We start from the raw sequence: 57,671 nt of genomic DNA on the forward strand, positions 1-57,671 counted from the left end.
CTCTAATTTTGTGTCACTTCCTAAGAAGTGACTTTAGAACTCAATCTGCAAGAGTGCCCACACAGATGATTACTTATTGTTAAAGAACGTTGCTTTGAAGCCTTGCTTCGAAGCGGAGGTGCATAATACACCTTAAAAGTTTTGAGTCAACACTTAATTTTAAGTTTCTTTATAAGAAGTTTAAATTCAAGTTTTAATTTGACTGACCAATCTAGTCGATATCGCTACATCCCTTTAAGAATGTTGCTTGCCGTCTGTGTCGGTGGAGGCGCAGTATAGAGAGATTCTATTTTAGCGCAAGTGTTTTTATTAGGTTTTTTGAATTAAATTTTTATACTTACAATAGGCACAAGTTAATATCATCTTATCCACAAAACCCTGTGTATAACTGTGCTATTTATTGATATCAACTTATAAATTTAGAATAGATAGCGGTGCCCCAAGTCACTGCAACTATTAATATAGATAAAGTCACTGCAGCAGAGCCCATATCTTTTGCCCTACCAGATAAAACATGATGTTCTGTACTCACTCGGTCTGTTAAGGCTTCAATAGCAGAGTTTAATAGCTCAACGATTAATACCAACAGCAACACGCTAACCAATATTGCCCAATGCATAACAGATACAGCTAAGAAAAATGAAACAGGCAGCATCAAACAAGCTAATAGCAATTCTTGCCTAAATGCAGACTCTTCCTTAAATGCCGCCTTTAATCCTAAATAAGAACAATAGCTGGCTTTAAATATTCTTTTAATTCCTGCACCATTTGGTTTATTTGTATCTTCCATAAATCCCCACTTTACTTTAGTCATAAAAAAACCCGCTTTCGCGGGTTTATCTAAATAACTTATTTAAGCAACACCATATTTATCACGATATGCTTTAACAGTATCTAAATGTTCAGCCATATCACCTTTATCTTCTAGATATGTGATTAAGTCAGCAAGTTTAACAATTGAAATAACTTTGGTATCAAAGTCACGTTCAACTTCTTGAATTGCTGAAAGCTCAGCTTTACCTTTTTCCTGACGATCTAAAGCGATTAAAACACCAGACAAAGAAGCACCATTGGCTAAAATGATTTCCATTGATTCACGAATAGCAGTACCAGCTGTGATCACGTCATCTACTAACATGATACGACCCTTTAATTCAGAGCCAACTAAAGAACCGCCTTCACCATGTGTTTTCTTCTCTTTACGATTAAAACAATACGGCATATCGATATCATAATGATCAGCTAATGCAACAGCTGTCGTTGTTGCAATTGGAATACCTTTATAAGCAGGGCCAAATAAAACATCGTATGGAGTTTTAGCATCAGCTAATGCTGCAGCATAAAAACGGCCTAAACGCGCAAGATCACGACCAGTATTAAATAAACCAGCATTAAAGAAATACGGGCTAGTACGACCTGATTTTAGAGTAAACTCACCAAATTTTAAAACCTGCTTTTCAAGAGCAAATTCAATAAATTCTTTTTGATAATCTTTCATTAATATAAACCTTATATAAATTCAGTGAGGGATTAAGCTAAAGCTTTCTTTTGAGCATCAATAATTTCAAGAATCGAATTTTTTGCTAAACCAGTTAAAGTATCTAACTCTTCAAAAGAGAAAGGTTCGCCTTCAGCAGTACCTTGTACTTCAATTAATTTACCAGTTTCAGTCATTACTACATTCATATCAGTTTCAGCAACAGAATCTTCAATGTATTCTAGATCTGAAATTGCCTCACCTTTATATATGCCAACTGAAATTGCAGCAATCATATATTTAAGTGGGTTAGAGTTAATCATACCTTTATTACGCATATGTGTAAGTGCATCTACTAATGCAACACATGCACCACTGATAGAAGCAGTTCTAGTACCACCATCGGCTTGAATAACATCACAATCAATTGTAATTGTATTCTCACCTAATGCACTTAAATCTATTGCAGCACGAAGTGAACGCGCGATCAAACGTTGGATTTCCATCGTACGACCACCTTGCTTACCACGCGCAGCTTCACGACCACAACGAGTATGTGTAGCACGTGGTAACATAGAATACTCGGCATTTACCCAGCCCTTACCTTGGCCTTTCATAAAGCGAGGTACGCCCGATTCAACTGTTGCAGTACACAAAACCTTAGTATTACCAAATTCTACTAATACTGAACCTTCAGCATGCATAGTATAATCACGGGTAAAAGTTACTGGACGGATTTGGTTGCTTGTTCTTTCACTTGGGCGCATTGTCACTCTTCTCTAATTCAAAATTTTGCCTATTATAAAAGGTTGCGAGTAATTATCAATGAAGGACATCACAAACTATGATGTTCATTAACCTTTAATCAGTTAAATAGCTGTAAATAATATTTAACTAGCTATAATAGAGACAATTTACTTACTTAATATAGTAACAGCTCTCAATTTAGGAAATCATATCCATGATCTATAGTATGACGGCATACGCTCGCCAAGAAGTTAAAGGCGATTGGGGAACAGGTGTTTGGGAAATTCGCTCAGTTAACCAAAGATATTTAGAAACATTTATCCGCACACCTGAACAATTTCGTGGAATGGAGCCTGTAATTAGAGAACGTTTAAGAAAAGAGCTACAACGCGGTAAAGTTGAGGTTTTCCTTAAATTCACATCAAATCCAGCCAATGTAGGTCAACTATCTATCAATGAAAACTTAGCTGCACAATTAGTCAATAGTGCTAAGTGGGTGCAAGCCCAAAGCCAAGGTGATATCAATCCTGTAGATATTTTACGCTGGCCTGGCGTAATGGAAGCTGAAGAAGTAGATATGAATGCTGCACAGGCAGAAATGCTGTCTGCATTTACCGCAACTTTAAGTGACTTTAAAGATGCTCGAGCTGCAGAAGGTGCAAACCTAGAAGAAATGATAGCGACTCGATTAACCGCTATTTTAGAGCAAGTAGACATTGTTGAAAATCACATGCCAGCAATAAAACAATGGCAACGTGACAGATTACAACTTAGATTAGATGAACTTAATGCTGAAATCGACAATAACCGACTAGAACAAGAGCTAATTTACTTAGCGCAAAAACAAGATGTTGCCGAAGAACTTGATCGCTTAAAATCTCACGTTAAAGAAACACGTAAAATCCTTAAAAAAGGAGGCGCTTGTGGCCGTCGTTTAGATTTCATGATGCAAGAGTTTAACCGTGAAGCAAACACTCTAGCCTCAAAATCTATCAACAGTGATATCACCAATGCAGCTGTTGAATTAAAAGTACTGATTGAGCAGATGCGTGAGCAGATCCAAAATATCGAGTAATGTTTCACGCTGTTTCAGCTTGTTTAAAATCTTAATAAAACCGCCAACTTAGGCGGTTTTCTATTTCTGACTGTTTACTAATTGTTCTCTTTGTTTCAATATAATGGTGACAGAAATGGTGACAGATTTTTAGAAAGTCACCAAAAACCACTTAACCTTTCATTTTCTGTCACCATTTAACCAATAAGAGGTTGATATGGCAGTAAAAATGAATGATAAACAAATTAAGTCTTTATTAAGTAAAAAGGTGACAGGCCGCCATGCTGTTGGTAACGGACTATATTTTAGAGTAACAACTGAAGGTTCAGGGTTTTGGGTTGTACGTTATGCTATTCACAAAAAACGTCGCGAAATTACAATTGGGAAATATCCTGATATTTCATTAGCAGATGCGAACTATCAAACTGCAAAAATAAAAATTGATGTTAAAAATGAGATAGATCCACTAGCAGAAAGAAAAAGAGTTGATTCTATCGAATTTAAAACTGTTGATGATTTAGCAGAAGATTGGCTCAAAGATTGTGATAAACGATTAAAACACCCTAATATTCCACGACGCGTTTATCAAAAAGATTTATCTCCTTTTATGGGGGATTTAACTTTAGATCAAGTAACTCCCCGAGATATACGCTCCATAATAAATAGAATCGCTGATAGTAATCGCCCTACGATAGCAAATGACGCTTTAATGTATTGCAAACAACTGTTTCGACACGCTATAAAACTTGATTTACGAACAACAAATCCAGCGGAAGCTTTTACAATTAGTGATGCTGGAGGGGTTGAACAAAGTAGAGATCGCGCTTTATCTCTTGATGAACTAGCTCAAGTGTTCGACTGTTTAAGACAAAATCAAAATCAATTCACCCGTGATAACTATTTAGCTACCGCCTTACTCGTTTCATTGGGAGTTCGAAAAGGAGAGCTAATTGCTGCAAAGTGGAATGAATTCGATTTAAAAAAAGGTTTATGGCACATACCTGAAGCACGCAGTAAAACAGGTATATCAATAAGTGTGCCTTTATCTAAAGAAGTTATTGCTTGGTTAAATGAATTACAAATAAGAGCATATGGTTCAGAGTTTGTATTTCCGAACCGTAGAGCAAGCAAACGTTTTGGTCATATAAGCCCAGATACTTTAAATGCAGCACTCAAGAAATTATTCATAGAAGATAAAATGCCTGTTCCACACTTTACGATTCATGATCTCCGGAGAACATGTCGTAGTTTGTTAGCCAGTGAAGGGGTTCCTGGTCACATTGCAGAACGTTGTCTAAATCATAAACTAAAAGGCGTAGAAGGCATATATGATAGATATGATTACTTAGATGAAAGAAAAGAGGCTCTACAAAAAGTATCCTCTGCTCTCTTACCATACATAAAAGTATAATTTTTCAGGTTTTTTTATTCTTTAACCTCTTGGGATAGAAAAAACAATCCCCATTATTAAAACAAGATGATTAATAATACATCTATTATTTTTCAAAAGATTTTTATTTAAATGAGGTTCATATGAAGTCAAGAGAGCTTAGAACAATACATGATTTAATTGCGACTAATTATCGTTTGACACCTTGTGGTGATGGAAAATTTCTACATGAGTTTACGCCTAGCACTACAAAAACAGTCTATCAATTTGAAGGGAATGGTGTCGAATTAATTGAAGAAGGTCAACGATATAATATTGGTTATTTTATTGACTCAAATGGAGATAATATAATAGAGCCTTCTGCTTTATCTAAAACAGTAGAAGTTAACCCGATGTTTAGTTTTGCTTATGCGCAACAGCTAGCAAAAGAAAATCATGTTATTGAGAAAGATAAAAATGATACAAGAGTAACCCATAGTGCTACCGACGGGTATTACTGGGGGAAAAAGTATGCATGGCGTATGTTTGGTACCGTAATTTCTGATAATGCTTTTTTTAAATATTTAAAAGAAATTGGGCACCCTAAAATTTCATGTATAACAAATAACCCAGATTTACAATATTCAAGTGATCCTTCAACGGCTTATAAAGAAGAGGGACTTGAAGAAGCAGTGAGAAATCTAATCTCTACGGCAGAAAAAGTCAGCCCTGCATATTTTAAGTCACCTTTATACTCTAAAAAATTCTCCATACGTGGTATTAAAGCTATAAGCGATAAAAAATAATTTAAGTAAATTATTAAAATTTATATATTTAACATTATAACTACTTAATTTCACCTTGCATTTACTTAGAATGGAATACAATTAAGATCAAATAAAATCCAACCTTTGATCTTAATTTTTAAATACAAACTGATGCTTGCATTAAATAGAAAAGTTAATTTTTGAAAAGAAAGTTTAGCTATTCAGCTTGAGCTTTTTCAATCAACAAAAAAACTTAACTTGTCTGAAACGTATGAAGCTATCCCAAAGGAAGTATCAACTGATGATCCTAGAATTACTTGGGTAAGTGATGGTATTGCTGAGTCTGTCGAAAAAACATTCTCACTTGATGGTAAAGCCTTTGTTGCAGAAATTTCACCCGCTAATTTCAAAAGTAAAAAAACTAAAAAATTTCAAAGTTTCTTCCCACATCTCAGAGAAGCTAGAATTGAATACGCTATTATTACAATGGCTTCAAAGCAGCTTATGCAAATAGAATCAGATAAAGACAATAATAGAATATTCTTTTTGAAAACGACTTTTTATCAAATTCAAAAAGAACTGGTTCAGTCAATTAATAAACAAGAAAATAAAACTCTAAAACCAAATGATTGTCCATATAACACATCAAGTATTCGAGAAGCCTTAGAAGTTCTGAAGCGTACCGATATATCGGTTAGAAATGAGTATTGAGAAGATGTATATATTTTTAATCGCATCAAAGATATTTACCTCGAAGATAAAAAAGTAGTCATTGAAATATGAAATATGATCACCAAATATATCAGTAGCTGAGATTGGAGAGCTTCAGATGCTGATAGTTTGTTAGCCTCAAAATCATATTACATTATCAAGCTTAGGGCGTTGTTGAATCTAAAATTTCGTTATGCTTGCCAAGGTGCGACTTATGGCCCGTCATTAAGCTTTATAATTGATAAGATCAGTTTCCATGAAAATAAAGAAAAACGCATCACTTTACAAAAGATAGTTAAGTTACTGAACTCTATGCATGAAGTATCTAAAGTCGAAATTATCAAAAAATATGAAGGGCGTAGAATAATCGATGCTATTTTAAAGATTCACCCTTCTGATAGCTTTATTATAACTATGATTGAAAACAATAAACTCACTAAGCGTAGCCAAAATACGCATATTTGAAGTAAGTGAAATTTATTAATTGAGCCACTACGCTCTGATTTTATAACTGACTGAGCATTTAAAAATGCACACACGCAATACAAAATTCAAAAATGAAAACTATTATTCGGTCAAAAAAACAAATTATTTAACCAATAAAATATGAGAACCCAAGATGCTAGAGCAATTCCAATAACTGATTATCTCAAAAAGATTGGAGCCAAACTTGCCAGAACACAAAATGGTACTAATGGATTAGAGTATGTTTACCATAGCCCAAATAGAGATGATAAAACCCCTTCTCTTTGTGTTAATGTCGCAAAAAACATCTGGTCTGATGTACCACAAGGCGCATGAGGGAGATTAATTGAGCTAGTTTGCCATATTAACGGTATACAACAAAGTAATGTAAGCCAAGCATTGAAAGTTTTAGATCGTATTTATCCTTTTATGACCATTACCTCAAAGTCAAGCAAAAAGGTAATTTCAACATCACCACAAAATCAAACAGGATTAACTTTTCAATCAAACTTATTAAATAAAAATACAGCTGACAAAAATCAGGTTACTGGCTTAAAGAAAAAAGCATCTGCTATAAAAATAATTGAAGTAAAAGACCTTTATAGTTACCCACTTAAAAATTACCTATCTGGTGTAAGAAAAATAAACTTAGACATTACTAATCAATACATAAAAGAGGTTACTTGCCAAGTTATCACAACAGGTAAAGTATTTTATTCTATCGGTTTCCCTAGCGGTATAACTTACGCATTGAGAAATAAAAACTTCAAAGGTTTTGCATGAACTTGAGCTGATATAAGTATTTTTAATTACCACACATCAAACGTATTACTATTTGAAGGGTTTATAGATTTTTTATCATATCTTACAGTTAAAAAGATATCTGAACCACCATTCACAACTGTAGTTTTAAACAGTTCTGTTATGATGCCTAGATTTATTGAGTTTGTTAATAAAAATAAGTTTATTTCAAGTGTTGATTATTTTAGAGATAGAGATGAAATAGAAGGTAAAAATACAGGTTTACAAACGCTAAAACATATTCAGAAAAGCCTTGAACCAATTAGAATTAATGATATTTCTAGATTTTATATAAAATATAAAGACCTCAATGAATGGCTTAAAAATGAATTGATACTTAACAACTAAATATTACGTTAAGTACCAATATAATTAAAACGTTAAACTTTTTTCATTCTCGGTATAGTGACGATCAACAATGTAGCTAGGATTATTCAAACAACTAGAAATACTTTTTGTAGCAAAAATAATTTGATAGTCAACGTCATAATTCATTAAAGATTCAAGTAATACTTTCTGAAAGTTACTAGATCTTACGTCTTCCATTCCACCATTCTCAATTCCATCTAAAACCATGAATCTAGGTATTCGAATATATTTTTTATCTAATGATGTTAAAAGTAATGCTAAATGAAATGCATTATTTAAATAAACGGTACCACTTTCCGAAAAAGCTGTTTTACCATTCACTGCAACTGTATTTGAAGCAAAATCAAAATCAATTCTATCCGCATGTTTGAATTCCTTTTCAGCTCCTATATCTTTATTTAAAATAGAAATTAAGTGCTCTGAAACAAGTTTAGCAACTTCAGGTTCTCTTACAGATACTTGATATTTTTTCTTTTCAATTAAATCCTTTAATCGATTAACTTCTTTTTGAGATTTATCACGCTCAAGAGTCAATTCAGAAATAGAGCTATGCAATTCAGCTACTTTATCTAAAGTTAATAGCTTTTCTTCGATTTCACCTATTTTAGTATATAAGCTATAAATTTTCTTTTCATTAGCTGCATTTAAAGACGTCATAGTAGCTGTTGTCTTACTAATATTTTGTCTTAAAGCTTTTCTAAAATCATTTCTTTTAAGTTGCAATACTGACCACTCTGTCATTTTATTATCTAGTATTTTGAGTGATTCTTTTAATTGGATATCAATTTCATTTTTCATTTTTATTAAATTAATATTTTTAGTACCGCTTGTATCTTCACTTCCGCATAAATGACAGCAGTTATGTAAATTAGCGTTAAGTTTTTTATTACAACTAGGACACATTGAAAATTTAATTTTGGGAACTTTAGCACCTATTTTTAATGAATCATTTATTGCACATAATTTATCATTTAATTCAGCCACAAATTCTTTAGAATCTTCTATCTCAAAATTCATTTTTTGAATTTCAGTTTCACACAAATAAAGCATGTTTTTATACTTTATACTATCAACAGCACATTTTTCTGTAGTCTTTTTTTCATCGGTATATTTTAATAATGCATTTTCTTTTAAATCTATAATCTCTTCATTTAAATCAATTATATTTGCTAGATATTCTTTTTTAGCTTCATCTATTGACTTAAAATCTTGAGAAAAAGAAGTTTTACCTACCACAGAATGAACTGCTTGTAATTTTGCGACTATTTTAGTTAAAGCTTTATCTTCTTTTTGAAAATTAATTTTCGCATCATATAATTCATTATCATATAAGCCCAATAAATATTTACCAATCGATTCTCTTTTAAAAGCAGAATCAAATGGTTCTATATTAAAAATGCTATATGAAGGATTCGATTGGTCACTATACAATAAGCGAAAAAGCTGATGAATAGTAATGTTGTTATTATTGGCATCTGCTTTTGCTTCAGGAATTCCCATTATGCTAAAAAGCTTTTGAGAAAAACTAGATCTTGAAGTAATCGAATATGGGTAATTTTTCCAAGTATCAATTGGTGCTTGTATAGCTATATCTAAAGAATCAAAAAAAATATCCATTGACTGCTTTGGTAAATTACAGTTTTTTCGCCTAAGAGTTAATGGGTTTTCATTTATTTCGATACCAACATATATCAAATCAGCTTTTCTAGATTCATCTTTCCAATTAGGTATTTCATAACCAAGACCATACATTAAGAGCTGAATGACGGAAGTTTTCCCTCCTCCATTACATCCACTGAGAACATTAACGCCTTTTGAAAAGTTTGCGTCATAAATGATCTTATTTCCTTTCTTAACTAACAACCTTTTAACATTAATTGAAGGACTAAAATGCGTCATATTTATATTCCATTAATTTGCTTATACACTTTAAACCTTTATCACCAGTTAGCTTAATTTCTTGAAGATAGTTACAAATAAAGTTTATAGCCTGATCCGATATACTATTTTCTATATCTAGTGCAATTTTTTTTATATCCGATGGTAAATTATCTAAATTAAAATTATACCTATCGTTATCTTGTAACTCAGTTAAAACTCCCATAGCTACTAAAGTAAAAATCACAGAGTCATGTATAGAGCTCATACTTTCAAATAAATTTATAGGGTTATAATTTTGATAACGATTTTCATACCCTTTAAATTTATTCTTTTCTTTTAATAAATTTTTGCTTATTGATATTTTTACGATGTAAGCAGGGTTTGCAACCAAAAAATCAAAAATTCTAATTCGATCTCTTTCTATCTCAGTTATTTTTAATTTAATTAGAATAGAAACTACCCTAAGTAACGTATGGTTAGGATCTAGGGCTTTATTATATAGAAGCATTTATCTCCACTCCAAATGAGAGTTTCCGGTCAAGAAAAAAACCATACCATGTATCTGACGATTAAATATTTCCAAGACATTCTCACCTAAGTGAGCCTGAATTTCACCCTCCAAATAATTTCTAAAAATAACTTTTATTTGATTTTCTTCTTCTACTGATCTTAATTGGCTTTTAATTTTACAATTAAAAATAGACTCAACTTCAGCTAATAAGAAAGTAATCATTTTTTGAGCTGATTTATAATGTTGGTATTCGATGATGAGCATGGAGATTAATTCTTTCAACTCTTCTGCATTTTTGATTAAATAATCAAATCCAGCTTCTGATAGAATATTTGAAAGTTCACGAGCTTCCGATTTGTCAGTACAATAATGATTTAATTCATTAATGATTTTTGTTGTTGTTATATTTTTGTTTTTTTCTTCCGTAAACTTTTTTGACAACATGTCCATCTGAGAAGGAGCAGGCAATATAGTCAATTTATCACCTACAATGACATCATTTCCTGCTTTAACATCACGGAGTTCAACATGCTTACTATTCCTAGAACTACGGAACATCGAAAATAGACTCATTTTCCAGTCTTATTACCAGCAACAACATCGCCACCAGCATCGATATTCTTCATTATAGTTTTTTTACTTCCTTTAAAGTTTATTGCGATTTTAACACCTAAACCAAGAACAGCTAAAGCAGCTATACCGATTAAACCGTATACCATTAATTCATTCATTTACATTTATCCCTTAAATAAATTACCAAGGAGTAATAAAGAAATGACTTGATAAAACAAGCCTTTTTCCTTGGCCTAGATCTGAAGATCTATTTCAGATACAAAAAGATAACATGTAAATATATAAACTTAAATATAATTAGTTATTTAAAGTCGGATTTGTTATTTTATTTTTTAAGTCAGTAAAAATTTAAGAAATTTAGTTTAATCACTTTAGATCGCGAGTATTAAAAGATTAAAAAGACTAATAAAAAGGTTAGCCTAATTTAAAGTCATGAAACTTCCCTACGGTAAAAGATTAAACAAAATTAGCTGTACCACAAGCTCCTGCATTACTGTACTTTTAGCTCCTGTTTTTCAATAATTAAATGTTTAATTCTTCTGCTAAAAGTATCAAACGTGCTCTATACGCCTGTAATTTTTTATAAATGCTTTTTTAACGTACCTAGCAACCCTGTAATGTAATCGAATATCAACTTTTAACGTACCTTCCCCCCCTGTAATTTATTCATTTTACTATCGTAAAACTCATATCGTACCTTAACTCACTGTAGCCCTGTACTTTCAGCCCCTGTAATAAATTGCCTTTTATGAGTTTTATCGCTTCAATTTTGGGGTTTGATTTATTGCAGAACTTGAGTAATATTTAAACTTACAACTCGGGGGCTGATTTGTGTAAGCAAGATTGCAAACTTCCGGAAATACGCTTCGCGACCGTTGTTTGCATCTTGTGAGGGGCGTTCCCCTCAACCCCCTTCAGAGCTAATGAGACCGGTCTCATTCAATAACATTAAAGTATTTTTACTATTAATTGAGAGCCTATGGATAGCAACGATAATAAGAAAAAATACCAAAAACAATATATGGCTGAATTTCGACAACAGCATAAGCGTGTTGAACTCAATTTTACCATAAAAGAATATCGGCTGTTTGAAAAAGCAGCCAAATCAGAAGATTTAACTGTCAGCCAAGTTGTTAAAAATATGGCTACAGCCTACCACCAGCAAAATTACTTTGTTCCAAATGAACTCAAAGAAAAATTAGATACTCTACATTTTTTGATACGTAACATTGCAAATAATGTGAATCAAATTGCTCATCGTTCAAATACCTTAAAAGTAATGATTGAAGAAAATGAACTATTAATGGAGCTCAAAAAGCTTGAAGATATGGTGACAGACTACACCTTACATGGATTAAAAAAATAACATGATAGTAAAGTCAAAAAGCAGAAAAGTGGGTAACTTTGATCAGCTTTATGACTATATGAAAAAAGGGGCTGAAAAACATGATGGTGTTCATGTATTTTCACAAAATATCTATTCTCATAATCGTGATGGTATTTTAAAAGAATTCTCAGATAACGCAGCATTATTTAGAAAACGTAAAAATAGCGTGTATCTCTATCACGAAATAATATCAATCACGCGCAGTCAGCAACTATCAGTTACTGAGCAACAAGAAGCCTTGTTTCATATAGTGCATGAATATATAGAAAACAGAGCCAAAAATAATTTAGTTTGTGGTTACATGCACAATGATGCCCAAAATAATATTCATTACCATGTAATGATTAGCTCAAACGAGCGAGGAAAAACCAAAAACCTCAGGCTAAGTAAAAAAGAGTTTGATGAATCTAAAAAACATTTAGAAACCTGGACTAATAAAAAATACCCAGAGTTAAAACAAGGCCTTGTGATCAACAAACAAGCAGGCAAAAAAACTTCTCATAATGGCACTGAATTAAAAAAACGCACAGGTAAAATGCCTGAACGTGAGCGAGTAACCAACGCATTAAAATCTGTTTTCACAGACTCTGAAAACAAACAGAATTTTTTTAATAATCTAGCGACTGAACACTTAGAAGTATATATAAGAGGTAAACACATTGGCTTTACTGATATTGAAACAGGAAGAAAGTATCGTTTAAAAACACTTGGGTTATCAAGTGAATTTAATGAAATGAGCAAGAAGATTGAGCTTGATGAAAAACAGAAGCAGGCTGAATCTGATAATAAACAACAATATAAAGATGCAAAAGGCCAAAAAGAATCTATAAATAAAGTAGAGCCGGAATCTCCAGTAGAAAAACAAAAATCAAAAGTAAGAAAAGCAGTAGATGAATTACAAAAGCAGCGAAGTAAAAATAGCGAACATGGTAAAAAGAAGACCTGAATAAAAACAGTAATTAATAATGTTAGATCTAAAGTATTCAGTATATGTAAACAAGTATTCGACTTAGTTAAAAATACAAAAAAAGGAGAACTACATAGCAACAAAGTTGCTAATGCAATACAAACATTAAAGCGCCACCGTAAATCACTATTAGAACAAGAAAAGTCACACTCTTATTGATTAACAAAAAAGTATGGAAACAATAATCATGATATTTAAAGTAATCGGTAAGTTAACTTATAAAGCTGCTGAGTATTTAGTAAGAGGAGTTGTGTTTAAATCTAAATTTGGTGCGCAATTTTTAACTGAAGGTGAATCCAAAAAATTTCTATCTTCTAAAAATAAAGGGCTATTAATTGACGGTGATAAAAAGCATTTATCTGAATCGGAAAGCTTTCAAAATGTGTGTTTTACTGCCCGTGTAGGCGCTGGGAAAACAACAAAGTATATCATTCCAAATGTGATGGCTAAAGCTGAGCAGAACGTTTCTATGGTTGTTCATGACCCTAAAGGTGAAGTGCATGAAGCAACTTCTGGTTACTTACATGATAATGGCTATAGAATTGTAGTATTTAACCCCCACAACGTAAAAGAGTCTAATTTATTTAACCCCTTTACAGAAGCTAAAAGTACCGTTGAATTAGAGATTATTGCTGAGACTTTGATTTGGTCAGGGAATCCAAAAGAAGGTGAAGCATATTGGAATAACGGTGCAACACGTATTTTAAGTGCCTTAATAAAATGCCTTAGCTTTGGTGACAAAAAATATTTTAACTTACCTAATTTATATCATTTACTACAAAACTTTGGCTCTATTGGTGAGGGCTTAGAAGAATGGATTGGCAATAACTGCTGGGATCCTGAGTTTCCAGAAGATGATTCTGTACTTAACGAATGGAAAGGTGCATTAACTGGTAATAAAGAAGCTATTCAATCATTTGTAGGGATCTGTTTAACAGCTTTAAGAGGACTTACAAATCGCGATTTACGTACTTTCTTCAGTAAATCCGATTATGACTTATTAAATTTAAGAAAACAAAAAACAATCATTTATTTAGTTACGCCTCCCGAAAATCAAAAATATTATTCATTTGTTACCAGCTTATTTTTCAGAAGTGTGTTTAATGAGTGCATGCGAAACAATCATTTATCAGGTCAATCTTTACCTGTATACATTCTTTATGATGAGTTTGGAAATAGCTACATCACCGATTTTGTATCGGTTGCTAATACCATAAGGGGCTACGGTGTTTCTTTATCAATAATACTTCAGTCTATTTCACAATTATCTATGCGTTATGGGCAAAAAACGGCAGAAGCAATACAAGGGGCTTTTAATACAAATATTTGTTTGAGCAGCTCTGATCCTATTACTGCTGAATATTTTTCAAAAATGACAGGAAGAGTAAGAGAAAGACATATTCCTATTGAGCCAGATAAACAGGATAGCTATCGTGAATATAACTTACTCAATTCTAATGAAGTAAGAACAATGCAAGATCATGAAGCTTTGCTAATATCTCGTAATAGACAACCTGTAAAACTAGTTGTTACACCCTACTTTTCCAATAGAAAATTTAAAAAAGCAGCTCAATTTCCACAAATAGTAAATGCTGAATCAAATCGAGTCATTAACCCTAAATTAGTGAGATTATAATGGAAGAATTTATACTTTTTGGCACAACCATAAATAACGACCTTTTAGTATTCATGGGGCTCTTTTTCTTTTTTGGTTTGTTATTAGGTTGGTTTTGTCGCAAAGGAAGTTTGTTTTGGATTTTTGTAGGGTTAATGATTTGCTCTCCTATAGTTGGGTTGGTTATGGATTTAAATTTATGGTTTGTGACTACCCCGTTTATTTTAGGGTTTTTAATTCATACAGGTAAACCTTTATTTAAAAAGGTAACTCAAGAATGACAACATTAATTTTTGTATCTTTTATGCTCTGCTGTATGGGATATTTATCAGGTAAGTGCTTTAAAAAGCTCAACCCTTTTTTAATACTCATAGGGTTGTTTATTGCTGCTTATTGGTGGGCAATAATATCTAAAGAAGAATACAAAATAGTTTATTGTTCAGCATTCGTTGTTGGTTTTATATATGCGTACCGTAATCCATTTTTATGGTTTAAAGATGGCTTAGCTGATATGAGAATGAGTTTTAGATTAGCAAAGGCAAAAAGTGCCAGTAAAACACAATTTAAAAATGATTATCGCCATGCAGAAGATTCGATTCGTTCTCAATCAGAAAACCTCTATCGACAGAAAACTCAAGCAGAAGATGACTTAAAAAGACAACAGCAAGAAGTTGAAGCTGAGTTAAGAAATCAAAAAAGACAAGCTGAAGATAATATTAAAAATCAACAACAAGAGGCTGAAGCTGAGTTACAAAGAGCTGCCGAACGTTTACGCCGAGAGCAAGAGGCCTTTAAACGTGAACAAGCTAATGCACAAAATAATAAACAAGAAACTCCTGCTGATAAAGGGTTGAACCCTAAAAACTTTACTGATGCTTGCCAAATATTAGGAGTTCATCCCGGTGCAAGCTTGGCTGAATTTAAAAAGGCTTATCGACATTTGTCGAATATGTTCCACCCTGATAAATTCGCTCATTTTGATGGGATATTAAAAATCCAAGCCGCAGAAAATTCAAAAATGATTAATGCAGCTTGGGATACTATTAAGAGGAAGTTGAAATAATATAAAAAACTACTCAACAATGTGAATGTTACCTACTAGTTAACCTTCCTATTTCACTATAAATATATATAGTAATCATCAATATATAATAATGATGGAATAACTTTTTACATGGATCAACTTTATATTATCTCTAATCAATATTACAAAGATTTTTACAGTTACAAAGAATATTTAAACTCTCTTAAATTCAATATAGTCTTATCTATAATAGCTCTACTTTTCTTTATTTATATTATATTAAGCTATCTTGGCTTTCCTTTGTTAAATAATGGTTTTTATTCTCAAAACGAAAAATTAGCATTGCTTTTTTATGCTGAATCTATTTTTATTTCAACATGGCTGAGATTAGACTTTTTAAAAGAAAAATATACGGCAACCAAACTAGTGAATAAATTAGGCTCCAATTTTTCTGAACTAAGTAATTTAAAACAACAGTGGCTCTCTATGACATTTGTTGCTTCTAAATTTGAATATATAGAGTTAGCAGAAAAGTTTACAAAGTGTCTGGAGTTAGAAGCAAAACATAAAAGCTCACTTCACTTAAAATACTCTGATGCTATAAATCTGATATATCATGATTCAGCTAAGCCTAGAATATTAGCTCTTTTTCTCGCTTTATGTTCTGTAATTAGTGTTTTAGCATTAAAACAAAGTACAGGTATAGACCAAGTGTTCGAGTCTTATAAAGGAATTACTCCAGCAAAACTTTTTACTATGTTAATTATTTTCACTTTAGCTCTTGGATTAACTTTAATAGCAATAAGATTTACATTTTATTTGTTAATTTCACTCTTTTCATATTTTTCAGTTTATATGGATGGTAAAAGAGCAAAAAGTGATTTTATTGTAAGGTATCTAATAAAGGATCTTGTTAAATATAGTAAAGTTAAGATCAAAACACATAAAGCTTAATGCTTTCATCATAACTATTAATTAGAAGATATTTGTTTTTGTTAGCAATTCATTTTTAAGGTATGTTGCAATTGGGACTAAACCTGCTTTGGATTTTATTATTTCTAATTCACTAAGAGTAAATCTTAAACCTATTAATTCAGATTGCTTTTCAGATAAAGGTTTAGATTTTCTTCAAGCAGTGATTTTATCGCTGCTACTTTCTTGTAAACCAGTAGTAGGTAGTTTTTTTTTTGAATCTACTTTAAATGCAGCTAAGTTATTTTTATTTGGCATAATTAGAGTCTATTAATTGATAAATTTCATTAAATTGCTCATTTACTTCTTTGTATTGATATTTTGCTAACCCTGATTCATCCATTAATTGTGATATAGATTTTTCTTGTTCAAAAATAACATCGAATACTGCAGAATATTTTAGAGGCAAAATTTTGATATCAGCTGAAAAGTGTGCCTTAACAGCATTTTTTATATTTACTGCATCAATACTATTTCACCAATGGCTGAAATTATCTTTTTTACTTTTCTTTTTAAGCTTGGTAGCTATCACTATAATATTTTTATTTAACTGCATCACTTCAGCAATAGTGTTTAATCAGGCTTTTATTGACTTAACCTCATTATAAATAGGTATTAACACTACATCTGATTGTTTTATTGCTGAGCTAATACTGATAGATGATTTAGATATAGATCCAGCAAGATCAAATACAATATCAATATCATCTGGAATTAAAGGGAATGCATCATTTAAATCTAAGCTTAAATAATCTTCTTCCGGTAAAAAACCCTCGTAAATATGGTAAGGCTCATTAGTCCCTATGCAGTAACCTTTATCTAAAGCAAAGTTTGTTGCTATAGGCGTTTTACCTGCAGATCACTTAGTACTATAAATTGTAATTTTCATAAAATTGATTTTATTAAATAAATCACATTATTAGATATACTCAGAAATATTTATTTAGCAAATTAATTTATAAATATCTGTTATTTTTGTTATTTCGAGTTACTTGAAATAATTAATTCATTAAATATATTTAATTCACTGTTATTTTCATAATATAAAAGCTATTTATTGATAGCTATTTGAATTTACTATAATTTAGTACGATAAATAAAAAGCTATCCATATATTATTCCAATGTTAAAAGCAGTCTTTCAAATATAAATTAGAATGAGTCATCGATGAGTAAATTAATTACACTGTTAGAAAAATTAATAGGAAAAAAACCTACACAACAAATTAATGAATCAAAAGAAAGTACAAATAATAAAAAAATAGAAAAACTTCAAAAGCCAGAAAGCTTGAGTTACTTATTGAAATTATCGGAGCATTGGAATGGCTATAAAAGAGAGGAGGCGGTTAAAAAATTATGTGCTCTTAATAAGTCGGAAGCAATACCAAAATTAATACTAAGAGCTAATGACTGGGTACCTGAGGTAAGAAAAGCTGCTTTAGAGTCCATTACTAGTTTTGCAAGTAAAAATCATGCTGAAGCATTTGTTCTTTACCTGCCTGATTTATATCATTTGAGAAATTGTGCAAGAAACAATCATGAAGATCTTATTAATTATATAGAACAATACTTAGTAACAAATACTAATTCACAATTTGTTATTCAAGGAATCAATAATGAAAATGAATTGATAGCGCGTGCTTGTATTACATTATGTATAGATTTTGAATTAATAGACCCTGTATCAATCGTAAAAGTTGGGTTACAGCATAATGATATTATAGTAAGGGCAAAGTCGTCTTACCTTTTACGAAAACTAACAGGAATAGAACAAGTTAATGCTTTGAAATTAGCATTAAAAGATAGCTTCATGCCAATTCGCAGAGAAGCCTTTCAAATTTGTTTAAAAACTGATGAAAGCGTTAGCTTTATTGAACCATATTTATATGATCGCCATTCTTCTATACGTGAAATAGCGCTAAAGAAACTTCAATTGCAAAGTGTTGATATTCCGTCAATATATGAAAAAAGTTTAAAATCATCTTTAGTATCTAAGTTAAAATGTTCTATTTGGGGTTTAGGTTTCCTAAAATGTAAAGATATATCACACCATATTTTTGAGTTTTTACAGAGCCCTTACCCAAGTGTAAGAAAGCAATCTTTAAGCACTCTTTCAAATTTATATAATGAAGAATTTAATCTCACTCTTGTTAAATATTTACAAGACCCGTCACCAGCAGTGTGTAAAGAAGTAACAAAATTATGTGATAAGCAAAATATAGTTTTTACAGCCAGTGACTTGATTAAAATAATGGAGTTAGCTGAATATGAACATATTATCAGTAACTCTTTAGCAATTTCTAAACATATAAATAAATGGGAAAGGTTTATTTTTCTATTAAGATTGCTTGAACATAAAGCGCTTAATAGCTTAATTGGTGTTGATAAAATTAGAGAATATTTATTTGAATGGAATGAAGATTTTAACAAAACATATTGTCAGCCATCCATGAAACAATTGAAAATAATGGAGACCTTATATTTGAGTACAAAGCCATTATTAGGAACTGAACAATTTAATGTTGTATTGTTTACTTTAAAAACTCTTGGAATTCATAAAGATTGATAAAAAATAATCGGAACTGAACTATTAAGAGCGCTTGTTATTGTGTCCGTCATGAGTTTTACCTTTATGGCTGGAACTCAATTGGTTTAGTTCTGATTTTGCTTTTAATGTTTTAACTTGTTTCGCTTCATCCTGTGTAAGTAATCCTAAAGATTTTGCTTCTTGGAGATCTGCGTAATTTAATGATTTAAATGCTTGTTTCAAGCTCTGTTCATTAATTTTTTGAGCAAGCTTTATTTCTTCAGTTGTACCTAGCCTGTCAGACCATTGTTTATCATTATTATATTTAAGACTAAGCTCAATATTATTATTTGCATGTAAAACAGATTTAAAAGCAATAATACGCTCTTCCAATGAATTATCTTTAGGATTAAAAATACTTGCTGAATTTGGCATAAACAAATATATATTGATTACTGTATAAACAATATTGAGCCTTTGCTAAGATAAATTCAAATACTTTTATTCTTTTTAATAAATATTTAGTGGTGTGATGGATCAACCTTTTTCAAAACAGCTTTGCGAATTGGCCGATAATATGGGTATTGCTCTTTACCAGCGATTTACTCAAGTTGAAGCTTCTCTATTTTTAAGGTGTCCTTTAGTTGAATTAGAAAACTTACAAAAGAAAAGAAAAATTGAGTTTATTCAAATTACAAATAATCAAACTGAGTTTTTTGGATATCAATTAATAGATTACGTACTAACGAATATAAAAGAGAAATCATCACCTACAGGACAACCATCAACTTCAGAACGAATTCTATGCTCTAAAGAAGTTCAGGAGCTTACAGGGTTATCTCGAACTACAATTTGGCGATTAGAAAGGTCAGGTAAGTTTCCAGCCAGAATCCCTTTATGTTCAACAAGAATAGGCTGGAGATATACTGAAATTCAAACTTGGTTAAGTAAACTTAAATAAATTTGTTATTCACACAAAAAGCTACTGCTCTGTCGCCAAAAGCTTAGCTTCCAATAGCCGAAGTTCTTCAACAATAGTATTAGTCACTTTATGCTCATAAGGTGCTTTATTATTAATATCATCTAATAAGTCTGCAAAATCACGCCATTTTACTCTTCTCTTTAGTCGATTTGCTCCCATAGTAACCCTTCCTTCACCATCTATATTATTTCTTATGTAATCAATAGTTAAGGATGATAACCCTATAGTTTCACTTCGATATAATAATTTATCACCACACATTTTAAATGGGTCTTCAGCTTCAATATCTTCAACATGAACAACTTCAGATAACTTTTCCGGCTGCCCAAACTTACTTGTTTTTACTTCTATATGCGATGCCCATTGATCATTTATAAAATAATCATCAGAGTTTTTAAATAATGTGGACCGTTCATTTGAAAAAGACAAGATTAATTCAAGTTTAGCTCTAGTCATTGCAACATAAAGCCTAGATAACTCCCTAAAGTGCTCTTCTGGTGGTAGTCTTGGATCAGGTATAACAGAAGAAGAACAGTTTAAAATACATACATAATCAAACTCGAACCCTTTTGTTTGCTCTAATTCAGAAATAAATATTTGGTTTTGAGAAATATCCATACACCCATCTAATACAGGTAAGTTTATTTTATCAGCAAAAACTTTAATTTCTCTTTGACTAAAACCTGATATACAAATACATGCTTTTTGATTGGCTTCTAAATGATTTTTAACATACTCATATGCAGAAGAAACCTCATCCTCCAAACTATTTCCTTCTAATAACAGTGGGTTGGCTCCTGAAAATGATGCATACTCAGGTTCTAGAATTTCAAAATCATCTGAGTTAAGCATTTCATCTGATAAATTTTCCATAAGAACGCTATTAGCCAACTCTAAAATCTCTCGACTGTTGCGATAATTTTTTGTGATTTTTTTAGATCTAGAACTGTGTAACTCAATTCCAACTTCTTTTAGTTTTTGATATTTCGTAGAGATTTGCTGAGCTGCATCACCACACAAAAAGATATCATTTTCATTTCGTTCAACTAGTTTTCTTACTATAGAAAACTCAATATTTCCAAAGTCTTGTGATTCATCAATTAAAATACATCTGTATTCAGGTATTATTTTATTAAGATGGCGATATAAGGCTGTAGATATATTTAAGTAATCAGTAACACCAATATCTATCATCTTTTTTTCCCAACAAGCTAGACCTTCAACCAATTGCCTCCGATACTTTATGTTAAGAGGAATAGTTCGACCTTGCCTTGGCATATCAAAATAGTTATCTCGATCACTTTTAGAGAATGCGCTTCTTATCCAGTCAAATTCTTCTTTTATATAATGCTCAGCATCGATACCTCTGGCGATTAAAGTATCATGTAAATCATGTAAAACTGAAGCGTCATTATTTCCCAGTTCACATCGATAGAACTCTCTCCAAACTTCGTCAATATGCTCTGCACTTTTCCAAGTTAGATCTTCATAAAGCTTTTCATTTTCCGGTTCAAAGTTCTTAAGAAAGTCCTGACAGATTTGAAAGAAAGGTTGTACTTTTATATTGTTTTTACATTCAGGTTCAACTAATTTTTCAACTAAATTTTTAATTAATTCAGCCAAAGGTTTATTCAAAGTTAAAACTAAAATAGATTCTTTTGGGTATTTTTTAGCTAAATAAATAGCCCTTTGAATAACTACGCAAGTTTTACCAGAGCCTGATACACCTAAAAGTTTTGATGGCCCTGAAAAATCAGTGAAAGCGATAGACTCCTGATCCGGATGCATAAAAAGCATCCATTCTTTATAATCACTTTCTTCAGCAAAACGTCTTAATAACTTTGGATAACAGTCTTCATCTGTGGATATTTTTTTCAAAAACTCACTATCTACGACTTCAACATTGACATCAACTTTTTCAAGATCGGTTATTTCACCTAAAAATAACTTTATGCCTCTTACTGCATTTTCTATTTCTCCAGATATCAAAGCTAAAAATAAATCTAAAACAGCTTTTCTATATTCATCGCTTAACTCACAAGTTATTTCATAAAGTCTATTTTCATCATAACAAGTTAATTTTTCGAGTTCCCTACAAGTACTGCGAGATAAATTATCCACAAAGCGATCATATATCTCTTCATTAACCAATTCATATAATGGTTTATCTTGCCTTAACCTTTTAGATAAATATGGAGAATCGTCACCTATAACAGCGCTTTGACTTTCTATTTCTTCAAATTTATTATCTTTGTTAAGACCGAATACAGTGCCTTTTTTTGAATCGAGCCAATCATCTACGGTGTCATGATCGCCAGCAAAAAGAAGTAAACAATATCCTTTAGTTTGAACTGTCACTAACCTAGAGCGACCGGTTAAGTCATATTTGATACAGTTCTTAATTCTTGTTTCGCCATTATTTGTTTTTTGTAAACCATGTAATGGGTTTTCTACTTTTCTTGCGATTTTTCCAATAAGTGAGTCTATTTGCTCTGCTGCTTTATTAAAAGAACCACCTTTTTTACTAAGAGCGATCATTGAAGATGCTAAATTTCTATATCGAAGATAATTCAAAAAAATATCCTTATTATTTTAGTAATTTATATAACTATTAAGTTATTAATAACAATAATATATATTAAAAATAATTTTTAAAATATGGATTCAAGAAAATAAAATAAAACAGAAAATAAAAGAATAACTTTTAATTATATGATGTTAAAATGATGAACTAGAATGATTTTGTCAGAAATTACTACCTTTCACTTAATGGTGACAGAAGCGGTGACAGATTTTAAAATCACAAGTTATAATTCAGTGTAACAATTTGATATATTGATAATTGCTGACTCTAATCCATGAGCAGATCCAAAACATTGAATAGAAGTTTATTCACCATATACGAAAACCGCTTTTACAGCGGTTTTTTCATTTATAGCCATTCAATCAAAATGCATTTAAAATAGAGAAAACTTTATAGCTTTATTTTTGCATCGCTATAAAAATATTAAACATTGAACAATCGAGAATACTGATGTCACAAGTTCGCGGAAATTTATTTATATTATCAGCTCCATCAGGTGCAGGTAAGTCTAGCTTAATTAATGCTTTATTAGAGCGTCACTCTGATATGAAAGTATCAGTTTCTCATACAACACGCCAACCACGCCCAGGCGAAAATAATGCAGAGCATTATCACTTTGTTGCAGTAGATGAGTTTAAAAAATTAATTGAAGCAAATGATTTTTTAGAATGGGCTCAAGTTTTTGAAAACTATTACGGCACTTCAAAACAAAGCATAGAGTCTCAACTTGCTCAGGGGATTGATGTATTTTTAGATATCGATTGGCAAGGCGCGCAACAAATGAGGAAAGTACTACCAGAAGTGCAAACTATCTTTATTTTACCGCCTTCTAAACAAGAGCTAGAAAACAGACTTAATTCTCGCGGCCAAGATTCAGATGAAGTAATAAAATCTCGTATGGATAAAGCACAAGCTGAAATGTCTCACTACAATGAGTTTGATTTTTTAATCATTAACGATGACTTTGATACAGCTTTGTATCAGTTAGAAACAATTGTTTTTGGTCAAAGATTAAAGCAAAGCAACCAAGCTTTGAAGTTTAATAGCTTAATTAACGATCTTTTACCTGCATAAAGTAAAAATTGTTTGGCTAAATCTCGCGCTTAAAGTAAACTACACTACTTGCGTAAATTAAATTTTTTGAATTTGGGAGTACTCGATGGCTCGTGTAACTGTTGAAGATGCGGTAGATAAAATTGGTAATCGTTTTGATTTAATCTTGGTTGCGGCACGTCGTGCTCGCCAAATTGCTACTGGTGGCAAAGATGCTATGGTAGAAGAAGAAAACGATAAGCCTACAGTTATTGCTCTTCGTGAAATCGAAGCTGGTTTAGTAACTAATACAAGTTTAGATAGCATTGAGCTTGCTGAAGAGCAAAATCAAGAAGCTGCTGAACTCGCTGCTGTAGCAGCAATTGTTGGTGGAAACCAATAGAAAGCATACTTTTTAACAGTCTTTAGCTTTTAATACTAAAGGCTGTTAATTCCCCTCTTCACTTCTAGCTTATTTCATCGTATATTGTAAGACATACCCCTATTTCTCTCACCTCATAATGCATTGGAGCGTGAATGTATCTTTTTGAAGGTTTAAAAAAGAAGATCTCAGAATATTTATCTGAAGATCAAGTTGAATTAGTGCAAAAAGCATATGTTGTTGCACGTGAAGCCCATGAAGGCCAAACTCGCTCAAGTGGCGAACCTTATATCACTCATCCAGTTGAAGTAACTCAAATATTGGCTGCGATGCATTTAGATCATGAAACATTAATGGCTGCATTAATGCATGATGTAATTGAAGATACTGATTTTAGCCAACAAGATTTAGCCGAAATATTTGGTGAAACTGTAGCTGAACTTGTAGAGGGCATGAGTAAGCTCGATAAGCTAAAATACAAAAACAAAAAAGAATTCCAAGCAGAAAACTACCGTAAAATGATTATGGCTATGACGCAAGATATTCGCGTTATTTTAATCAAGCTTGCTGATCGCACTCATAACATGCGTACATTAGGTGCACTTCGCCCTGATAAACGCCGTCGTATTGCAAAAGAAACCCTTGAGATTTTTGCCCCGATTGCAAATCGCTTAGGCATTCACGATATCAAAAATGAACTTGAAGACTTAGGTTTTCAGGCCCTTTATCCTATGCGTCACCGCGCTTTAACATCAGAAGTTGCTAAAGCTCGCGGTAATCGTAAAGAGATTATCAATAATATCCAAGAAGAAATCATCACACGATTACAAGAATCAGGTGTTGATGCTGAAGTAACGGGTCGTGAAAAACATAGTTATAGCATTTATCGTAAGATGCTAAATAAAGAACTGATGTTTAACGAAGTTATGGATATTTATGCTTTTCGCATCGTAGTTGACTCTTTAGATACATGTTATCGCGTATTAGGCGTTGCTCATAACTTATATAAACCAATTGAAACACGCTTTAAAGATTATATAGCTGTACCAAAAACCAATGGTTATCAATCGCTCCACACTTCTTTAGTCGGTCCTCACGGTATCCCAGTTGAAATCCAAATCAGAACAAAAGAAATGGATCAAATGGCTGATATGGGTGTTGCTGCTCATTGGACATATAAAAAAGCGGGTGATAACTCAGGTAATACAGCACAACAACGTGCACGCCAATGGATGCAAAGCTTATTAGAACTGCAACAAAGTGCAGGCTCTTCTTTTGAATTTGTTGAAAATGTAAAAACGGAATTATTCCCAGAAGAAATCTACGTATTTACACCTGATGGTAGAATTGTTGAGTTACCTATGGGCGCAACTGCAATCGACTTTGCATATACAGTTCATACTGATGTCGGTAACTCTTGTGTCGGTGTTCGTGTTAACAGAAAACCACACCCTTTAAGCCAACCTTTAGACACAGGTCAAACAATCGAAGTTATCACAAGTTCAGGTGCTCACCCTAATGCAACTTGGCTAAATTTTGTGGTTACAGGCAAAGCGCGATTAGGCATTAGAAATTACCTAAAAACACAGCAAAATGATGAAGCGATGAACTTAGGTAAACGCTTATTAGAGTCTGCTCTAGGTGAAACTTCTCTTGAAGAGTTATCACAAGACAATATCAACCAAGTTCTAGAAGATAACCAAGTTTCAAGCTTATTAGAGTTATTAGTAGAAATTGGCTTAGGTAATTTAATGAGCGTCATGATCGCCAGACGATTATTAGCGATAGACTCTGAAGATTCAGATAATGTAAGCGAAATTAAAGAAGATACTAAAGCGGCCTTAATAGGTACTGAAGGTATGTTAGTTAATTATTCTAAATGTTGTAGACCAGTTCCTGGCGATGATATTGTTGCTCATGTAAGTCAAGGAAAAGGCCTAACAGTGCACCGCCACGAATGTAAAAATATTCGCGGCTGGGAAAATGAACCCGCTAAATTCTTCATTGTAAAATGGGAAGACGCGCCTGAAAAAGAATATATAGCAGCATTTAGAGTTGAGCTCATAAACCATCAGGGCTCAATGGCTAAGCTCACTAATTTAATTTCTACCACTTCAGCTAATATTGTGGAAATAACCACTGAAGAAAAAGAAAGTAATTTATACATAGTTGATATGTCTATTACGGTTAAAGACCGAATACATGTTGCAAATGTAATGAGAAAGATCAGAGTTGTACCTGAAGTACAAAAGGTATACCGTAAAAAATAACTGCACTTTTATTTAAAACAATAAAGCAGCTAATTATGAATTAAGGAAGTAAAATGGCAAAAGTAATTGTTAGTACAGAAAATGCACCTGCAGCAATTGGTACCTATAACCAAGCTGTAAAAGTGGGCACTACGGTATATTTATCAGGTCAAATTCCATTAGTACCAGAGAGCATGGAGATCGTTTCACAAGACTTTACAGAGCAAGCGCACCAAGTTTTTAAAAATCTAGTGGCTGTTTGTGAAGCCGCTGGTGGTGAGTTACAAGATATGGTTAAAGTGAATATATTTTTAACTGATTTATCTAATTTTGCTATTGTAAATGATGTAATGAGCCAATATTTCAAAACACCATACCCAGCACGTGCTGCTGTACAGGTGAGTGCACTACCTAAAGCTGTACAAATTGAAATTGATGGCATTATGGAGCTACCTTCAACTAACTAATAATCATTTAGTTATTGATAAAAAGAGCCTTTTGGCTCTTTTTTAGTTTCAATCAATATTCAACGACTTTTTTGTTCCCCAAAAATACACAACACACACTAGATTAAATTTATTTTCTGGCTTAAAGTTAAATCAATGTTTTATTTTGAGATATAACGTGTTTAAGCTGAATTCAAATAATCAAGTACAACTCGTTATCAATAATGAGTTCCCTTTCCCACCTAGTACAGATTATGTTTTAGAAGCCTTAAGCACATCTGCCTTTTGTGAATTTGAAGTGCATAAAAAAGATATTTTGCAATTTTTAAAAGATAAAAACCATAATACAACTTTAATTGTTGCAACAAAAAGAGATGCCCAACTCACAATAGAAATATCAGACGATAAAATGACAGCCCAAGGCACTTTAATCACCCCACAAGGTGGCAAAATGCTTGATTTAGAATCAGCAAAAGCACTGATTGTTAAATCAGGCGTTTCAAGAGGGTATAAACAAGCCTATTTAGAGCAACTTTTACAACACCAACTAGAACAGCCTTCAGGTACTAAATTTATTGAACCGATAGCTAAAGGGCAGCAAGCTGAACAGGGAGAAAATGCAAAACTAGAAAAAAAAGTAACAACATTAGCTGAGCGGATCAATACCCCTAAAAAACTAGAAAACGGTCGTGTTGATATGCTTGATTTTGGCAAAGTAGCAAGTGTTACACCAGGTACTTTATTGATTGAAAAAACTCCTGAAACTTCTGGTAAAGATGGCTTTACTGTATCAGGAGAAACACTCAAAGCAGTCCCCGGTAAAACAATTAAACTTGTGGCTGGTGAAGGCACAGAAATCAAAGAAAATAAACCAAACGAATTGATATCAGTGCTAGCAGGTGTGCCTATAGAGATTAAAAATGGCATGCGTGTAGATGATATTTATTCAGTAGAGAGTGTATCTGTTAAAACTGGACATATTGACTTTGATGGCAGTATTTTAATTACTCAAAATATTGAGCCAAATATGAAAGTCACAGCTAAAGGTGATATTACCGTATTAGGTACCGTTGAATCATCTATATTAAATGCAACAGGTAATATCACTATTAAACAAGGTGTTATTGGTCATCAACTTGCTAATAAAGATGAATTAAGTTGCACTATTTCCTGTAAAGGCGATTTAGAGATAAGCCATGCACAATATGCCTTACTACAAGCCAAAAACATTTATATTGAACGCCTTTCAAACCACTGTAATTTAAAGGCTAAAAATCAAATTCTAATAGGAAATAAAAACAAACCACTTGGTAAACTTATTGGCGGTAAAGTATTAGATGCACGCAAAATAAAAGTAGGTGAAATTGGCTGTGAATCTGGTGCAAAAATAGAGTTACATTTAATTCAAGATGCTTTTAAATTAAAAGAAAATACAGAAAAACTTCTTCATAAACAAGTAGAAACCGAACAGCACTTAACTGAGCTACAAGAAGCGCTAGATAAGATAGAAAGCTCAAAAGCTTCTGAGCAAAAAGAGGCACTATTTAATAAAATAACATCAACACACCATCACTGGGTTACTCAAGCAGAAAAGATTCATGAAAAAACGGCTTTATTTGAGGAGTATTTACATCAACTTTTAGAAGCTGCTGAATTAGATGTTAGCCAACAAGTTTATCCGGGAATAGAGCTTCATTTATTTGACAAGGTCCTACAAACTAAACGTTGTTATGGACCTTGTAAAATGAAATTACATGAAGGAAAAATAAAAATAGATTTTAAAACCTAAGCACCAACATCCATGTAGGCGCAGCAGGTTTATTATAGTATTTCAGATACTTCTGATTTTAATTGCTCTGACCATACTCCAACCTGAACCTGACCGATATGCTGTTTTTGTAATAACAACATAGCTAATCTTGATTGGCCTATGCCACCACCAATTGTTTGCGGTAACTTAGATTGTAATAACATTTTATGCCAATCTAGTTCTAATCTAGCTGTATCACCCGTAATTTCAAGTTGCTTTTCTAAGGCCTCAGGGCTAACACGGATACCCATAGATGAAATTTCAAATACATCTTTTAACACAGGGTTCCAAACTAAAATATCACCGTTTAAGCCCTCATATTTATCACAGGTAGCACTAGACCAATCATCATAATCTGGTGCACGCACATCATGAATATCACCATGAGATAACTTACCACCTATGCCAATTAAAAATACTGCGCCAAACTCTTTGGCTGCTGCTCTTTCGCGATCTTTTGCTGACAGTTCGGGATATTGTTCTACTAATTCTTGCGAATGAATAAAAGTGATTGATTCTGGTAAAAATGGTTTTAAATCATATAATTTATCAAGCTCTAGTTCAGTTGCTTTAATAGCGCTATAGAGCGTTGTTACCGTTGATTTTAAATAATCTAAAGATCGCTCAGTTGATTCACAAATTACTTTTTCCCAGTCCCACTGATCAACAAAAACAGAGTGAATAGGGCTTAGTTTTTCTTCATCAGGTCTAAGGGCTTTCATATGAGTATAAATCCCTTCACCGATACTAAAACCATGCTCACCCAATGTTTTACGTTTCCATTTAGCTAAAGAATGCACAACTTCGTATTCTTTTTCAGGTAAAGATTTCACTTTTACTTCAACCGCTTTTTCATGACCGCTTAAGTTATCCTGAATACCATCTCCGACTTGCGCTAAAATAGGCGCCTGCACTTCGATTAATCCTAGCTTTGATTCTAGTTGTGCTGAAAATAACTGTTTTGCTTTGCTGATCTGTACTTGGCTTTTTATGTATTGGCTGCTCATGATAATTCTCAATTAGTTTGCGTTTCTTGTCTATTATCCTCACTCAAATCACAACATCATTCAACATACCTCAACAAAAATAGCTTTACACTAATTTTATTGATAATAGAATAGCCTTTAAATTGAGAGATCAATAATTACTGGGGAAAAATACAATGCAAAATTATGAGATCGATAATCTAGATAAAAACATTCTTGAAGCATTAACAGAAAATGCACGTATTCCTTATGCTGAATTGGCTAAAAAACTCGCAGTGAGTGCAGGTACAATTCATGTTCGTGTAGAGAAAATGAAAAACTCAGGGATCATAGAAGGTACTAAAGTATCAATTAATGCAAAAAACTTAGGATATGATGTTTGCTGTTTTGTGGGGATAAACCTTAAAAATGCCAAAGATTACCCAAATACAATAAAAAGACTAGAAGAATTTGAAGAAGTTGTTGAAGCTTATTATACAACCGGAAACTACAGTATTTTTATTAAGTTAATGACACGTTCTATCGATCATTTACAATTTGTTTTGATCAATAAAATACAAACGATAGAAGAAATTCAATCAACAGAAACCTTAATATCATTACAAAACCCAATTAATCGTGATGTTTTACCTTAAGCCAACAAAACATTATAATCTCATCCGTTTTTCAATTATGAGTATTAATGAGTCAACGCATGCCAAACAATCGCTACAAAAGAATCAAAAGCGTTTTAGATAAAAGACAAACTGATTTAACAGTATGTTTAGATGAAGTACATAAACATCATAATCTATCTGCGATTGTACGCACGGCAGATGCAGTGGGAATTCATGATGTTCATGCTGTATGGCCAGAAAACCAAAAACGTGTCACAGGCAATACCTCAGGTGGTAGTAAAAACTGGGTTGAAACCCATATGCATATAACTGTTGAAGATGCCATCGCTGATATTCGAGAGCGCACTCCTGGTATTCAGCTTTTAGCGACTAACTTGTCGGATACCGCAGTTGATTTTAGAGAAATTGATTACACAAAACCTACTGCCATTATTGTTGGTCAAGAACAAACGGGGATTTCAGATACCGCACTTGCTTTAGCCGACCAACATATTGTAATTCCAATGGAGGGCATGGTTCAGTCTCTTAATGTTTCTGTGGCGACGGCTTTAATCTTATTTGAAGCACAAAGACAAAGAAAAATAGCAAACATGTATGATGATTCTGATTTATGTAAAAGCATTAGACATAAATTATTGTTTGAAGGTTGTCATCCTGTTATTGCTAAGCAATGTAAGTTAAAAGGATTAGATTACCCAGCCATTGATGATGAAGGCGAAATTATCGCAACTGAAGCTTTTTGGAATACTCTAAGATACAAAGCGAGCTAAGTTAAAATAAAACAACCTAATGGCATTTTTATCATTAGGTTGAATTCATATTTCCTTTTCAATCACATACCCCTAGCGAATAACCTTAAATTCTGGCAACATTTCATATTATCACTTTGATTAATCTAATTGAGCAATAAATGAGTCAACTTCCTAATTTAAGCCAATACCCTATTACAGAGCTTAAAGGGGTTGGCCCAAAAATGGCCGAACGTTTATATAAATTACATATTCACACAGTTCAAGATATGCTTTTTCATTTGCCTATGCGATATGAAGATAGAACTAAAATCGTGCCTATCTATGAATTACAAGTTCACTCCCATGTGAGTATTCAAGCAACAATAGAAACAAGCCAAGTCACTTTTGGCAAAAGACGCATGTTTGTTGTTAATGCTAATGATGGTACAGGCAGAATATCACTTAGATTTTTTAACTTTACGGCAGCACAAACCAAAAGCTTAACGCAAGGTAAAACAATTCGATGTTTTGGTGAAGTGCGTCGTGGCCATAGTGGTTTTGAAATGGCCCATCCTGAATATAAACTTGTACAAATGAATGATGGCTATCCACAGCAGGAAAGCGAGCAAGAAACACTGACCCCCGTTTATCATACAACTGAAGGTTTAAAACAACTTAGTATCCGTAACTTAAGCGATCAAGCTGTCTCCTTATTACATAAGTATGATATTGAAGAATTATTGCCCATTGAACATCAAACTCATGGTTTAAGTTTAAAGCAAGCTTTGCTTACATTGCACCGCCCTTGTGCCGATACTAATCAAACTTTATTAGAGTTAGGTACCCATCCGGCGCAGCAACGCTTAGTAATGGAAGAGCTATTAGCGCAAAACCTCAGCTTATTAAAATTACGACAAAAAGGCCAAGATCATCAAGCGATCAATTTACCGCCCACTAACCCATTAGAATCACAATTTTTATCTAGCTTGCCTTTTTCGCCCACTCAAGCACAGCAAAGAGTGGTAGCTGAAATTAAAAATGATTTAACACAAAGCTACCCTATGATGCGCTTAGTACAAGGCGATGTTGGTTCAGGAAAAACCTTAGTCGCAGCGCTAAGTGCACTTTGTGCAATTTCTCAAGGGTATCAAGTTGCATTAATGGCGCCGACTGAAATTTTAGCTGAACAACATGCCACCAACTTTAGAAACTGGTTTGAACAACTCGATATTAAAGTAGCTTGGCTGGCAGGTAAAACCAAAGGAAAACTCAGAGAAACCACATTAGAGTCTATCGCCTCAGGTGAAGCTCAAATGGTTGTAGGTACTCATGCTTTATTTCAAAATCAGGTGGTTTTTAATAACTTGGCATTAATCATAATTGATGAACAACATAGATTTGGCGTACACCAAAGATTAGAGCTTAGAGAAAAAGGTAAGTTTGAAATTGATGACAATACAATTTGCTACCCCCATCAATTAGTAATGACTGCAACGCCTATTCCAAGAACTTTAGCTATGACAGCTTATGCAGATCTAGAAACCTCAATTATAGATGAACTTCCTCCTGGTAGAACACCTATCACAACCGTTGCTTTACCTGATACCAGACGAGATGAAATTATTGATCGAGTAGAGAAAGCCTGTAAAGATCAAAACCGACAGGTTTACTGGGTGTGTACATTAATTGAAGAATCAGAAGCTTTGCAATGCCAAGCAGCCGAAGATGCAGCAGTTCATTTGCAAACTTGCCTGCCAGATCTAAAAATTGCTTTAGTGCATGGCAGAATGAAAGCAGCTGAAAAACAAGCCGTGATGGAACAGTTTAAAAATGGTGAGTTTCAAGTTTTAGTTGCCACAACTGTGATTGAGGTAGGCGTTGATGTGCCAAATGCAAGTCTCATTATAATTGAAAACCCTGAACGACTTGGCTTAGCACAATTGCATCAATTACGTGGCCGTGTAGGTCGTGGTCATATCGCATCACATTGTGTATTGCTTTATCACAGTCCACTATCTAAAACCGCACAAAAACGCTTAGGTGTTTTAAGAGATAGCTCAGATGGTTTTATTATTGCACAAAAAGATTTAGAAATTAGAGGACCAGGTGAAGTACTTGGCACCAAACAAACTGGCTTAGCTGAATTTAAAATTGCAGATTTAGTACGTGATGCTTATTTAGTACAACAAGTGCGCCCTATTGCACTCAATATGCTTAATCAATATCCAGAACCAAGCAATAAGCTTATTAAACGTTGGTTACCTGAACGAGAGCAATACGCACAAGCCTAAAGTCGTAGGCGGGGATTTGCTTACAAGGATGTAAGTAGTAGAGTAATGCAGGAGCAATTACCGATAATTCGCGCAGCTTTTAATTTGTATTTTTGTGTGAATAGAACGCGACTGAAGTCCCGTCTGCAATGTTCTTTATCTATAATCTAGAATTTTCTTACAAGGATGTAAGTAGTAGAGAAATACAGGAGCAATTACCGATAATCTGCGCTTGTTTAGCATTAACAAGCGCAGTAACCGAAATACCTAAGAGCTAGGCTATGGTCTATAAACCTTAACTGTTTTATAGCCTTCAGCATGTAGTATTAAAGCTTGTAACTGGCTCATTACGCCTTTTTCACAATATAAATAATATTCTTTATCTTGTGGTAATTCACTAAATTTAGTTGCTAGACGGAAAAAAGGTAAATGCACAACATCATGGCCTTCTATATCTAGAGGGTTATTGTCTTCTTCTTCTGGTGAGCGAATATCAACTACCACTGCATCTTTAGGTAATTCCGATACAGACTCAGCATCTGCGACTTCTTCTTTCGCTTCTTTAGCAATATCACGTATATCCATTACACGTGCATTTTCGATAACAGTATCTAAAACATCAAAATCGAATTTTTCTTCCTCTGCTAAAATCTTACCAATTTTAGCTTTGACTGTTGGCTTTTTAGAGATCACACCACAGTATTCAGGCATTACTTCAGCCATATCAGCGGTACCAATTTCACGCGCGATATCAATAATTTCTTGCTTATCATGCTGAATTAGCGGGCGTAAAATTAATGTATCCGTTACACGGTCTATAATGCTTAAGTTAGCTAGGGTTTGACTAGAAACTTGGCCTAAACTCTCACCTGTCACTATGGCATCTATGCCCATTTTCTCTGCAACAACAGAGCCAGCACGCATCATCATACGTTTTAAGATAACACCCATTTGGCTGTTTTCTACATTTTCTAAAATCTCAGCAACAACAGGATCAAAATCTACAGCTACAAATTTCACTTTATGTGTAGAGCTAAACTTATTCCATAAGTAATAACTTGCTTGCTTAACACCAATCTCGTGCGCAGCACCGCCTAAATTAAAGAATAAATAGTGTGTACGGGCACCTTTTCGGATCATTTGATACGTAGCAACACCAGAATCAAAACCACCAGAAACAAGTGATAAAACACTCTCTTGACTAGGTAATGGGAAACCAGCTACACCTATATGTGTTTCTTTTACTATGTAAGCTAAATCTTGTTTAATTTCTATTTTGACTGTTACTTCAGGCTTAGAAAGTTGAACCCGTGCACCTTCAACATTTTGATTTAAACCACCGCCAACATAACGCTCGACTTCACCTGAGCTAAAGTCATGTTTACCTACGCGCTTACAGCGCACACAAAAAGACTTACCAGCAATAACATCACGATTTAATACTAATGCCGCTTGGTAGATATCATCTATGGTTTCAAAAGGTGTTTCTGCAACTTCAATAAACTGCATAATACCAGGGATATTTTTTAAGATATCAATTAACGCTAAACGAGATTCTTCATCATCTTTTTCAGATACTAATACTAAGTTATCCCAATTATTATGCACCTTTATATCTTCATCAAAACGTTGACCAAGAATTCGGATATTATTTTCTAAAAGCTTAGTAAAACGTTTACGAACAGAGCGACTTTTAATCGCTATTTCAGGATGTAGTTTGATGATAAATTTAATCATGGGAGTCTCAAAATCTAACGAAAGTAACAGGCGCGGGATTATAGCAAATCAAACCCTAAAGCCCAATAAAACTTCTAATGCCATTTCCGATAATTAACTGCTCACTTAATTATCAGAATTGATATAAGCCTAGTATATATTCTAACGCGGCTAAAACCCGGTCTACGTTTGGTTATTATAATTCCATAAAACAAAAAAGGCTTCCTTTGGAAGCCTTTTTCTATTTAATAAACCACGTAGTGGTCATAATAAATTTACGCAGTAAATTTATATGCCAAATGCAGTTCTTAAAATAAAGAATATACCGATAGCTAAGAATGCACCTATTGGTAATGTAACAACCCAAGAAACTACGATATTACGAATAACACCTAAGTTTAATGCGCCAATACCACGTGCCATACCTACACCTAACACAGCACCCACTAAAGTTTGTGTTGTAGAGATTGGCATACCTGTACCTGATGCAATAACAACAGTTGATGCAGCAGCTAATTCAGCAGCAAAACCACGGCTAGGTGTTAAGTGTGTAATACCTTCGCCTATTGTTTTCATTACATTTTTACCAAGTGTTGCTAAACCGACCACAATACCAATACCACCTAGTGGTAAAATCCACCAAACAAGTGCAGTTTTCTTAACGATTTCACCGTTGTTTTCAACAATGCCAACAACAGCAGCTAGTGGACCAATTGCGTTAGCAACATCATTAGAACCATGAGCAAATGCCATACATGCAGCAGTCAGTATCATTAACACGCCAAATACTTTTTCCACATTATTAAATTGCATTTCTTTATCAGCTTTAGGATCATACTTTAAACGCTGAATAACAATCTTACCAATGATTGCAACAAGTACTGCGATTGCGATTGAAAGTAAATAACCTTCAACAGCGCCCATATTAATACCAATATGCTTTAAGCCTTTTTTGATTGTCACTAAAGACATAACAAAACCAGCTAAACCCATATAAATAGGCACAAAACGTTTTGCATTCTTTAAAGGTTCAGCAGTATCAAATATCAGCCTTTGCGAACTCATAAATATAAAGTAAGCAATAATACCTGATAATAATGGCGTAATAATCCAACTACCAACGATACCACCAACTTTGCTCCAAGTTACCGCATCAGTACCAACTGCAACTAAGGCAAAACCAATAATCGCACCAATAATTGAGTGAGTAGTAGATACAGGCCAACCTAAAGCCGATGCAATCAATAACCAAGCACCAGCAGCAAATAAGGCTGAAATCATACCTAATACAAATATATCAGGAGTCGCGGTAAAGTATGATGCATCAATAATACCTTTACGTATTGTTGAAGTTACTTCGCCGCCGGCTAAATATGCACCTGCAAATTCGAAAATCATTGCAATAATAATTGCTTGTTTAATTGTTAGTGCTTTTGAACCAACAGATGTACCCATCGCATTGGCAACATCATTTGCACCAATACCATAAGCCATAAAAAAACCAACTGCCGCAGCAATTAGCACCAACATAGTGCCATAGGATGCTATAAAATCCATAGGAGTACCTTTTTCGCTTTAATTTTTATTAATTAACTAACGAGCTAACATTAACTCAAGACGAGAGCCTACACGCTCTGCAATATCTGCTAAATCACCAACCCATTCAATGATCTTATATAAGAACATTGCATCAATCGGATTCATTTCGCTTTCAATTTCACGTAACTGTCTACGTAACTTGATTTGCATGTCGTCAGTATCTTGCTCAATGGCATCCAATTCCACTAACATGTTTTCTACTAAAGTTACTTCACGACCTCTGAAGCCTGTCTCTAATAATTCATCTAATTCATTTATTGCTTTAGATGCTTGTTTAGTCGCATCTATACAACGAGATAGATATGTCATGAAATCAGCTTGAATTTCACTCGGTATATCCATCTCACGACCAATTACTCGGCCAGCAATATCTTTCGCTTTATTAGCTATTTTATCTTGTTGCGTGATCAACTCTAATAAATCAGTTCGCTCAACAGGTAAAAATAACCCTCTTGGTAACTGAATTCTGATATCTCGCTTCATCACATCCGCTTGACGTTCTAGCGTTCTGATCTGTAAACGAACTTGTTCAGCTTGTTGCCATTCTTTTTTGAACACATGTTGGAAAAAATCCATTAATGTAGCACTTGCTTCATGAACTTTTATTATGTGTTCTTCTATTGGTTTGATCGGAGACTTTGCAAAGACCCCAAAAAACGCATTTCCAGACATGATTTACCCTTCATTTCTTATTTGCAGCGCGGATTTTACAGTATAAATGTCGATTGTGAATCGATTTTTAACAACTAAAATCCATTAAATTTAAATTTGACTACTTTTGTTTTTAAAGCCGATTACATTTTTAAAATGTCTTTTTCTATATCTTCTTGAGAAATATGGCGAATATCTTTGCCTTTTACAAAATAGATTACATATTCTGCTATATTTTGGCATCTGTCCCCAATCCTCTCAAGTGAGCGAACAGACCAAACTAATGCCATTATTTTAGGAATTGAACGTGGATCTTCCATCATATAAGTCATAATTTGGCGAATTAAGGCTTCATATTCACGGTCAACTTTAGCATCTTCTTTATGTACCTTAAATGCCGCATCAACATCCATACGTGCAAAAGCATCTAATACATCATGCAACATTTTTGATACTTGACGGCCCATATTATCGATCATCACTAATAAATCTTGCTGCTCTTTAGAAAAGGAATCTAAAGCAACTTGTGCAATGCGTCGTGCTTCATCACCAATTCGCTCTAAATCAGCAATCGTTTTAGCAATAGCGACAACTAAACGTAAATCACTTGCTGCTGGCTGGCGTTTTGCAATAATTCGCGTACATTCTTCATCTATGCTCACTTCCATTGCATTTACTTTGTAGTCATCTTTTTCGACTTTTTTAGCTAAATCAGAATCACCAGTTGATACCGCATCTAAAGCTGAGTTTAATTGCTGCTCAACTAAACCGCCCATAGCTAATACATGATTACGTACATCTTCTAAGTCTTGGTTAAATTTACCAGAAATATGTTTGCTTAAATTATGTTCCATCTTCTTTCCACTTAAATTCTTTAATAAATCTAGGTCATAAAACCCAGCACGCCAATTGTTAGCTCAAAATAAACTAACCGTAACGACCTGTAATGTAATCTTCAGTTTTCTTTTTCGCTGGTGTCGTAAATAATGTATTAGTATCAGCGTATTCTATCAGTTCACCCATATACATAAATGCAGTTTGGTCAGATACACGAGCAGCTTGCTGCATATTATGTGTCACGATCACTACTGTGAACTTTTCTTTTAAATCACCGATTAATTCTTCAATTACTAAAGTAGAAATTGGATCAAGTGCAGATGTTGGTTCATCTAATAATAAAACTTCTGGTTCAATTGCAATTGAACGAGCAATGACTAACCTTTGTTGTTGACCACCAGATAAACCAAATGCACTTTCGTGTAACCTATCTTTTACTTCATCCCAGATAGCAGCTGAACGAAGTGACTTTTCAACAACTTCATCTAAACGACGTTTATCTTTAACACCTTGTAGTCTTAGACCATAAACAACATTTTCATAAATAGATTTTGGGAATGGATTTGGTCGCTGAAATACCATGCCAACATTACGTCTCAAAGATGCAACATCAACTTGCTTATCATAAATGTTTTCACCGTGAAGCTGTATTTCACCTTCAATGCGACAAATATCAACTAAATCATTCATACGATTAATACAACGTAATAACGTTGATTTACCACAACCTGATGGACCGATAAAAGCAGTTACTTGGCCTTTTGGTATTTTCATGTTGATATTGCTTAGCGCTTGTTTTTCGCCATAAAACAAATCAAGGTTTTTAATTTCAAGTGCCGTTTGTTCTGGCATTAAATTTTCTAGGTCTAATTTTAAACCATTTGTTGAGTTTGAAACTTCTGGTGCAACTGTAATCATTTTCTTTACCTAAATATTTGATTCTAGTTAGCGGGCAATTACGCCCGCTACTTATCATTTAAATCTGTTAAGTTATTAGTTATCTAGAACTTTAAACTTTTCTCGTAAGTGGTTACGCACACCAATCGCAGTTATATTTAAAGCAATAATAACAGAGACTAATAAAAATGCAGTTGCGTAAACTAATGGTCTTGCAGCTTCAACATTAGGGCTTTGGAAACCAACATCATAAATATGGAAACCTAAATGCATAAACTTACGGTCTAAATGCATAAATGGGAAGTTACCATCTAATGGTAAAGTTGGTGCCATTTTAACAACACCCACCAACATCAATGGTGCAACTTCACCTGCAGCACGTGCTACAGCTAAAATTAAACCTGTCATAATCGCTGGGCTTGCCATAGGAACGATAATGCGCCATAAAGTTTCGAATTTAGTTGCGCCTAAGGCTAATGAACCTTGACGAATAGAACTTGGAATACGAGATAAGCCTTCTTCTGTTGATACAATCACAACAGGTAAAGTTAATATCGCTAGCGTAAGTGCTGACCACATCACACCTGGCGTACCAAATGTTGGACCGGGTAATGCTTCAGGATAAAATAACTGATCTAAGCTACCACCTAACATATAAACAAAAAAACCTAAGCCAAATACACCATAAACAATTGAAGGTACACCCGCTAAGTTGATCACTGCGATACGTATCATTTTTGTTGCTGCATTTTTTGCTGCATATTCATGTAAGTATATTGCTGCAACCACACCAAAAGGCGTCACAATCACAGCCATTAGCATTACCATAAATACAGTACCAAAGATTGCAGGAAATACACCGCCCTCAGTATTGGCCTCTCTTGGGTCGTCAGATACAAATTTACCTAGCTGAACAAAATATTGACCTAACTTAGCAAAGAACCCCATGTTATTAGGGAAAGTAAAATCAAGCACTTGGTATAGAGGTATGGTTACCATTTCACCGCGCATATCTTTTACTATTACTTGATCACGCTTAGCTTCACCACGTAATTTAAATAATTCAGTTTCTAAAACATCATATTTGGCTTTTTGCTCTGCTTTAAATTGCTCATACTCTTGTATGCGCTCTTGCGTTAACTCACCATCCAATTCATAAGCACGTTGTTTTAAACGCGCTCTTTCAAGCTCATAGTTTATATGACCAATCGGACCATTTTGTAAATCAAGCGCTTCTTCATTAAGAGATACGGCACGTTCAACTAATGCATCAAGCTTTTCTATTTTATCAATCGTTTGTTCTTTGCCATTTTCAATTACTTTTTCAACATAACCATAAAAGTTACCGTTTTTACTACGTTCAAAAACAGCCATTTCTTTAGGTACTGATTGAGACTTAATATCTGTTGTTAAAATCCAGCGAAAATCTAACTCAACAAACTCACGATTACCCGTTTTTACAAGCAAGCGTTCTATAAACTCTTCATTGTAATCACCTAAATCTGCACCTGTTGCTAATATACGAGAAGTGGGTACTTGCTCTCTATCATAGATTTCACCAATAACAGTACTTTTAACACCCGCTTGCTCAAGCTCTAACTGCACTACTTCAGATGGCCAAAAAAAGCTTAATCCACGCCATGCTATAAGCGCTAGCAAACCAATTACTGAAATCAAGCTGATACTAACTGCGCCACCTGTTAACCATATCCAAGGTGATCCTGATTTAAACCAGTTATTCATACTTATAACCTTTCACAATTCTTTTATTAAACATATTCAACTTTTGAAATATCATCTTAAACCACCTTACATTGAGCTATATTTGTCACGTAAACGTTGACGAACAAATTCAGCTATTGTGTTGAACATAAAGGTGAATATGAATAAAACAAATGCTGCTAAGAATAAAATACGATAATGAGAACTTCCTACCTCAGACTCTGGCATTTCTACTGCGATATTGGCAGCTAACGTACGCATACCTTGGAAGATACTCCAATCCATAATAGGTGTATTACCTGTGGCCATCAGTACTATCATAGTTTCACCTACTGCACGTCCTAAGCCCATCATAATCGCAGAGAAAATGCCTGGACTCGCAGTTAACAATACAACCTTAACTAAGGTTTGCCATTGTGTTGCGCCTAGTGCTAGCGAACCATTTGTAAGATGTTTAGGCACACTAAATACCGCATCTTCAGCAATTGTAAATATCGTTGGAATAACCGCAAAGCCCATTGCGATACCAACAACGAGTGAATTTCTTTGGTCAAAATCAAGTCCTAAATCGTTTGTAAGGTATTGACGAACATCGCCACCAAATAATAACTCTTCGATAAACGGGCTCATGCTGAAAGCAAAAACACCCACCAATAAAACAACTGGAATTAATAGTATTGAATGCGACCCTTCAGGTACTGAGTTACGAATTTTTTGCGGTAACTGACTCCAACCAAATGCTGTTGCTAACATAGCCAGTGGTAAACCAAACAATAAAATCAAAATAGCAGGTAAATGCTCTTCAAATATTGGCGCTAACCAAAGACCTGCTAAAAAACCTAAAATAACAGTTGGTAATGCTTCCATTATTTCAATTGTTGGTTTTACAACTTTACGTAATTGCGGTGACATAAAGTAAGCAGTATAAACCGCAGCAGATAACGCAATTGGTACTGCAAATAACATGGCATAAAATGCCGCTTTTATGGTACCAAATGAAATTGGAATGAGTGAAAATTTAGATTCAAAATCATCACTTGCTGAAGTTGACTGCCAAGTATAGCCAGGCTCAGTGTAACCTTCATACCAAACCTCATTCCATAAACCTGACCAGCTCACTTCAGGGTGTTCATTTACAATATCAATCATAGATACTGTATTACCAGCAATTATTAGGGCTGCATTTGAACGAGGTGAAATGGCAAAGTTTGAGATTGCAGAATCAGCAACATCACCTAACCAAAGTGTACTTTCACTTGTTGTATAATAAAGTCCTAAACCACCTTGGTCATTAACAGTAAAAAATGTACGGCGATAATATTCAGGAAACATCGCTGTAATTGAGCTATCTTGCGTATCAAAAGTACGTACTTTCGTAAATTCACGACCTTGCTCAGTATTGATTTCAAACCATTGTGAAATTTCACCATTATCATTATTAAATAATAAAGAGTTTGCGCCAGCTAATAGCACACTTGAAACTAAATTAGCATTTTCTTCATTTGCCGCTAAAACTTGTATTTTAGAAATATCGTCGATATCACGTGTATTAAATATAAAAACTTTATTAGCACTGCGAATAAATGAGCGAGTGCCATCTGGAGAAATTAATAACTCATCAATGCGACCTGCAATATCAAGATAAGCATATTCAGCAATCCATTCAATTTCATCAGTCATAAAGTTTTCTTCTGCGGTGAAAACAGTAAAAGCCACTTTATTTTCTTGTGTTTGCGCTAATACAGAAATTTTGCCTTCATCAACGCTAAAAGCAAAATCTTTAATTGCTTGCTCATTTTCATCAACAATTAAAGCACTCTCTCCTACAGGATAAGAAATACCCGGTGTAATAACACGTTTATCATTAGGGAATGCCACATCAAATTTAGGGTGAACTAACGTCATGCCACCATTTGATAAGCCATAAGCATACAAACCTAAATGAGGTGCACTTTGAGCAAAGCTTGTAATATTGCTTTCAAGATTTACTTGGCTACTCGTTATCTTTTCACCAAAGTTATCGCCCTTTACCTGGTAAAAATCCATTCCACCTGATTTAGTCAGTAAATAAGCAATTTCAGTCTGTTCTTCCATACCTACAGCTAAAACTTCTTGCCCTGCAGGTAATTTAAATTCATTTCTCGGTGTTATTGACGCAGATTCAAAAATTGGTGCAACAACATAAAGTAAATAAAAGAAAATCATAAGAAGTGCTGCCAATACCATGACACCACCTGAAAAAATACTAAACTGTGCAATTTTATCTTTAATCAAACGGCCTTTATCCGTATGAAAGTTAGATTTTTGCGAATGTGAAGCCATCAAAGTTTCCTTCAGCATTAAAGTTGGGCATATTATATTGTGTCAAGATGACAGTTTTGTTACATGAGACTCAATTAAACAAATATTTTGACATAAAAATGTCATAAAAAGGCAAATATTGCTTCGAGTCAAAGTTATAACCATAAAAATGGAATTTTGTTGTGGAAAACTGGACAAACTACTAGGCTAGGTCAATACTTTGGTTTTAAATTAATATTAAATAATAACAATTAGTTTTCGTGATACAGAGAGATACCTATGAAGCAGTTAGTACTAACCCTAATCGGGCAAGACCGACCAGGTCTTGTAGAAGAAGTTTCATCAACAGTTTTATTACACAACGGCAATTGGTTAGCCAGTAATTTAAGTCATTTATGCGGTCATTTTGCCGGCATATTACAAATCGAGGTACCAGAGGAAAAGTTAGACATTTTACAAACAGCTCTCCATAATATCAAAGACTTAGAAATAAGGATTGAAGATGGGGAGGATACAAAACATTGCGAACAAAGCCAAATCAATTTAGTGATCACAGGTAACGACCGACCAGGTATCGTTCAAGAATTATCAAGTGTTATTAGGCATAAAGGCGCAAGCATTATTCATTTCACTTCTAAACAGCAAAGTGCACCTAATTGGGGCGTGCCTTTATTTAATGCCATTGCAACTGTGCACTTACCAAGTGGCTTAGATAAAAGCGAAATTATCAACGCGTTAGAATCTATTACTTCTGATGTAATTGTTGATGTGGAAGAAGCTGAAGCTTAAATTTTTGCTACAAATCGATAAAAGGCATGCTCTGATGATAACTCATGCCTTTCAAGTATTTAATTTAAAATCATATTACTTCGCATGCTAAATTTTGATTGGCAATAAATTGATTAAATTCATTTTTAGGTAACGCTTTACTGTAAAAGTATCCCTGTATGACATGACAACCGATGCTTTGTAAAAACTGCAGTTGTTTTTCTTTTTCTACCCCCTCAGCCACCATTTCTAAATCTAAACTCTGTGCCAATGCGATGATAGCTTTCACTATTTGACTATTACCATATTCATCTGGAATTTTAGCGATAAAACTGGCATCAATTTTTATTGTATCAATAGGCAACTGGGTTAAATAACTTAACGCTGAATATCCGGTACCAAAATCATCTAAAGCAATATGTACATCTAATGCTTTGAGTGCTTTTAAAACTTTTTTAGCCTCGTCCATAGATGATATAAAGCTAGTTTCTGTCACCTCAATCTCTAACAGTTGCGCAGGGACCTGCCACACATTAAGCGCATTTTGAACGGCTAAAACAAGATTGCCTTTTGTTAAATGTAAAGCTGAAATATTGACTGAGATACGACCAAACTGAACGCCAGAATCAACCCACTCTTTTATTTGTTTACACGCCTGATTTAATACCCAAATATCTAAATCAATAATGAGCCCTAAATCTTCGGCTAAAGGAATAAAGCTTGCTGGAGATACAATTCCTAACTCTTTATCACGCCAACGGATCAATGCCTCAACACCTACTAACTCTGAATTTAAGGCATTTATTTTAGGCTGATAATAGAGCTCAAAACTATTGTTTTTAAGTGCTTTATTTAATTTACTTTCCATTACCATTCGCTCTAATGAACGTGCATTCATTGCTGGTTTAAATAGCTGAAAAGAGTTACGGCCAAGTTCTTTACTACGATACATAGCAACATCAGCATGTTTTAACAACGCATCAGAGTCTATGCCATCATCTGGATAAACGGCAGCCCCGATAGAGGTGGTAATTGATATATCATGCTCTTGAATTTTAAATGGCGTTTCTAAACATTGGATGAACTGATTTGCAAAATCAAAAATATAATTAACTTCATCCACTTCCGTTAATAGCAAAGTAAATTCATCGCCGCCTAAGCGAGCTAATGTATCTCCTGCTTTTACATATTTTTGCAACCTCATTGCTACTTGCTGAAGTAATAAATCTCCTACTGAATGACCTAAGGTATCATTCACTTGTTTGAAATGATCTAAATCTAAAAACATCACAACCAGTTTTTGATCATCACGCTTTGCTGTTGCCAAAGCCATTTCTAGTCTATCGCTAAATAAACGTCTGTTAGGCAAGTGTGTTAATTCATCAAAATAAGCTAATGCTGTGATGCGTTTCTCTGCTTTTTTTCTTTCCGTGATATCACTAAAAATTGCGGCATACAATAAGTCTTCATCTTCACTTTCTTTAATCTCTATAATAGTTAGCCACTCTAGATATAGCTCTCCATTTTTCTTTTTATTATAAATTTCGCCTTGCCATACACCTTCTTTACGTAAACTTTGCCACATCAAATCATGAAATTTTTTATCATGATGCCCTGATCTCAATATCCTTGGAGTTTGCCCTATTGCTTCTTTTTCACTATATCCTGTTAGCGCTGTAAAAGCGGGATTAACTTGTAAAATAGTACTGGAGCTATCTGTGATCATAATGCCATCTAACGAGGCATTGATAATTTTTTTAGCTAAAAATAAATTCTTTTGCGATTTTTTGAGCGCAACATCCCTTTGTTCAAGCACTGTTTCAAGCTCTGTCATATATGCTAATTCAATATCTGACATAATATTATTGAGTGACAATACGCCAAGTACTGCTAAATCATCATTTTCAACAACTAAGTGTCTGATTTTTCGAATTTCTAATAATTGATAAGCTTTATATAGGCTGGTTGTTTCTTTTACAGTAAGCAAAGGCCAACTTGCATATTCCCAACAACTCGCTTTTATTTCGCCCTTTCTTAATACGTTAAGTAAATCTCGCTCGGTGATTATGCCTTTTTGATTTATCGTTTTATTTTCAACTAAAACAGCATTGACTCTTTTTTCCCTCATAGCCTTAGCAATTAAAGTCATACTGTCGTTTGCATCAAGCAATGGAATATTAGCGTTATAACTTTTATCAACCAGCCTAAAGTGAAGATAGTGCTCAAGCCCTTGGCTTTTTATTACATCTGATAGGCTTACAACACCTTGAGGGGTGTTATTTTCATCAACTGCTAATAAATGACGAAAGCCATAATTATGAAATAATACGGTTAATTCAGATACTAATATTGAACTTTGCACCTGTTTAACAGGGCTACTCATAAAGCTAGAAATTGGTTGTTGAGAAAACTCAGGCTCTGAAAAATCTAATTTAGCACAGTCTGCTTCAGTCCATACACCAACAAGCTTATTGTCAGACATAATGAAAATGGCACTTACATTTCTGTTGCCCATCATATTAGCGGCTTCGAATAATGATGTTTCTGGTTTACAGAATAAAATATTTTTCGACATTAAATCCGCTACCGTCAATATTTTATTACTTGATTTTAAAACCATTATTGAAATTCCCTATTCATGATAAAGATACATGCAAAATGTAAATTTTATCAAATAGGAAATAACTAAGATGTGTTTTAGATCAAAGAAAGGTTTTCTATAAAAGAATTAAACTTCAGCTAACGATTTTAGATGGGTAGTAACACTACGCCCTAATGAAGATAAGTCGTAACCGCCTTCAAGCATTGAAATGATGCCTTTACACTCTAGGGACTTAGATAACTTAACTATTTTATCAGTAAACCAAGCGTAGTCAGCTTCAACTAAAGTTAATCCACCCATATCATCTTCTAAATGGCCATCAAAACCGGCGCTGATAAATATCAATTGAGGTTTAAACCGTTTAATAGCGGGTAACCAAGATCCTATGATCGCGCGTTTAAAATCATCTCCGCCCATGCCTGCGGTTAGAGGCGTATTAATAATAGTTTTTGTACTATCAATTGCCGTATTTGGATAAAAAGGATGTTGAAAGATAGAGCAAAATAATACGTTATCATCATGTTCAAAAATATCTTGTGTACCATTACCGTGGTGCACATCAATATCTAAAATAGCGATGCGTTCAATGCCTTGTTCTTGCGCATATTTAACCGCAATTGCGGTATTATTAAAAATACAAAACCCTGAAGAAGTATCTTCTGTTGCATGATGCCCTGGCGGTCTCACAGCACAAAAAGCGGCATCTAACTGACCAGCTAATACTTGTTTTACAGCAAAGACGCCTGAACCTGCCGCACGCTCAGCAGCTTTAAATGTATCTTTACACAGCCAAGTATCACCATCTAAGTCTGCTAAGCCAGTTTCTGGTATTTTGCTTTTAACAAGATCTAAATGTGCTTGTTTATGAACCCTTAATATATCTTCTTCGCTAGCTTTTGATGTCATGATCTGCGGCACAGCAATATCTAAGCCTGAAGCTAATAATCTATCTTGAATAGCATCTAAACGCTCTGAACACTCGGGATGATCTGCCACCATTTTGTGTTTACGACAATCAGGATGATAAATAATTGCGGTACGCATAAGATACTCAGATTAATAAATTGAAAATATAGGAATAGAAGGAAGTGTATCAAAGTTTATAAAATCAAACTTTGATACTTTGGTCGATACATGCACAACTAATATCATGCATGCTAAAGAACTATAGTTTTTGTTTTAAATTTAGATTGTGAAAATCAAAACTAAAATCTGTCACACTTGGTGCGGCCGCTTTTAAAGAGATGTTTTTCACCTTATTTTTAGATGTCATTTCAAAATTAATAAACGCATCCGCCTCTAATAATTTATCATTCCACCTTACAATAAAGGTGTGACCTGTATAGTGCTCTAATTTACCTTTAAGTTGTTCAGTATGCGTAAAATCAATTAATAACTGATTATCTTTTTCAATAATATTGACATCACCATACCAGCTATCTACAAATTCACCGGTGTAATGTTTTAAAGGCAGTGCAGCTTGAACATCTTCAACGTCATCTAATTTAGCTTTTGCATAGGCTTTATCTTTACCTTCAAAATGTTTAACAGCTAATTTTTCTACCCAATCTTTGTCTTTAAGGTGCAGTGCATCTTCTAATACTTCATGAGTGATCGCCGATAAAGCACTAAATGCCTGCTGATTAGATAAAATAACTATGCCTAAGTTTTTCTCTGGCACTAAAGTAACTTGCGAAACCATACCTAAAATACCACCGCCATGACCTACTTTTTTATATCCTTGATAATCTTCTATGCTCCAACCTAAACCATAACCACTAAATTGCTGTCTATGACTATCAAAGCCCACTTGAGATGCCATCTTAGTAATGTGCGGATGCCACATTTCTTTTTGTTGCTTTTCAGTGAATAGCTGTTCGCCATTAGTCATTTTACCTTGTGCTAATTGCACTTTTAACCAGCTACTCATTTCTACAACGTTTGATGCAATTGCACCAGCACCACGAAAATCTTCTAAATAGTTAACAAAAAATGGATTTAATTTACCATCAAGGGGAATATGCCCTGTTGCCCAGTTTTTATTCTCTTTGTCGATACGAGAAAAGCCAGCTTTAGACGCATTCATTCCCAAAGGTTTCAGGATGTTTTTTTCCGTAAAATCTTGCCAACTCATACCTGAAACTCGAGCAATTACCTCGCCCGCAGTCACAAACATTAAGTTGTTATAAGCATATTTTGAGCGAAAACTTGAAACAGGCTTTAGGTGGCGAAGGCTATCTAAAATATCAGGCATATCTTTATTGGTATCAGGCCAAATCATCAAATCACCTGCACCTAAACCTAGGCCACTTCTGTGACTTAATAAATCACGAATTGTCATTTCTCGCGTAACATACGCATCGTATAAACGAAATTCAGGTATATGATCTATTACTTTATCATCCCAATTAAGCTTGCCCTGATCAACTAACATACCAATGCCAGCAACAGTAAACGCTTTGGTATTTGAGGCGATACCAAATAAAGTCTCTTTATTTACCTTTTCACCTGTATCTAAATGCTTTACACCAAAACCTTTTGCCATAATGATTTTATCATTTTCGACTACAGCAATGGCTAAACCCGGCACATTAAAACGTGCCATAGAGCTCTCTACAATTGTGGATATTTTATCAGCATCAACTTCTGCGACTGATGAAAAACTCAAAGATGCGGCTAACATCCCTGAAAATATGGTGCTTAACTTTTTCATTTTTATTCTCTTTATAATTTTAACTATTCGCTTTATCAAATACCGCTAATAACAAAGGGTTTGCTGACTCTTTTAGTTCATTACTTAGCGTTTTATCTGCTTTTTTAAACATACTGCGTAAGTGCGGCTTTAAATGAGGCAATATTTTGTTTTTATTTTCGCCTTTTAATTTTGCAATTAATGCAAGGCTAAAAATCAACTCTGGCTCAGGTAAAGCAGGCTGTCTGTTTGCATAAGCATTAAAACAAGAACCGCAGCCGCCTTTAAACTGATAAGCGGTATTGCTTAGCATGACACCAAAACCTAAAAACCCCGCAATTAACTCACTGACTTGCGGTAATAACGCTTCTCCACCTGGCGGCAACTCTCTACCGTGATGAATTAAAATTAATGCTAATGTTTGTGCAAAAGAAGCCACCATATCTTGAGGCTGATTTATTTGATTTGGGTTATACGATACATAAATCACTTGTTCATTCATGCTGTCATTTACTAACTTCGCATTTTCTCCACGTAAACGCGGTGAAAACTGCCAATTAGGAAAAGCAACTGACTGCATTTGGCTTGGTTCAACTAATTTCAAAGGCCAGTTTTGCATACCAGCATAATTAACTACGTGATTAAATACATTTTGTGCCATACCAAATACACTATTAACCTGATCAGGAAAATAATGATTATTAGGTAAAATTATTTCTGTTTTGTCTAGGAAGAGCTGTCCATCAAAACGCTCAAAAGCCCAAACAAAAGTGTCTAATACCCAATTTTGCTCTTCGGTTGCTAATAATGGTTTAGATTTAAAAATTGATAACATAATTAATTCTTTATTGGTTGATTAGCCCACTGCCAAGCTTGGGTATTATAAAGTGGTACAGTAGATAAAGCATGATGATGACTACCACTAGACTCTTTAGTTGAATACGATAAGTACATTAATGTTTTAGTATCTTGATCATAAATTCGCCTAACCTTTAAGCTTTTAAACAATATGCTTTTCGATTCTTTAAAGACTACCTCTCCATTTTTAGATAAATCAATTTGTTGTAATTGTTCAGCTAAAATTGGACCTGTTTGACGACACGCAATTGACATATCTGAAGGGTCTGAAAAGTCTAAATCAGCTTCAACATGACTTATATGACAGGTAACACCAAGGATTTTAGGATCGCTCTTTGCTTTTATAACCACATCCTTTGTAGTGAATAAACCTAAGCTTACTTTACCTGCATTATCAGAACATGCCGATAGCACTAATACACTTAATGCTAAAAATAAAAACTTATATTTCATAGATTCTTTTTCTTATATAAATAATTGTTATCAGCATAATGAACATTAGGCTTAAGTTAAAGCTTATTTTAATACCCTAAGTTTGATACTCTACCGCTTGAGTAATACGCTAAGCTTCTTTTATTAAAGGAAATAAATATGAAAAAAACGCTTCTCTCACTTATATCAGCTAGTATTTTATTTGCTTTTTCACCTGTTTCTAACGCTAAAATCATTGTTGGTGGCGCAGTTGGAAAAACATTTAGCCAAAGAATGGAAACGCAAGAGCTGCAAAAAATAGAAGTTAAAGACGGTACTCACTTCAATTTAAGCATTGAAAAAAGCATTCCTAATGCGAAATATGGTATGTTTTATTCTAATATGTCGACTCATTTAAAAAATGAAAAAGACAAAAAGCTAGACTTTAATTACTTATTATTTCAAAGCGCAATCGACGTGCCTCTTGGTCAAGACTTATCTGGTTATTTTGGCGCTCAAATTGGTGTGAATAATATAAAACCTAACTGGTCAGAGTCAGATACATACTTTGCTACCGGTCTTTATGGTGGTGTTGAATATCATTTATCAAAAGCAATGAGAGTCTCTTTTGAAACTCGCTGGTTAACTACAATAGTAGATAACAATAGTAAAACCACCTGCGAAGTCGAAAATAAAGAAGAAGACGATAACTGCTTATGGCATTTTGATGGCGATTTACTCAATCAATTTCAAACAAGTATTGGCTTTAGCTACCGCTTTTAACTCGATATTAATAATCCTAATCTCTTAGGCATTAATTTCTTTTAATGCCTTTTAAACTATTTAATTCTCTTTTTTACACCTATTCTTTTAAAATCAATGAAATAAAAGCTTTTAATTTTCATCGAAAATCAGCCTTTTAACATCAAAATAAGGTATATTAGTTCTTAATTAATGCACGTTTTAAATTCCGATTTAAGGTAAAACATGATTCAACTTTTAAATGCTAATAACCAAGGTATTCCTCTTAATATTTTATCAACAGATGGTTTTGATTCTTGGCTATCACAACAAAATGAACTTGTTCAAAACTGGTTAAAGCAAACGCAATTTAAAGGTGCAGGTTTATCTTTAATCCCCGATCACACAGGCACTTTAACACAAGTAGTATTTGTTGTTGAAACCCCTGAGCATTTCTTTTCATGTGGTGAACTGGCCAAGCAACTACCTGCCGGTCAATATTCATTAAAAGCAGATGTTGCATATCATGAAGCCATCGCTTTTTCATGGGCGATTGGTTGTTACCAATTTGATGTATATAAAACGGTTGAAAAACCGCAAGTTTCTTTAGGTTTAGTAACTCAGGAATTAGCAGATAAAGTATTAAAGCAAGTTGAAGCAACTGGCCTAGTACGTGATTTAATTAATATGCCACCTGCTGACATGATGCCTGAGCACTTAGCACAAACCATGAGTGATCTTGCTGAGCAATTTGGCGCTGATATGTCTCAATTAATTGGCGATGAATTATTAGAGCACAATTACCCAACAATCCATGCGGTAGGTCGTGCAAGCTGTCATAAACCAAGACTACTTGATTTAACTTGGGGGGATGAAAAACACCCTAAAGTCACTTTAGTGGGCAAAGGCGTATGTTTTGACTCTGGCGGTTTAGATTTAAAACCAAAAGTGGGTATGCGTAATATGAAAAAAGACATGGGCGGTGCAGCACATGTTATAGGTTTAGCACAGTTAATCATGGCTAATAATTTACCTGTTAGATTACGTGTATTAGTACCCGCAGTAGAAAATGCGGTATCGAGCAATGCATTACGCCCGGGTGACGTTGTAAAAACACGCCAAGGTTTAACAGTTGAAATTGATAACACAGATGCTGAAGGCCGCTTAGTATTATGTGATGCGTTAAATGAAGCACAAAATGATGATCCTGAGTTATTAATTGATTTTGCAACTTTAACAGGTGCAATGCGCATAGCTTTAGGTACTGAGTTACCAGGTTTCTTCTCTACAAATCGTAAAATTGCGCACGATATTATTGATGCCGGTGATGATGTATTTGATCCTGTATGGCAAATGCCTTTATATCAGCCATATAAAGAGCTATTCAAAAGCGAAGTTGCTGATATGACAAACTGCCCAACAGTACCGCAAGGTGCAGCAATTTGTGCTGCGTTATACCTACAATACTTTGTTGATGAAAAAACTGATTGGTTACATTTTGATGTAATGGCGTGGAATAACCGCAAGCTTTCTGGTCGTCCATTAGGCGGTGAAGCATTTGGTATTCGTGCTGTATATAGCTACTTAGCTTCAAGATTTGATGCTTAAAGTACTCCTGCTTAAAATGAAGTAAAAAAACCGCGAAACCGGTTTTTTCACTTCATTTTAAGCACATCTTTTTTATAACGATTCTATATCTATTCAAGCTACCTTTCTGATTTTAAATAAATATTCCGTATTTATGGTAAATGTTAATATCAGTTTTAAATTTTCAAAAAAATAAAATTAACTATAAAAGTTTTTTTTTATTAGCAATAAACAATAAATGATGTTGAATCGACATAAAAGGAGGTAAAAAGCACTGTTTTTATTAATTATCACAGTAAAATACGCGTTTACATGCCAAACCTCTCGCACACATATTAATGAGGTTTGGATCTGACAACATTAAAACTAAAAAAGGACAATCATGAAGTATATTTCACAGTGTTTTGTTTTATGTTTACTTTTGACTATCTCAAGCGTTAGCGCAAAAGTATCAAATGAAACATTTAGCTTAGAACACATAGCGAAAATTCAATATGTTAGCCAAGCGGTAATATCACCTGATGGCGAACACATCGCTTATATCAAGTCTGTACCTCGTAAACTTTATAAAGATAAAGATGGTAAATCATTTAGCCAACTGCACATTGTAAATAGAAAAGGTGAATCTCGTCCTTTTTTAGCCGGCCAAGTAAACATTTCACAACTAAAATGGTCAGCTGATAATAGCCAAATCTATTTCTTAGCTAAGTTGAAAAAAGACAAATATACTAGCCTATATGCAATGCCAACTAACGGTGGTGAAGCAGTTAAACAAGTATCATTAAAAAAAGCATCTATTAGCCAATACGATTTAAATCACAATGGTAAAAAAGTAGCTGTTTTAGCAAAAGAACCTAAAGAAAAAGAAAATAAAGAACTAGTGAAACTAGGTTTTAAAGCTGAAATTTACGAAGAAGATTTACAATTTAAGCAATTATTTATTGCTACTTTAGATTCTAATAAAAAACCTAAAAAGCAAACTATCAAAGGCAATATTTCTTCAGTTTCATTTAGCCCGATAGATAATAAGCTGCTAGTTAAATTACAGCCAAGCCCATTAATCGACGACATTTATATGAAGTCTCTTTGGCATATATTTGATGCAAATACACAAACAATTCAAACAACATTTGAAACTGTAGGTAAACTAGGTAAAGCTAAGTTTTCTGCCGATGCAAAATTTGTAGCCTTCATTGGTAGCAGTGATATTAACGACCCTAAAGACGGTCAATTATATTTAGCCAATGCCAAAACAGGTGACATTAAAAATATATCACCAAAAACATTAGGCCATGTTAAAGACCTTGCTTGGGCCAATAAAACTAATAAGTTATTTTATGTTTTATATACCGACGTAGAAACTGAACTTAACTATTTTGATGTTAACAAGCAAAAGCATAAAACTATCGCGAATAAAGCTGGCTTTATAATCAATAAAATCAGCATTTCAAAGTCAGATAAAACCTTAGCTGCTGTGATTAATACACAAACTCACCCTGATGAAGTTTATATCTTAAAAGGTAAGAAACATTCGCTTGCTCGCCTTACACACACTAATGCTTGGCTAACTGATATGCCTTTAGCTAAACAAGAAGTGATCACTTTTGAGGCAAGAGATGGTTTAAAGCTTCAAGGTATTTTAATAAACCCAATCAATAAACAAAGCGATAAACGTTATCCGTTAATCATGTCTATTCATGGTGGTCCAGAAGCACATATTAGCAATGGTTGGTTAACGAATTACTCTAAACCTGGTCAAATAGCGGCTTCACAAGACTACGCTGTTTTTTATCCTAACTACCGCGGTAGCACAGGTCGTGGTGTTGAATTTTCTAAGCTAGGTCAAAATGATTATGCAGGTAAAGAATTTGACGATATTGTTGATGCTAAAAATCATTTAGTGAACATAGGTTTAGTAAATGAGAAAAAAGTAGGTATTACAGGTGGTTCTTACGGTGGTTATGCATCAGCTTGGGCTGCAACTAAGCAAACAAAACATTTTGCTGCAAGCGTAATGAGTGTTGGTGTAACCGATTTAATATCTAAATACGGCACAACCGATATCGCTAACGAAATGTACTTAGTGCACGCAAGAAGCAACCCTTGGGATAAATGGTTATGGTACTTAGAACGTAGCCCAATTTATTATGCTGGTCAGTCAGAAACGCCATTATTAATAATGCATGGTAAAGACGACCCTAGAGTACATCCGAGCCAATCAATGGAGCTTTACCGCTTTATGAAAAGCCAAGATAAAACAGTACGTTTAGTGTATTACCCAGGCGAAGGTCATGGTAATAAAAAAACCGCTGCACGTTATGACTTTTCATTAAGATTAATGCGTTGGATGGATCATTATTTAAAAGCGGATAACACAGAAAAACCACCGTTTTATTTAGATCACGCTTCAAAGCTAAAGAAGTAAACTAAGAGTTATCAATTGAGCCTGACTACTTAGTCAGGCTTTTTATAAGAAAGTTTTAACTTTGATTATCACAAGTAAAGTTAGATATATCAAAACTATGAAGTTTACCCTCTTCACTTTTATCTATAACGATTAAGTTGTTTTCTTGTACTTCAAAATCGTATTCATACATCCAACCTATTTTTTTAATATCTTTTAGCTCAAAACGATTCAGCGGTAGCGGACATTTTAAATAAAAGTAATGATAGGCTTTTCCCATAGCTCCCGGATCCGCTGTATATACATAAACTGTTCGATTATTAAATGTTTTTTCTTTGTGTATATAGCTAAGATCGGATGATGAAATCCCTTCAAAGAAAATCCCTAAAAAAAGTAAAGGAATTTGAACTGCTGCAACCACATAACTTGAAACTAAAAAAGCATTTTTAATAATTGTATTATTTAGTGTTTCTCTTATTACCTCTCTTTTAATACTCAGCAATGCAATCGCTAAAATCACAAGAATGATTTTAACTATTCTTACATTATCACGCCATTGATACATCAACATTGGAGATTGCCAATTTAATCCCCAAAGCGTTTCGCCAAACCAACTCTCTATAAATGGCAAATATAAACACATCATAATAATAAATATGATAAAGGATTCTTTTTTTATTTCCTTATTCATCGAGGTACTCTTTTGTTTTTTGCATTCAAAATTAGATATTTACAACATTAACCAGGTTATATTAGTCAGGCTTTTTTAATTCTTTTAGAAGCTGATAAATTGCATATAAATATAAGCTAGGTACTCCAATACACACAAAAAAGATCAAACCACTTCTTTGTAAAATATCAGTAAAATTCATTTCTAAATGTAATTCAGGAATTGAATCATAAAATAAATACAAAACAAAAAGCGTCATTAAGATTTGCAAAGCTATCGCAGTTATTAGCTTCAGTCTATTTTCAGCAACTGCTTGGCACCAAGCGATTGGATCTTGATGTAAACTCAAATTGAATTCCTTTTCTCTAAAAAACAGACATACGTTATCTGATAAAATAGAACCAAGTAAAGCCATAAAATGAAAATAGAGATAAAATAGATAAAATAGATAAAGTAGCTTTTACCTAAAGGGTTGGATAAACTAATCTTTTGATTATCAATAACAACTCATCCTATGCCACAAGAAAAAAAATCAGCTATCACTTCAACTAAAGCTTCAACACCTTCCACTGTAAAAAAACCAGCAACAGGCCAAGTTCAATCTTTGGTGCGAGGTTTAAATATTTTAAAATCCCTAGCTGAACATGGTAAAAGCATGAGTTTATTTGAAATAGCCGATGATGTTGTTTTAGCTTCTTCTACTGCACACAGATTATTATCAAGTTTAGAGCAGCAAGGTTTTGTGATTCAAGATGAACAAAGAGGAAAATGGTCGATTGGTATTGAAGCCTTTAACGTCGGTAATGGCTTTTTAAAAACCAGAGATGTTGTTGCTATCGCCCGCCCTTTTATGCGTGAATTGATGGAAAAAACCGGAGAAACCTCAAATTTAGGCATATTAAATGGTTTTTCTTCAGTGTTAATCGCACAAGTTGAATGTAAAGAGTTAATGAGAATGGTCGCTACTTTAGGTGGCCGAACCCCAGCTCATGTTAGCGGCATAGGAAAAGCTTTATTATCTGAATACTCTCAAAAGGAACTAAAAGATCACCTATTTGAGACTAAACTCAACGAAATAACAGAAAATACTATCACTAATCCAACAACTTTTACTGCTCATCTTGCAGATATAAAACAGCAAGGTTTTAGCATAGATGATGAGGAGCAATCTATTGGTCTGCGTTGTATCGCTGCCAATATTTATAATGAGCATCATGAAGCTATAGCGGCAATTTCAATTTCAGGCCCAAAGGTAAGATTAACTGATGATAGATTAAATGATTTAGGCAGTTTACTAAATACAACAGCATCACAAATAACCTTTGCATTAGGTGGAAAAAAACCTACTGAAAAATAGCGCAAAAATCAAAGGTGATGTCGTCAAACCACCTTTGATTTGGTTAGGCAAGAATATTAACACTCTAAATCAAAAGAGTTTATATTTTTAAAATTTCTACTTTTAGTTTTTATTTATTTCATCCCCTTTTATATTTATCCGAACATAAACTAGCTAGGCATGAGCTCTAAAGCATGCAGATTCGATCCCTGCAAGTGCACATTGCTCATCAATATCTGAGGTATCGCCTGTAATACCAACAGCACCAATTATTTTATCTTCTTCATTTCTGATCAAAACCCCACCTGGTACAGGTACTAAATTACCGTGGGCCATAGTCGTTAGCGCCGACATAAATGCAGGTCGTTCACTTGCTACATCACATAATACCCGTGATGACATACCCATACCTATTGCGCCCCGTGCTTTTGCGATCGCAATATCAATTCTCATTATGCTTGCCTCATCTTGACGAGCAAAGGCTTTTAAGTGGCCGCCTTCATCTAAAACCGCAACCGTAAGCGGTGGTGTATTGAGCTCTTTTCCTAATGCTAAAGCACCTTTAATTATTTGC

The 57,671-nt window shown here is 33.9% G+C and carries 55 protein-coding genes (1 of these 55 running past the window's edge); 29 read left to right on the plus strand and 26 right to left on the minus strand.

What is annotated here, in order from left to right:
* Positions 1-406: 406 nt before the first annotated feature.
* From KO527_RS10695 to rph, 3 genes are all read right to left on the minus strand, one after another.
* A complete protein-coding gene (locus KO527_RS10695; RefSeq protein WP_216040452.1) occupies positions 407-790 on the minus strand; it encodes a diacylglycerol kinase in 384 nt (127 codons plus the stop codon).
* Positions 791-853: 63 nt separating this feature from the next.
* Complete coding sequence (pyrE, locus tag KO527_RS10700) at positions 854-1,498, minus strand: orotate phosphoribosyltransferase (protein WP_216040302.1); 645 nt, start codon at positions 1,496-1,498, stop codon at positions 854-856.
* A gap of 32 nt (positions 1,499-1,530) precedes the next feature.
* Positions 1,531-2,244, minus strand: coding sequence for a ribonuclease PH (gene rph, locus KO527_RS10705; protein ID WP_216040303.1), 714 nt, complete (start codon positions 2,242-2,244; stop codon positions 1,531-1,533).
* A 194-nt stretch (positions 2,245-2,438) separates the two neighbouring features.
* On the opposite strand from rph, the gene KO527_RS10710 reads away from it, so the two are divergent.
* From KO527_RS10710 to KO527_RS10745, 8 genes are all read left to right on the plus strand, one after another.
* The gene (locus tag KO527_RS10710; RefSeq protein WP_216040304.1) at positions 2,439-3,299 is read left to right on the plus strand and encodes a YicC/YloC family endoribonuclease; all 861 of its coding nucleotides are present in this window, start codon (positions 2,439-2,441) and stop codon (positions 3,297-3,299) included.
* A gap of 196 nt (positions 3,300-3,495) precedes the next feature.
* A complete protein-coding gene (locus KO527_RS10715) occupies positions 3,496-4,689 on the plus strand; it encodes a site-specific integrase (protein ID WP_252733631.1) in 1,194 nt (397 codons plus the stop codon).
* 122 nt (positions 4,690-4,811) lie between these two features.
* The gene (locus tag KO527_RS10720) at positions 4,812-5,453 is read left to right on the plus strand and encodes a hypothetical protein (RefSeq protein ID WP_216040305.1); all 642 of its coding nucleotides are present in this window, start codon (positions 4,812-4,814) and stop codon (positions 5,451-5,453) included.
* A 219-nt stretch (positions 5,454-5,672) separates the two neighbouring features.
* On the plus strand, positions 5,673-6,125 hold the full coding sequence (locus tag KO527_RS10725; protein ID WP_216040306.1) for a hypothetical protein: 453 nt from the start codon (positions 5,673-5,675) through the stop codon (positions 6,123-6,125).
* A gap of 174 nt (positions 6,126-6,299) precedes the next feature.
* Positions 6,300-6,590, plus strand: a complete 291-nt coding sequence (locus KO527_RS10730; RefSeq protein WP_216040307.1) for a hypothetical protein — start codon at positions 6,300-6,302, stop codon at positions 6,588-6,590.
* Between the two features lie 141 nt (positions 6,591-6,731).
* Positions 6,732-6,926 (plus strand): hypothetical protein, encoded by a 195-nt coding sequence (locus KO527_RS10735; RefSeq protein ID WP_216040308.1) that lies wholly within the window; start codon positions 6,732-6,734, stop codon positions 6,924-6,926.
* 63 nt (positions 6,927-6,989) lie between these two features.
* Positions 6,990-7,373, plus strand: coding sequence for a hypothetical protein (locus tag KO527_RS10740; RefSeq protein WP_216040309.1), 384 nt, complete (start codon positions 6,990-6,992; stop codon positions 7,371-7,373).
* Positions 7,374-7,391: 18 nt separating this feature from the next.
* Positions 7,392-7,739, plus strand: coding sequence for a toprim domain-containing protein (locus KO527_RS10745; RefSeq protein WP_354668616.1), 348 nt, complete (start codon positions 7,392-7,394; stop codon positions 7,737-7,739).
* Between the two features lie 24 nt (positions 7,740-7,763).
* On the opposite strand, the gene KO527_RS10750 is transcribed toward KO527_RS10745, so the two are convergent.
* The 4 genes from KO527_RS10750 to KO527_RS10765 are packed head-to-tail and all read right to left on the minus strand — an operon-like array spanning position 7,764 to position 10,883.
* Positions 7,764-9,659, minus strand: coding sequence for an ATP-binding protein (locus KO527_RS10750; RefSeq protein WP_216040310.1), 1,896 nt, complete (start codon positions 9,657-9,659; stop codon positions 7,764-7,766).
* On the minus strand, positions 9,646-10,149 hold the full coding sequence (locus KO527_RS10755) for an ABC-three component system middle component 5 (RefSeq protein WP_216040311.1): 504 nt from the start codon (positions 10,147-10,149) through the stop codon (positions 9,646-9,648). The genes KO527_RS10750 and KO527_RS10755 overlap by 14 nt, the downstream gene beginning before the upstream one ends.
* Positions 10,150-10,725 (minus strand): ABC-three component system protein, encoded by a 576-nt coding sequence (locus KO527_RS10760; protein ID WP_216040312.1) that lies wholly within the window; start codon positions 10,723-10,725, stop codon positions 10,150-10,152. It abuts the gene before it with no gap.
* A complete protein-coding gene (locus KO527_RS10765; protein ID WP_216040313.1) occupies positions 10,722-10,883 on the minus strand; it encodes a hypothetical protein in 162 nt (53 codons plus the stop codon). Before KO527_RS10765 ends, KO527_RS10760 begins: the two co-directional genes overlap by 4 nt.
* An 821-nt stretch (positions 10,884-11,704) precedes the next feature.
* Between KO527_RS10765 and mobC the strand changes: the two genes are divergently transcribed.
* The 6 genes from mobC (at position 11,705) to KO527_RS10795 (ending at position 16,672) form a co-directional block, all read left to right on the plus strand.
* The gene (gene mobC / locus KO527_RS10770) at positions 11,705-12,091 is read left to right on the plus strand and encodes a plasmid mobilization relaxosome protein MobC (RefSeq protein WP_216040314.1); all 387 of its coding nucleotides are present in this window, start codon (positions 11,705-11,707) and stop codon (positions 12,089-12,091) included.
* A gap of 1 nt (position 12,092) precedes the next feature.
* Positions 12,093-13,058 carry a hypothetical protein gene (locus KO527_RS10775; protein WP_216040315.1) on the plus strand — a complete coding sequence of 322 codons (966 nt, stop codon included), beginning with the start codon at positions 12,093-12,095 and terminating at the stop codon, positions 13,056-13,058.
* Between the two features lie 208 nt (positions 13,059-13,266).
* A complete protein-coding gene (locus KO527_RS10780) occupies positions 13,267-14,715 on the plus strand; it encodes a type IV secretory system conjugative DNA transfer family protein (protein ID WP_216040316.1) in 1,449 nt (482 codons plus the stop codon).
* The gene (locus tag KO527_RS10785; RefSeq protein WP_216040317.1) at positions 14,715-14,975 is read left to right on the plus strand and encodes a hypothetical protein; all 261 of its coding nucleotides are present in this window, start codon (positions 14,715-14,717) and stop codon (positions 14,973-14,975) included. The genes KO527_RS10780 and KO527_RS10785 overlap by 1 nt, the downstream gene beginning before the upstream one ends.
* On the plus strand, positions 14,972-15,757 hold the full coding sequence (locus KO527_RS10790) for a J domain-containing protein (protein ID WP_216040318.1): 786 nt from the start codon (positions 14,972-14,974) through the stop codon (positions 15,755-15,757). Before KO527_RS10785 ends, KO527_RS10790 begins: the two co-directional genes overlap by 4 nt.
* A gap of 111 nt (positions 15,758-15,868) precedes the next feature.
* The gene (locus KO527_RS10795; protein ID WP_216040319.1) at positions 15,869-16,672 is read left to right on the plus strand and encodes a hypothetical protein; all 804 of its coding nucleotides are present in this window, start codon (positions 15,869-15,871) and stop codon (positions 16,670-16,672) included.
* 265 nt (positions 16,673-16,937) lie between these two features.
* Here the strand turns inward: KO527_RS10795 and KO527_RS10800 are convergent, their stop codons facing one another.
* A complete protein-coding gene (locus tag KO527_RS10800) occupies positions 16,938-17,099 on the minus strand; it encodes a hypothetical protein (RefSeq protein ID WP_216040320.1) in 162 nt (53 codons plus the stop codon).
* A 758-nt stretch (positions 17,100-17,857) separates the two neighbouring features.
* On the opposite strand from KO527_RS10800, the gene KO527_RS10805 reads away from it, so the two are divergent.
* Positions 17,858-19,255 carry a HEAT repeat domain-containing protein gene (locus tag KO527_RS10805; protein ID WP_216040321.1) on the plus strand — a complete coding sequence of 466 codons (1,398 nt, stop codon included), beginning with the start codon at positions 17,858-17,860 and terminating at the stop codon, positions 19,253-19,255.
* 24 nt (positions 19,256-19,279) lie between these two features.
* Here KO527_RS10805 and KO527_RS10810 read toward each other — a convergent pair whose 3' ends face one another.
* Positions 19,280-19,651 (minus strand): hypothetical protein, encoded by a 372-nt coding sequence (locus tag KO527_RS10810; RefSeq protein WP_216040322.1) that lies wholly within the window; start codon positions 19,649-19,651, stop codon positions 19,280-19,282.
* A 97-nt stretch (positions 19,652-19,748) separates the two neighbouring features.
* Here KO527_RS10810 and KO527_RS10815 point away from each other — a divergent pair, with 97 nt between their 5' ends.
* Positions 19,749-20,177, plus strand: coding sequence for an AlpA family phage regulatory protein (locus tag KO527_RS10815; RefSeq protein ID WP_216040323.1), 429 nt, complete (start codon positions 19,749-19,751; stop codon positions 20,175-20,177).
* Positions 20,178-20,198: 21 nt separating this feature from the next.
* Here KO527_RS10815 and KO527_RS10820 read toward each other — a convergent pair whose 3' ends face one another.
* Positions 20,199-22,772 carry a UvrD-helicase domain-containing protein gene (locus KO527_RS10820; protein ID WP_216040324.1) on the minus strand — a complete coding sequence of 858 codons (2,574 nt, stop codon included), beginning with the start codon at positions 22,770-22,772 and terminating at the stop codon, positions 20,199-20,201.
* 460 nt (positions 22,773-23,232) lie between these two features.
* Here KO527_RS10820 and gmk point away from each other — a divergent pair, with 460 nt between their 5' ends.
* From gmk to KO527_RS10845, 5 genes are all read left to right on the plus strand, one after another.
* Positions 23,233-23,856, plus strand: a complete 624-nt coding sequence (gene gmk, locus KO527_RS10825; RefSeq protein ID WP_216040325.1) for a guanylate kinase — start codon at positions 23,233-23,235, stop codon at positions 23,854-23,856.
* A gap of 85 nt (positions 23,857-23,941) precedes the next feature.
* Positions 23,942-24,217 carry a DNA-directed RNA polymerase subunit omega gene (gene rpoZ / locus KO527_RS10830; RefSeq protein ID WP_042150508.1) on the plus strand — a complete coding sequence of 92 codons (276 nt, stop codon included), beginning with the start codon at positions 23,942-23,944 and terminating at the stop codon, positions 24,215-24,217.
* A gap of 134 nt (positions 24,218-24,351) precedes the next feature.
* Positions 24,352-26,466, plus strand: a complete 2,115-nt coding sequence (spoT, locus tag KO527_RS10835) for a bifunctional GTP diphosphokinase/guanosine-3',5'-bis pyrophosphate 3'-pyrophosphohydrolase (protein ID WP_216040326.1) — start codon at positions 24,352-24,354, stop codon at positions 26,464-26,466.
* A gap of 53 nt (positions 26,467-26,519) precedes the next feature.
* Positions 26,520-26,912 carry a RidA family protein gene (locus tag KO527_RS10840; protein ID WP_216040327.1) on the plus strand — a complete coding sequence of 131 codons (393 nt, stop codon included), beginning with the start codon at positions 26,520-26,522 and terminating at the stop codon, positions 26,910-26,912.
* A 157-nt stretch (positions 26,913-27,069) separates the two neighbouring features.
* The gene (locus KO527_RS10845) at positions 27,070-28,680 is read left to right on the plus strand and encodes a FapA family protein (RefSeq protein ID WP_354668614.1); all 1,611 of its coding nucleotides are present in this window, start codon (positions 27,070-27,072) and stop codon (positions 28,678-28,680) included.
* 32 nt (positions 28,681-28,712) lie between these two features.
* Here the strand turns inward: KO527_RS10845 and asnA are convergent, their stop codons facing one another.
* Positions 28,713-29,708, minus strand: coding sequence for an aspartate--ammonia ligase (gene asnA, locus KO527_RS10850; RefSeq protein WP_216040328.1), 996 nt, complete (start codon positions 29,706-29,708; stop codon positions 28,713-28,715).
* A 155-nt stretch (positions 29,709-29,863) separates the two neighbouring features.
* Here asnA and asnC point away from each other — a divergent pair, with 155 nt between their 5' ends.
* The 3 genes from asnC (at position 29,864) to recG (ending at position 33,326) form a co-directional block, all read left to right on the plus strand.
* Positions 29,864-30,322 carry a transcriptional regulator AsnC gene (gene asnC / locus KO527_RS10855; RefSeq protein WP_216040329.1) on the plus strand — a complete coding sequence of 153 codons (459 nt, stop codon included), beginning with the start codon at positions 29,864-29,866 and terminating at the stop codon, positions 30,320-30,322.
* A 59-nt stretch (positions 30,323-30,381) separates the two neighbouring features.
* Complete coding sequence (trmH, locus tag KO527_RS10860) at positions 30,382-31,074, plus strand: tRNA (guanosine(18)-2'-O)-methyltransferase TrmH (RefSeq protein ID WP_216040456.1); 693 nt, start codon at positions 30,382-30,384, stop codon at positions 31,072-31,074.
* A 140-nt stretch (positions 31,075-31,214) separates the two neighbouring features.
* Positions 31,215-33,326: an ATP-dependent DNA helicase RecG gene (recG, locus tag KO527_RS10865; protein ID WP_216040330.1), complete on the plus strand. Its 2,112-nt coding sequence runs from the start codon at positions 31,215-31,217 to the stop codon at positions 33,324-33,326.
* 258 nt (positions 33,327-33,584) lie between these two features.
* Here recG and thiI read toward each other — a convergent pair whose 3' ends face one another.
* From thiI to KO527_RS10900, 7 genes are all read right to left on the minus strand, one after another.
* Positions 33,585-35,042 (minus strand): tRNA uracil 4-sulfurtransferase ThiI, encoded by a 1,458-nt coding sequence (thiI, locus tag KO527_RS10870; RefSeq protein WP_216040331.1) that lies wholly within the window; start codon positions 35,040-35,042, stop codon positions 33,585-33,587.
* Positions 35,043-35,309: 267 nt separating this feature from the next.
* Positions 35,310-36,578, minus strand: a complete 1,269-nt coding sequence (locus KO527_RS10875; protein WP_216040332.1) for an inorganic phosphate transporter — start codon at positions 36,576-36,578, stop codon at positions 35,310-35,312.
* A gap of 36 nt (positions 36,579-36,614) precedes the next feature.
* Entirely contained in the window at positions 36,615-37,292 is a 678-nt protein-coding gene (locus KO527_RS10880) for a TIGR00153 family protein (protein ID WP_042150528.1), read from the minus strand.
* 122 nt (positions 37,293-37,414) lie between these two features.
* On the minus strand, positions 37,415-38,125 hold the full coding sequence (gene phoU / locus KO527_RS10885; protein WP_042150530.1) for a phosphate signaling complex protein PhoU: 711 nt from the start codon (positions 38,123-38,125) through the stop codon (positions 37,415-37,417).
* Positions 38,126-38,198: 73 nt separating this feature from the next.
* A complete protein-coding gene (pstB, locus tag KO527_RS10890) occupies positions 38,199-39,026 on the minus strand; it encodes a phosphate ABC transporter ATP-binding protein PstB (RefSeq protein ID WP_216040333.1) in 828 nt (275 codons plus the stop codon).
* A 75-nt stretch (positions 39,027-39,101) separates the two neighbouring features.
* The gene (gene pstA, locus KO527_RS10895) at positions 39,102-40,748 is read right to left on the minus strand and encodes a phosphate ABC transporter permease PstA (RefSeq protein WP_216040334.1); all 1,647 of its coding nucleotides are present in this window, start codon (positions 40,746-40,748) and stop codon (positions 39,102-39,104) included.
* A gap of 66 nt (positions 40,749-40,814) precedes the next feature.
* The gene (locus KO527_RS10900) at positions 40,815-43,049 is read right to left on the minus strand and encodes an ABC transporter permease subunit (RefSeq protein ID WP_216040335.1); all 2,235 of its coding nucleotides are present in this window, start codon (positions 43,047-43,049) and stop codon (positions 40,815-40,817) included.
* Positions 43,050-43,307: 258 nt separating this feature from the next.
* Here KO527_RS10900 and KO527_RS10905 point away from each other — a divergent pair, with 258 nt between their 5' ends.
* A complete protein-coding gene (locus tag KO527_RS10905) occupies positions 43,308-43,817 on the plus strand; it encodes an ACT domain-containing protein (protein ID WP_216040336.1) in 510 nt (169 codons plus the stop codon).
* Positions 43,818-43,887: 70 nt separating this feature from the next.
* Here the strand turns inward: KO527_RS10905 and KO527_RS10910 are convergent, their stop codons facing one another.
* The 5 genes from KO527_RS10910 to KO527_RS10930 all read right to left on the minus strand — a co-directional run bounded on the left by KO527_RS10910 (position 43,888) and on the right by KO527_RS10930 (position 50,401).
* Complete coding sequence (locus tag KO527_RS10910; protein ID WP_252733633.1) at positions 43,888-46,371, minus strand: EAL domain-containing protein; 2,484 nt, start codon at positions 46,369-46,371, stop codon at positions 43,888-43,890.
* Between the two features lie 153 nt (positions 46,372-46,524).
* Positions 46,525-47,442: a histone deacetylase family protein gene (locus KO527_RS10915; RefSeq protein ID WP_216040338.1), complete on the minus strand. Its 918-nt coding sequence runs from the start codon at positions 47,440-47,442 to the stop codon at positions 46,525-46,527.
* Between the two features lie 121 nt (positions 47,443-47,563).
* Complete coding sequence (locus KO527_RS10920; RefSeq protein WP_216040457.1) at positions 47,564-49,117, minus strand: serine hydrolase; 1,554 nt, start codon at positions 49,115-49,117, stop codon at positions 47,564-47,566.
* A 13-nt stretch (positions 49,118-49,130) separates the two neighbouring features.
* A complete protein-coding gene (locus tag KO527_RS10925) occupies positions 49,131-49,925 on the minus strand; it encodes a hypothetical protein (protein ID WP_216040339.1) in 795 nt (264 codons plus the stop codon).
* A gap of 2 nt (positions 49,926-49,927) precedes the next feature.
* Positions 49,928-50,401: a CreA family protein gene (locus KO527_RS10930; protein ID WP_216040340.1), complete on the minus strand. Its 474-nt coding sequence runs from the start codon at positions 50,399-50,401 to the stop codon at positions 49,928-49,930.
* Between the two features lie 138 nt (positions 50,402-50,539).
* On the opposite strand from KO527_RS10930, the gene KO527_RS10935 reads away from it, so the two are divergent.
* The 3 genes from KO527_RS10935 to KO527_RS10945 all read left to right on the plus strand — a co-directional run bounded on the left by KO527_RS10935 (position 50,540) and on the right by KO527_RS10945 (position 55,112).
* The gene (locus KO527_RS10935; RefSeq protein ID WP_216040341.1) at positions 50,540-51,142 is read left to right on the plus strand and encodes an outer membrane beta-barrel protein; all 603 of its coding nucleotides are present in this window, start codon (positions 50,540-50,542) and stop codon (positions 51,140-51,142) included.
* A 204-nt stretch (positions 51,143-51,346) separates the two neighbouring features.
* Positions 51,347-52,708, plus strand: a complete 1,362-nt coding sequence (locus KO527_RS10940) for a leucyl aminopeptidase family protein (protein ID WP_216040342.1) — start codon at positions 51,347-51,349, stop codon at positions 52,706-52,708.
* A gap of 361 nt (positions 52,709-53,069) precedes the next feature.
* Complete coding sequence (locus KO527_RS10945; RefSeq protein WP_216040343.1) at positions 53,070-55,112, plus strand: S9 family peptidase; 2,043 nt, start codon at positions 53,070-53,072, stop codon at positions 55,110-55,112.
* Positions 55,113-55,167: 55 nt separating this feature from the next.
* On the opposite strand, the gene KO527_RS10950 is transcribed toward KO527_RS10945, so the two are convergent.
* Both KO527_RS10950 and KO527_RS10955 read right to left on the minus strand, forming a co-directional pair.
* Positions 55,168-55,782 carry a hypothetical protein gene (locus tag KO527_RS10950; protein ID WP_216040344.1) on the minus strand — a complete coding sequence of 205 codons (615 nt, stop codon included), beginning with the start codon at positions 55,780-55,782 and terminating at the stop codon, positions 55,168-55,170.
* A 61-nt stretch (positions 55,783-55,843) separates the two neighbouring features.
* Positions 55,844-56,110 carry a hypothetical protein gene (locus KO527_RS10955; RefSeq protein WP_216040345.1) on the minus strand — a complete coding sequence of 89 codons (267 nt, stop codon included), beginning with the start codon at positions 56,108-56,110 and terminating at the stop codon, positions 55,844-55,846.
* 165 nt (positions 56,111-56,275) lie between these two features.
* On the opposite strand from KO527_RS10955, the gene KO527_RS10960 reads away from it, so the two are divergent.
* A complete protein-coding gene (locus KO527_RS10960; RefSeq protein ID WP_216040346.1) occupies positions 56,276-57,118 on the plus strand; it encodes an IclR family transcriptional regulator C-terminal domain-containing protein in 843 nt (280 codons plus the stop codon).
* A 153-nt stretch (positions 57,119-57,271) separates the two neighbouring features.
* Here the strand turns inward: KO527_RS10960 and KO527_RS10965 are convergent, their stop codons facing one another.
* On the minus strand, positions 57,272-57,671 hold the 3' portion of the coding sequence (locus KO527_RS10965; protein WP_252733637.1) for a heme-binding protein. The gene runs 32 nt beyond the window's last position; only the last 400 of its 432 coding nucleotides appear in the window; its start codon lies beyond the right edge, outside the window; it ends in the stop codon at positions 57,272-57,274.

Origin of the sequence: Pseudoalteromonas sp. C2R02, from assembly GCF_018860845.1 — a bacterium.
Taxonomy (GTDB): Bacteria; Pseudomonadota; Gammaproteobacteria; order Enterobacterales; family Alteromonadaceae; genus Pseudoalteromonas.

What these genes read in the sequence shown, in the direction of transcription:
- KO527_RS10695 (WP_216040452.1), bottom strand. Translation starts at nt 790, where the DNA reads ATGGAAGATACAAATAAACCAAATGGTGCAGGAATTAAAAGAATATTT.
- pyrE (WP_216040302.1), bottom strand. Translation starts at nt 1,498, where the DNA reads ATGAAAGATTATCAAAAAGAATTTATTGAATTTGCTCTTGAAAAGCAG.
- rph (WP_216040303.1), bottom strand. Translation starts at nt 2,244, where the DNA reads ATGCGCCCAAGTGAAAGAACAAGCAACCAAATCCGTCCAGTAACTTTT.
- KO527_RS10710 (WP_216040304.1), top strand. Translation starts at nt 2,439, where the DNA reads ATGATCTATAGTATGACGGCATACGCTCGCCAAGAAGTTAAAGGCGAT.
- KO527_RS10715 (WP_252733631.1), top strand. Translation starts at nt 3,496, where the DNA reads ATGGCAGTAAAAATGAATGATAAACAAATTAAGTCTTTATTAAGTAAA.
- KO527_RS10720 (WP_216040305.1), top strand. Translation starts at nt 4,812, where the DNA reads ATGAAGTCAAGAGAGCTTAGAACAATACATGATTTAATTGCGACTAAT.
- KO527_RS10735 (WP_216040308.1), top strand. Translation starts at nt 6,732, where the DNA reads ATGAGAACCCAAGATGCTAGAGCAATTCCAATAACTGATTATCTCAAA.
- KO527_RS10750 (WP_216040310.1), bottom strand. Translation starts at nt 9,659, where the DNA reads ATGACGCATTTTAGTCCTTCAATTAATGTTAAAAGGTTGTTAGTTAAG.
- KO527_RS10755 (WP_216040311.1), bottom strand. Translation starts at nt 10,149, where the DNA reads ATGCTTCTATATAATAAAGCCCTAGATCCTAACCATACGTTACTTAGG.
- KO527_RS10760 (WP_216040312.1), bottom strand. Translation starts at nt 10,725, where the DNA reads ATGAGTCTATTTTCGATGTTCCGTAGTTCTAGGAATAGTAAGCATGTT.
- KO527_RS10765 (WP_216040313.1), bottom strand. Translation starts at nt 10,883, where the DNA reads ATGAATGAATTAATGGTATACGGTTTAATCGGTATAGCTGCTTTAGCT.
- mobC (WP_216040314.1), top strand. Translation starts at nt 11,705, where the DNA reads ATGGATAGCAACGATAATAAGAAAAAATACCAAAAACAATATATGGCT.
- KO527_RS10775 (WP_216040315.1), top strand. Translation starts at nt 12,093, where the DNA reads ATGATAGTAAAGTCAAAAAGCAGAAAAGTGGGTAACTTTGATCAGCTT.
- KO527_RS10780 (WP_216040316.1), top strand. Translation starts at nt 13,267, where the DNA reads ATGATATTTAAAGTAATCGGTAAGTTAACTTATAAAGCTGCTGAGTAT.
- KO527_RS10785 (WP_216040317.1), top strand. Translation starts at nt 14,715, where the DNA reads ATGGAAGAATTTATACTTTTTGGCACAACCATAAATAACGACCTTTTA.
- KO527_RS10790 (WP_216040318.1), top strand. Translation starts at nt 14,972, where the DNA reads ATGACAACATTAATTTTTGTATCTTTTATGCTCTGCTGTATGGGATAT.
- KO527_RS10795 (WP_216040319.1), top strand. Translation starts at nt 15,869, where the DNA reads ATGGATCAACTTTATATTATCTCTAATCAATATTACAAAGATTTTTAC.
- KO527_RS10805 (WP_216040321.1), top strand. Translation starts at nt 17,858, where the DNA reads ATGAGTAAATTAATTACACTGTTAGAAAAATTAATAGGAAAAAAACCT.
- KO527_RS10810 (WP_216040322.1), bottom strand. Translation starts at nt 19,651, where the DNA reads ATGCCAAATTCAGCAAGTATTTTTAATCCTAAAGATAATTCATTGGAA.
- KO527_RS10815 (WP_216040323.1), top strand. Translation starts at nt 19,749, where the DNA reads ATGGATCAACCTTTTTCAAAACAGCTTTGCGAATTGGCCGATAATATG.
- gmk (WP_216040325.1), top strand. Translation starts at nt 23,233, where the DNA reads ATGTCACAAGTTCGCGGAAATTTATTTATATTATCAGCTCCATCAGGT.
- rpoZ (WP_042150508.1), top strand. Translation starts at nt 23,942, where the DNA reads ATGGCTCGTGTAACTGTTGAAGATGCGGTAGATAAAATTGGTAATCGT.
- spoT (WP_216040326.1), top strand. Translation starts at nt 24,352, where the DNA reads ATGTATCTTTTTGAAGGTTTAAAAAAGAAGATCTCAGAATATTTATCT.
- KO527_RS10840 (WP_216040327.1), top strand. Translation starts at nt 26,520, where the DNA reads ATGGCAAAAGTAATTGTTAGTACAGAAAATGCACCTGCAGCAATTGGT.
- asnA (WP_216040328.1), bottom strand. Translation starts at nt 29,708, where the DNA reads ATGAGCAGCCAATACATAAAAAGCCAAGTACAGATCAGCAAAGCAAAA.
- asnC (WP_216040329.1), top strand. Translation starts at nt 29,864, where the DNA reads ATGCAAAATTATGAGATCGATAATCTAGATAAAAACATTCTTGAAGCA.
- trmH (WP_216040456.1), top strand. Translation starts at nt 30,382, where the DNA reads ATGCCAAACAATCGCTACAAAAGAATCAAAAGCGTTTTAGATAAAAGA.
- recG (WP_216040330.1), top strand. Translation starts at nt 31,215, where the DNA reads ATGAGTCAACTTCCTAATTTAAGCCAATACCCTATTACAGAGCTTAAA.
- thiI (WP_216040331.1), bottom strand. Translation starts at nt 35,042, where the DNA reads ATGATTAAATTTATCATCAAACTACATCCTGAAATAGCGATTAAAAGT.
- KO527_RS10875 (WP_216040332.1), bottom strand. Translation starts at nt 36,578, where the DNA reads ATGGATTTTATAGCATCCTATGGCACTATGTTGGTGCTAATTGCTGCG.
- KO527_RS10880 (WP_042150528.1), bottom strand. Translation starts at nt 37,292, where the DNA reads ATGTCTGGAAATGCGTTTTTTGGGGTCTTTGCAAAGTCTCCGATCAAA.
- phoU (WP_042150530.1), bottom strand. Translation starts at nt 38,125, where the DNA reads ATGGAACATAATTTAAGCAAACATATTTCTGGTAAATTTAACCAAGAC.
- pstB (WP_216040333.1), bottom strand. Translation starts at nt 39,026, where the DNA reads ATGATTACAGTTGCACCAGAAGTTTCAAACTCAACAAATGGTTTAAAA.
- pstA (WP_216040334.1), bottom strand. Translation starts at nt 40,748, where the DNA reads ATGAATAACTGGTTTAAATCAGGATCACCTTGGATATGGTTAACAGGT.
- KO527_RS10900 (WP_216040335.1), bottom strand. Translation starts at nt 43,049, where the DNA reads ATGGCTTCACATTCGCAAAAATCTAACTTTCATACGGATAAAGGCCGT.
- KO527_RS10905 (WP_216040336.1), top strand. Translation starts at nt 43,308, where the DNA reads ATGAAGCAGTTAGTACTAACCCTAATCGGGCAAGACCGACCAGGTCTT.
- KO527_RS10910 (WP_252733633.1), bottom strand. Translation starts at nt 46,371, where the DNA reads ATGTCGAAAAATATTTTATTCTGTAAACCAGAAACATCATTATTCGAA.
- KO527_RS10915 (WP_216040338.1), bottom strand. Translation starts at nt 47,442, where the DNA reads ATGCGTACCGCAATTATTTATCATCCTGATTGTCGTAAACACAAAATG.
- KO527_RS10925 (WP_216040339.1), bottom strand. Translation starts at nt 49,925, where the DNA reads ATGTTATCAATTTTTAAATCTAAACCATTATTAGCAACCGAAGAGCAA.
- KO527_RS10930 (WP_216040340.1), bottom strand. Translation starts at nt 50,401, where the DNA reads ATGAAATATAAGTTTTTATTTTTAGCATTAAGTGTATTAGTGCTATCG.
- KO527_RS10935 (WP_216040341.1), top strand. Translation starts at nt 50,540, where the DNA reads ATGAAAAAAACGCTTCTCTCACTTATATCAGCTAGTATTTTATTTGCT.
- KO527_RS10940 (WP_216040342.1), top strand. Translation starts at nt 51,347, where the DNA reads ATGATTCAACTTTTAAATGCTAATAACCAAGGTATTCCTCTTAATATT.
- KO527_RS10945 (WP_216040343.1), top strand. Translation starts at nt 53,070, where the DNA reads ATGAAGTATATTTCACAGTGTTTTGTTTTATGTTTACTTTTGACTATC.
- KO527_RS10950 (WP_216040344.1), bottom strand. Translation starts at nt 55,782, where the DNA reads ATGAATAAGGAAATAAAAAAAGAATCCTTTATCATATTTATTATTATG.
- KO527_RS10960 (WP_216040346.1), top strand. Translation starts at nt 56,276, where the DNA reads ATGCCACAAGAAAAAAAATCAGCTATCACTTCAACTAAAGCTTCAACA.